This is a genomic window from Streptomyces sp. NPDC006544 (genome assembly GCF_040611715.1).
GTDB lineage: Bacteria > Actinomycetota > Actinomycetes > Streptomycetales > Streptomycetaceae > Streptomyces.
In genome coordinates this window covers 1-54,124 of the sequence record NZ_JBEXOV010000051.1, presented here as the reverse complement: position 1 = coordinate 54,124, position 54,124 = coordinate 1, and the positions used below count along the sequence as shown (strand labels likewise).

Genomic DNA, 54,124 nt, shown 5'->3' with positions numbered 1-54,124 from the left:
ATACGGCTCGATGAACTTCCACTGAGCATTGGTGAGTTGCCTACGCGTCACGACCACAGTCCTACCGGATTCCACCCCGCGCAGGGGGAAGAACTCAGAAGCTGATCACGACATCACACAGGCCCTAGCGCGCGCTGCCGGGGCCCGCGTAGGAGGAGCCGAAGCAGTCGCGGATCGCCCTCTCGGTCTTGGGGCGCCCGGCGAAGTTCAGCCGGGAGATGCGCTCGGCGGGAGCGGCGTACGGGTCGTCGTCGAAGTTGAGCGACCACCAGTAGACGCCCTCCATGGTCCGGTCCACGACGACCTTGCAGACGGCCTGGTACCAGTTGGCCTGGACGTCCTCGTTGACGGCCCGCTTGGTGGAGAAGTCGCCGGGTGCCGGGTAGGCGCCGTCCATCGCGCCGATGCCCGCCTCTGCCAGCACCACCTCGGGCATCGGCCCGGTGGACTTCTTGTCGAGCCACTTGTTCCAGCCGTCGGCCAGGGCCGCGACCGAGGCGTCGTCGGGCACCTCGACCGGGAAGTACGCGTCGAGGCCGATGGAGGCGGCCGGCACCTTGACCGGGCCGCTGACGAAGTTGTCCCAGTTGGCGTCGTAGGACAGTTCGCCGCCGTACTCCTTCTTGAGGGCCTCGATCAGCCCGGTCCAGCCCTGGTCGGACTCGAGGGAGTTGAGCTCGGCGCCGATGACGAAGCTCGCGACCCGGTGCTTCTCGGCGAGCGCGGCGTACGGCCCCAGGAGCTTCGCGTACGCGGCGAACCAGGCGGACCGGTCGGCGGGTTCGATGTTGCCGCGCCAGGCCGTCTTCGGCGGCTTGAGGGCCTTCTCGTCCATCAGCGGCCGCAGGGTCACGCGCAGGCCCGCTTCGTGGAAGACCCTCAGGACGATCGCCATGCGTGCGGGCGCCGGAGTCTGCGGACCGGCGAAGACCTCGTCGGAGGCGGGTCCCTTCGTGTAGTACGGGAAGGAGAGCGAGACGGAGTTGGCGTGCAGGCCGACGAGGTACTCGGCCTTCTGCCGGGCCCGGCGCTTCACCTCGGCGTCGGAGATCCGCGCCGAGTCCTCCCAGTAGATCTGCACGCCCCATTCGGGCATGCCCGGCTTCCAGGGCTTGTCCACGCGGCCGGCCCGGCTCGCGGCGTGCGGAGAGGTGCGCGAGTCCCGCGTCCCGCCGTACTCGCCGGAACCCGCCGTCAGTTCGGCGGAGGTGTTCTCGTCCGCTCCGAGCACGGGCAGCAGGGAGCCGTCCTCCCAATGGAGGAACTGGCTTCCCGCCGCGGAGGAGGCCACGACGGTGGACAGCACCACGACGGGCAGGACCGCGAGCAGGGGGAGGCGGGATCGCTTCATCGGTTCAGGTTTCAGGTTCTCTTCGAGGGCTCGGGGGGCGGGGGGACCGGCGGCGCACGCCGGCCGTCCGCCTAGGCGGGCTTGGCGATGACGACGAACTGGTTCTCCTCGCGGCGGGCGTACTTGAAGAAGCCGCGCAGGCCGCCGAGGCCCTCGAGGACCGAGAACACGGGGATGAGCGCGAGGACCACGACCGGCTCCCACCACTTGCGCCGGCCCGACCGGGAGACCAGCGCGTTCAGCCGCAGGCCTTCCCAGTAGGTCCAGATCACGTAGGCGAAGTTCAGCGACCACAGCAGGATGACGCCCTGCAGCACGGGGGAGGTGTTCATGTCGCCGAGCAGCCAGCAGACGGTGAGGACCACGCCGACGTGCTGCAGTGGTCCCAGCACCCAGGTGGCCACGCACACCGCGAGGAACCAGCGGTAGCGCAGCGGGATGGTCCGGTTCAGGCAGAGTGCGACCAGGCCCCAGGCCCAGCGCTCGCGCTGCTTGACGAAGTCGCTCGCCGTGGCGGGGGAGGCGCCGTAGCAGCGGCCGTTGAACCAGTCGCTGCGGCCGGGGTAGCGCTGGCAGAACGTCAGCGCCAGCTGGGCGTCCTCGACGATGGCCTTGGGGCCGAAGTCCCAGCCGATGGTCGCCTCGACGGAGGCGCGCAGCACGAGCAGTTCGCCGTGCACGCCGGCGGCCGGGGTCCCGGTGCCGGTGAGCGCGCGGAAGCGGGCGATGTCGTCCGCCGGCCGGACCGCGTCGGCGAGCCAGGTGAACAGGCTCACGGCGTTCTCGCGCGGGTAGGTGAGGATGCCCTGAGCCATGTGCTTGGCCTCGTCGGGGTGCGCACGGCGCTGGCGGTTGATGAACTGGGCCAGGGAGGAAGCGGTGTCCGCGCCCACGCCCGTGTCGTCGTCCATGTGCAGGACCCACACGTGCTCCAGGGCCTCGCCCTCGGCGATCCGCAGTTCGTGGGAGAAGTGGTTCGCCCGCGCCTTGAAACGGGTGCCGTTGGCCGTCGTATAGGCCTTGGGGACGGTGACGACGCGGACCAGCGGGTGCTCGGCGAGCTCCGCGATCTTCTCGGCGGCCTCGCAGCCCTCCTCCGTGAGGACGTCGACCCGCATGTACGGGAAGAACGCCGGCAGGTGCTCGACGTAGGACCGGACCGAGCGCTCGAGCGCGGGGTAGGTGTCGTGCCGGCCGATCGTCGGGACGAGGGCGATGAGGAAATCGGCCTCGGCCGGGGCGGGCGGCACCATTTCGTGCGACCGCCGTGCCCGGCGCCGGATGAGCAGGGCGCCCTGGATGCCGACGAGCGTACCGATGACGGGCAGGGACCAGACCACGGTCAGGATCCAGCTGATGAGCGAATCGCTCGGCCGGTAGAACCACATGCCGAGGACGGTGAGGACCACGAGCGGGATGAAGAAGGAGGCGATGCCCGGCTTCCACTCCAGGATCCTGCGCTCCTGGCTGGCCGAATGCCGGGAGGGGGCAAGCTGACTGGGGGCACTCCGGGGTGGCATGGCGAGGAGGCTTTCTGGGCTGGTGGTCATTCCTGAAGGCCGGAATCCGGTGGGACTCGATTACCCGGTAAGCGCGAACGGCCTGGACGAAGATACTCCCCGCCGAGCGGAGAAGTCCACGCCGCAAGACGTTCGCAGGGTGATGCGGACCACAAACAAGCGGAATACCTTGCTCTACTTGACTTTCGGCTCCGAGAGACCGAAGTTCCGATTCCATTCCGCTCCGCGAACCAGCTGTCCCCAGTCGACCGTTGACCCGAATTGCCGGGTTCCTCCGGTGATCACGCGGTCTGCCGCTCCGTAGAAATCCTTCACGTCGGAGAGGGAATTGACGTCCCTCGGGGCCGAGACGTTGTCGGCGGACAGCGCCTGGCCCCACACGGTCCACATCGTCCAGGGGGCGGCCTCCAGGACGTCGCGTCCCTGTGAGGTGCCGGGGACGCGGGAACTCTCGGCGAGGACCCGCGGCTTGTCGAAGCGGGCCAACTGCCGGTACCAGTAGGCGCTGAACGGCTCGCCGCCGTAGCCGGCGCCCGTGTAGTCGTCCACGCCGACCAGGTCGACGAAGCGGTCGCCGGGGTAGTACGCGAACGGCGCCTCCCGGTCCGGCCAGGGCACCGGGGACCATACGAAGATCAGATTGTGCAGGCCCCGCGTGTCCACCAGATAGTGGTACATGACCTGCCACAACTCGCGGTACGCGGCGGGGTCCTGACCGGACCACCAGAATCCTCCGTCGCGCGCGAGGTTCATCTCGTGATAGGGGCGCAGCAGCACCGGAATCCCGCGCTGCTGAAAGAAGTCGAGGTGGTCCGCGAGGAATTTCAGGTCGTCGAGCAGCGCCCGGTACTCGGGAGTGTCGTTCTCGTGGTCGACGACCTCGGAGAACCAGCCGGGGTCGGCTCCGCCCGGTGCCCCCTTGGCGAGCACGTACCGGAAGTCCTTGACCGGAGCGCCCGGATACGGCTGGTGGAAGGACATTCCCACGATGCCGGACGGGCCGTCGAGCTGCGGGAGCGCCAGCGCGGGGGAGGGGCAGCCGCCGTCCGCGCCCCGGGCGGTGTGCTCGGCGGCCGGGCCGCTCCAAACCGAGTCGAGCAGGTCGACGACGTCGTTGACGTAGCCCCACCGGTCCTGGCAGCCCGGCCAGTCCTTGTTGTGCGCGCGGCGGGCGCCCACGCCCCAGCCCCGTCCCTCGAACCCGGGGCCGAGGTCGGCCTCGACGAAGGCGGGCAGACGCCCGGTGATGTCCGCGGCCTTCTTGTAGTAGTAGCCCACCCCCTTGCCGCCCCGGTAGTCGCCGTAGTCCTCGCCGTACGCCTCGTTCTGCGCCTCGACGTGCTGGCCCGCGAGGGTCCGGCCCGGCCGGCCGGCGCGTGCGGAGTTCTCGAGGTCGGCCAGCATCCTGTAGACGGAGCGCGCCTGAGCGCTCGCCCCCGGGTCCCGGGCGGCGAGGTCCCCGGGCACGGTGTCGGCCGCGCGCGCCGAGGAGCCCGGGAGCGTGGAGCCGGGGGGCGTGGAGCCGGGCGTTCGCGCCCACGGCTGCGCGAACAGCACCGCGGCCGAACAGAGGACTGCGAGGCCGCCGGCGATCCAGGACCCGCGTCGTGCCGTGCGTCGCATCGTCTGTCCCGACTCCGAGATGGTCCGCGGTAATTGCCCCGCAATTGCGCGGTAACGATATCCGCCGGTCGCCCGTGGCTTGCCGGCGACCGGATCCGAATCGTCCGCCGTACCGCGGCGGGGGTCCTCGGGCGTGACCGATGTAAAGGCCGTGTCGAACCCGTCTCCTATACTCATGTGTCCGCCCTGACGCAATACGCGATTCCATCCCCCGGGCGGCCGGTACGCGTGACGCCGTCACCTGCCCGCGGGAAGCCGCGAAGCGAGGTGAGGGGGTGGTGCCCGTCGTGAACAGCGAACCGAAAGACACCATGACCATCCAGAGCGCCGCCGTGGATCCGCACGGCCCCGAAGCGTCTTCCGCGGCCTCGCGGCAGGCCGGGAACCCTTCCAGGCAACGCCTGTTCACGCGCTTGGCGCTCTTCGGGATCCTGCTCGTACAGGCCCTGCTCTCGGCCCGCACGATCGCGACCGCCGACGACGACGAGGCGCTCTACATACGCTCGGGTCACATCCTGTGGAACGGCGTCCGGCACGGCGTCGAAACCACCCACTGGGGCATGCACACCTACTTCTCCGGCGCGCCGGAGCTGTACCCCGTCCTCGCCGGATGGATCGATTCCGCCTTCGGCCTCACCGGGGTACGGGCGTTCAGCCTGCTGTGCATGCTGAGCGCCACGGCCCTGCTCTACCTCGCCACCCGGCGCCTCTTCGGGGTCCGGGTCGCCCTGTGGACCGCGGTCATGTACGCCCTGCTCCCCACGGTCCTCGAACTCAACGTCCTCGCGACCTACGACGCCCCGGCGGTCGCGCTGCTCTCCCTGGCCGTGTGGATCGTGATCCGCAGCGACCGGTCGTACGCCTACCTGCTGGCCGCGCCCGTCGTCACGCTCGCGGTCGGGGTGAAGTACGCCTCCCTGATCTTCCTGCCGGCCGTCGCCGGGCTCGCGGCGCTGGCCGCGCTGCGCCGGTGCGGCCGCTGGAACTGGTGGGCAGCCTCCCGCGCGCTCGTCCTGCCCGCCCTCGTGGTGGCGTTCCTCGGCGCCGCGCTCAAGGTGTTCGGCACGGCCCACCTGGACGGCCTGCGGTCGACGACCACCAACCGCGTGCAGAGCGTGGACACGGTGGGCAAGGTGTTCGACGTGAGCCTGCAGCTCGGGGGGCTGATGTTCTTCGTCGCCTGCCTGGGAGCCTTCATGTACGCCCGTCTCGACGCGACCGGGGCGACACCCGGCCGGTGGTGGCGGATCTGCTACGGCGTCCTGCTGTGCGGCACCGCGCTGGTGATCCCCGCGTACCAGGCGCACCTGCAGACCACCACGGCGCTGGGCAAGCACATCGCCTACGCCCTGCTGTTCGCGGCGCCGCTCGCCGGCATCGCGATCGACCGGTTCATCGGGCCCTACGTTCCGAACCTGTTCCTCTACCTGGTGGGGGCCGGCATCGTCGCGCTGGCGGTCCACGGGACGGTCAAGGCCACGGATCTGGCGCACTGGTACCCCGACACCACGCAGCTGATGCAGTCGCTGAAGGGCCGGGTCACCCCCGAGGGGAAGTACCTGGTGGACCCCAACAATCCGCCCAAGTACTACCTGGCCGACCGGACCCGGCCCGAGCAGTGGACCGAGTTGACCTGGATCGACTACACCGACTCCAAGGGGCACAAGCTGGTGGGTCTCGAGGCCTACCAGGACGCGATCGCCAACGGCTACTTCGACCTGGCCGTGCTGAACGACCACGAGGGCCACGACATGTCCCTCAGGCTGATCCCCGAGCTCGAGAAGAGCGGCAAGTACCGCCTGCTGGAGACGATCCCGAACGAGGACAACGGGGGACGCGGCGAGTTCCAGATCTGGGGCAGGAAGTAACGGCCGGAAAGAGGGCGCCCGGTGGGGACGGCACGGTGGCCCCGCCCGGTCCCGGGCGGGGCCACCGTGCCGTCCCCGTCGCCGCCGTGCGGCGTCCGGTCAGCCGGCTTCCTTGACCTGGGCGGCCGTCGGCGCGGTGCCGCCGAGGTGGGCCGGCAGCCACCAGGAGTCCTCCGTGCCCTTGGGCTTGGCCGGGTAGGCGCTCTGCGCCGCTTCCAGCAGCTCCTGCACGCGCTCGCGCACCCGCCGCGTGATGGCGCCGGCGTACTGGTCGGAGGGGGCCTCCACCGGCTCGCCCACGCGCATGGTCACCGGGATGTGGCTGCGCTTGAGGTCCTTCGGGCGGCCCTTGGTCCACATCCGCTGCGTTCCCCACAGGGCCACCGGGATCAGCGGGACGCCGGCCTCCTGCGCCATGCGCGCCGCACCGGACTTGAAGCTCTTGAGCGTGAACGACTGGGAGATCGTGGCCTCGGGGAACACCCCGATGATCTCGCCGGACCGCAGCGAGTCGAGCGCGTGCTGGTAGGCCGTCTCTCCCTGTGCGCGGTCCACCGGGATGTGCTTCATCGCGCGCATCAGGGGACCGGACACCTTGTGCCGGAACACCGACTCCTTGGCCATGAAGCGGACGAGGCGCTTCTGCGGCCGGGCGGTCAGCCCGGCGAAGATGAAGTCGAGGTAGCCGATGTGGTTCGACACCAGGACCGCGCCGCCCTTGCGGGGGATGTTCTCGGTGCCCTTCATGTCGATACGGACGTCGAGCGCACGGAACAGGGCGTGTGCGGCGCCGATCACCGGGGGGTAGACGAGCTCGGCCATGAGGTGGAGACCCCGCTTTCTGCCTGGAGGTGCTCCCGGCTGGAAGTTACGGCAGCGTAGGTACGCGGCCATGGGGATCGTGCCCCATACGGGAGCCGCAGGCCAGCCCAGACGCTCCTACCCGGCGAGATTCTCGTCACGCGGGGAATGCGGGGCGTCCGCGGGGCGCTCGGATCAGCGTACGGGCGCACCGGGACGGCGTGCGGACACGCGTAAGGATGTCTGTGCGGATGTATGTGCGGTGTATGTGCGGTGCGCCTTTCCGGTCACGGCACCAAGGGGCGGCATGGAACGGGAGTAGGGGAGAACGGGTGCACGGGAACGAAGAGGACGGGTCGGCCGTCCGGCTGGGCGCCGCGGAACCGGGCTTCCGGCTGGGCGCCGCGGAACTGGGCGCGGAGCTGGGGGAGCGGGCGAGCCTGGTGCAGTTCTCCAGCGCCTTCTGCCAGCCCTGCCGGGCCACCCGGCGGATCCTGGCCGGGGTCGCGGCCATGGTCGAGGGCGTGGCCCACATCGAGGTGGACGCGGAGAAGGACCTGGACCTCGTACGGGCCCTCGGCATCGAGAAGACCCCGACGGTGCTCGTCCTGGACGCGGCGGGCCGGATCGTACGCCGGGGGGTCGGGATGCCGCGCACCGCGGATGTGATCGCCGCGCTGGGCGCGGCCGTATGACGGGCTCGGGGACTCCGGGGCCCTCCCGGCGGCGGCCCGGAGCGCCGGTACGCGCGCCCGCACGCAGCGTGACGCGCCCTACATCTGTCCGTTGCGCCTTGACTGTGTACACGAGAGATCGTCAGGCTTGCGGCATGCGGTACGAACTCCTGCTTCGCGGACGGGGAACCCCTTCATGACGGCACCGACGGTTCCGTCCCCCCGCTCCGCCGCCGGCCTGCCCGGCTCGCCCGACCTGTTGCGCTCGGTGTTCCGCCGGCACGCGGCGGGCGTCGCCGTGATCACCGCCGAGAGCGGCGGGCGGCCGGTGGGCTTCACCGCGACCTCGCTCAACTCGGTGTCGGCCGATCCTCCGCTGCTGTCGTTCACCATCGGCACCGGGTCCTCCAGCTGGCCCGGGATACGGGACTCCGAGCACCTCGGCGTCCACATACTCGGCGAACACCAAGGGGACCTGGCGGGTCTGTTCGCCCGCAACGGGGCCGACCGCTTCGGACCGGCCACGGACTGGGCGCCGGGCCCGCACGGCGTTCCGGTGCTGGGAGGAGTGCTGGGGTGGCTGGTGTGCCGGGTGGTGGCGCGGGTGCCGGCCGGCGAGCACCGCGTGGTCATCGCGGAGGTGGTGGCCGGGGACCCGGTGGGAGACCGGGCGGGCGACCCGGCGGGCCAGGCGCGTCCGCTGCTGTACCACCAGGGACGCTTCAACGCGTTGCGCGACTGAATCGTCCCTGCTGGGGCAGGTTGCGGTGGCGTTGGCCAGATCACAGTTCACGGGCCTTGCAACCTGGCGGGCCCCATTGTGTACTGACGAGTAACATTCCCTTCGGAGCGCGGTCCGCCCCCGTCGGGAACGGCCCGAGATGGCGCCTATGCTGCCTGAACAAGGCGGTACCAGAAATGTCGATGCGGTAGGAGAGCCGGCGTGAGCCTGAGGATCGTTGTCTGTGTGAAGTACGTGCCCGACGCCACTGGCGACCGGCAGTTCACCGAGGACCTGACCGTCAACCGAGACGACGTGGACGGCCTGCTGTCGGAGCTCGACGAGTACGCCGTCGAGCAGGCGCTGCAGATCGCCGACGAGGCCGACGACGCGGAGATCACCGTTCTCACGGTGGGCCCGGATGACGCGAAGGACGCGCTGCGCAAGGCGCTCTCGATGGGTGCCGACAAGGCCATCCACGTCGAGGACGACGAGCTGCACGGCACCGACGTCATGGGCACCTCGCTGGTGCTGGCCAAGGCGATCGAGAAGGCCGGCTACGACCTGGTCATCACGGGCATGGCCTCGACGGACGGCACCATGGGCGTCCTCCCGGCGATCCTGGCGGAGCGCCTGGGCGTCCCGCAGGTCACGCTGCTCTCCGAGGTCAAGGTCGAGGACGGCGTCGTGACCGGCCGCCGCGACGGCGACTCGGCGAGCGAGCAGCTCGAGGCCTCCCTCCCGGCGCTCGTCTCGGTGACGGACCAGTCGGGCGAGGCCCGCTACCCGTCCTTCAAGGGCATCATGGCCGCCAAGAAGAAGCCGGTGGAGTCCTGGGACCTGGAGGAGCTGGAGATCGAGTCCGACGAGGTCGGTCTCGAAGGCTCCTGGACCGCGGTCGACTCCGCGACCCAGCGTCCGGCCCGCACCGCCGGCACGATCGTCAAGGACGAGGGCGAGGGCGGCAAGTCGCTGGCCGGCTTCCTTGCGGAGCAGAAGTTCATCTAGGCGACAGCCTGGCCGGCCGGAGGTCCCTCCGGGAACTCCGCACCCTCTCCACACGCCCCCTGACTACTTCGCATGCGCAGGAGCATCCCCAATGGCTGAAGTCCTCGTCTACGTCGACCACGTCGACGGCGCCGTCCGCAAGCCCACTCTCGAACTGCTGACGCTGGCCCGCCGCATCGGCGAGCCCGTCGCCCTCGCCCTGGGCGCGGGCGCAGAGGCCACCGCCGCCGTGCTCGCCGAGCACGGCGCGGTCAAGGTCCTCACGGCCGACGCTCCGGAGTTCTCCGACTACCTCGTCGTACCGAAGGTGGACGCGCTCCAGGCCGCGTACGACGCCGTCTCCCCGGCCGCCGTGCTCGTCCCGTCCTCCGCCGAGGGCAAGGAGATCGCCGCCCGTCTGGCCGTCCGCATCGGCTCGGGCATCATCACCGACGCCATCGACCTGGAGGCGGGTGACGAGGGTCCGGTCGCGACGCAGGCCGCCTTCGCCGCGTCGTTCACCACCAAGTCGCGCGTCTCCAAGGGCACCCCGGTCATCACCGTGAAGCCGAACTCGGCCCCGGTCGAGGCCGCTCCGGCCGCCGGCGTCGTCGAGGCGCTCGCCGTCACCTTCGGCGCCCTGGCCACCGGTACCAAGGTCACCTCCCGCACCCCGCGCGAGTCGACCGGCCGCCCCGAGCTGACCGAGGCCGCGATCGTGGTCTCCGGCGGCCGCGGCGTCAACGGTGCCGAGAACTTCCACATCATCGAGGCGCTCGCGGACTCCCTCGGTGCGGCCGTCGGCGCCTCGCGTGCCGCCGTCGACGCCGGCTGGTACCCGCACTCCAACCAGGTGGGCCAGACCGGCAAGTCGGTCTCCCCGCAGCTGTACATCGCCTCCGGCATCTCGGGCGCGATCCAGCACCGGGCCGGCATGCAGACCTCGAAGACCATCGTCGCGATCAACAAGGACGCCGAGGCCCCGATCTTCGACCTCGTCGACTACGGCGTGGTCGGCGACCTCTTCGCGGTCGTCCCGCAGCTGACCGACGAGATCAAGGCGCGCAAGGGCTAAAACCCTGCCGCAGGCGCTGACCTGCGGGTAAGTGGTCTTCGGGGCCGTGTGGTGTTTCTCACCGCACGGCCCCGAGTCGTTTGCCCAGGACGGCCGAGGGACCATTGACTGAGCGGAACCCCGTGGCTAAATTCTGTAATGCGGATCTAAGATTCCGTGAAGCGGAAAAGAGGAGAGTGCATGATGGGTCAGCAGGAGAAGGTGGCGACGAGCCTCGCCGGCGCGGTCAGCGAGGGCATCAGCGCTTCCCTCGCGCCGGTGGACGCGGAACTCGCACGCCACTACCCGGGCGACCCCGGCACCCGCCAGCCCATCCACACGGTCTACGTACCCGGCGACGTCTTCACGCGGGACACCATCCGCTCCTGGGGCGACCAGGCCCTCGCGGCCCTCGACGAGCACGCCCCGGACGCCGCCACCTTCGCCAAGGTGCTCGGCATCTCCGACGACCTGGCCGTCCCCGTCTACGACCGCGTCCGTGCCAAGCTCGCCTCCGAGCCCGTCGAGGACCTCCGCGTCGACTTCGAGGACGGCTTCGGCGTCCGCTCCGAGGAGGAGGAGGACCAGGCCGCGGCCCGCGCCGCCCGCCTCGTCGCCGAAGCCTTCTCCAACGGCACGAACGCCCCGTACATGGGCATCCGCATGAAGTGCATGGAGTCCAACGTCCGCGACCGCGGCATCCGGACCACCGACATCTTCCTGTCCGGCCTGCTGGCCCACGGCGGCCTGCCCGAGGGCCTCGTCCTGACCCTGCCCAAGGTCACCTACCCCGAGCAGGTCACGGCCTTCGTGCAGCTGCTGGAGGCCTTCGAGACCGCCCGCGGCCTGCGTCCGGGCCGGATCGGCTTCGAGATCCAGATCGAGACCAGCCAGTCCATCCTCGCCTCCGACGGCACCGCCGCGGTCGCCCGGATGATCCAGGCGTCCAAGGGCCGCGCCACCGGACTGCACTACGGCACCTTCGACTACAGCGCCTGTGTCGGCGTCTCCGCCGCCTACCAGTCGAGCGACCACCCCGCCGCCGACCACGCCAAGGCGATCATGCAGGTCGCGGCCGCCGGCACCGGCGTACGCGTCTCCGACGGCTCGACCAACGTCCTGCCGATCGGCACCACCGAACACGTCCACGAGGCCTGGAAGCTGCACTACGGCCTGACCCGGCGCGCCCTGGCCCGTGCCTACTACCAGGGCTGGGACATGCACCCCGCGCACCTGCCGACCCGCTACGCGGCCGTTTTCGTCTTCTACCGCGAGGGCCTCGAGACGGCCGCCGCGCGCCTCAAGGCGTACGTGGCCAAGATCGAGGGCGACGTGATGGACGAGCCCGCCACCGCGAAGGCACTGGCCGGCTACCTGGTCCGCGGCCTGGACTGCGGCGCCGTCGGCGCCGAGGAGGTCACCGCCCTCACCGGACTGACCCGCGCGGAGCTCGACGCCTTCGCCATCCCGCGCCGCTCGGCGACGATGACGGCGACCGCCTGAGCGCCGTAGCACCCCGCAAGGGGCCCGGCCGGTCTGCCCCCGGCCGGGCCCTTCGGCGCCTCAGGGCCCGCGGACCAGCCAGAGCCGCAGGGCGCCGTCGTCGCAGGCTGCCGCCAGCAGACTTCCGTCGGGGGAGAACGCCGCCGACGTCGCGCCGGGCCCGCGGCCGCTTCCGCTTCGGCTGCTGTGCCCGCCGGCGCCGTTGCCGTCGAGCAGGACGGCGGCGAGGCGGCCGCTCGGCGCGTCCCACAGCCGCAGGGAGCCGTCGTCGCCGGCCGTGGCCAGCAGTCCGCCGAGCGGCGAGAACTCCAGCGCCGTGATGTCCGAGCCGTGCCCCGTCAGGAGCGGTCCGAGGGGCTCGCCGGTGGTCGGGTTCCACATCGAGACGCCCGACCCGTTCGCGTCGACGAGGGAGAGCAAGGTGCCGCCGGGCGCGAACGCGGCCACCGGCCGTACCGCGCCGGACCGTTCGGGGAAGGGCCGGCAGGCGGCCGTTCCGGTCGCCGCGTCCCACACGTGCACCCGCTCCCCGACCACGGCCAGCAGCCTGCCGTACGGCGAGAACAGCACCTCGACCCCGTGGACCGGCTCGCCCGGGTCGAAGGGACCGCCCCGCAGGGTGAGGGTGGGGGTGTCGTGCACCGTCACCGTGACGAGGGTGCGGGTGTGGACGAGCGCGACCAAGTGGTTTCCCGGCGAGTACGCGAGGGGCCCGGCCATGGACAGCCGGGTGTGCTCCGTCGGTCCGGTCGGCAGCCTCCGACCGTGGGAGGCCCAGAGCGACGGCGGGGTTCCGGCCGGGCCGAACTCCACTCCCCAGGCCCGTGTCCCGGGCGGCACGCCGAGGTCGGCGACCTGCCGACGGGTGGCCGGGTCCCACGCGAGCAGCCGGTCCGTACCGCTCACCGCGACGATCACCGAGCCGTCCGGGGAGAACCGCACCCGGCCGAGGGCCTCGCCGTCGTCCGGAGGGGCCGAGGTCGTACGCAGCGTCGGCAGCGGCACGGCGACGCGCTCGCTCAGGGCCGCCGCCAGCGCCGTGGCCCCGCTGGACGGCGGGGGTGACGGGGGTGACGGTGGTGCCGGATCCGGTCCGCTGCGGTGCAGCAGGACCACCTGGTCGTCGCCCGCGGTGGCCAGCAGGCTTCCGTCGGGGGAGAAGGCCACGGCGTTGACCGCGAGGCCGTGACCGCCCAGCGGCTGTCCGACCGGCGCGCCGGTCGCCGTGTCCCACAACCGGACGGTCCGGTCGCCCGAGGCGGTGGCGAGCAACCGCCCGTCGGGGGAGAAGGCCACGGCGTTGACGGCGTCGTCGTGCCCGACGAGTTCGGGGCCGGACTGCCGGCCGGTGTCGGCGTCCCACAACCGTGCCGTCGCATCGTGGCTGCCGGTCGCCAGCAGCCGGCCGTCCGGCGCGTAGACCAGTGCCTCCACGTGGTCGCAGTGCCCGCTCATCACCGGTCCGAAGGGTTCACCGGTGGCCGTGTCCCACTGCCGCACGGAGGCGAACCCGTCGGTGATCGCCAGCCGCCGGCCGTCCGCCGAGAGGGCGAGGGCCTCCGCGGGTCCGCCGCAGTCCGTCAGGCAGGGGCCGACGGGACGGTCGGCGTCCAGGTCCCGCACCTGTACGTCGTCCCCCTCGCGGGCGACGCCGAGCAGCCTTCCGTCGGCCATGAACCACAGCAGGCCGAGGTCACGGCGGCCGGCCCAGGGCCGGGGAGAGCGCAGCGAGGTCAACGTCTGCGGGTCCCACAGGTCCACGACGCCGTCGTCGCGGAGCGCGACGAGCCGGTCGCCGAGGGGGGAGAAGGCGACGTGGAGGACGGGCGTGGGGGACTCCCAGTAGCCGTTGGCCCGCACGCTTTCGGCCCGGCCCTGCGCGGCGCTCCACAGCCGGACCGTGCCGTCGTTGCCGGCCGAGGCCACGGTCCGGCCGTCGGGGGAGAAGGCGACCTGCCAGACGAGGCGGGTGTGCCCGACCAGCCGGTGCGCGATCCGCCATCCCCCCGCGGGGCCGGTGACCGCCGGGTCCGGCGCGGGGGCCGGGGTCCGAACGGTCGCGGTTCCGCCTGCCGCCCCTCCGCCTGCCGCCCCTCCGCCTGTCGCGGTTCCCGGGTCGGCGGCCGGGTGCGGGTGCGGGGACGAGGACGGAGGGGGCGCGAGCGGGGGCGGGGCCGGGGCGGGGGCGCGGCGTCCGTACCCCGGGTCGAGGGCGGCCAGGTCGCGCCAGCGCCGGCGCCAGACCTCCAGCTCGGGCGCGCCGTGCGGGGGTAAGGGCTGCTCCTGGCCGAACGCGTCGTAGGCGTGCAGGATCCGGACCAGACCCATGAGCCGGTCCAGCCGCAGCAGCCGCTCACCGCGGAAGGCGTCGCTCTGGGTGGCCACGGGGAGCCGGACGCCGGTCCGGGACCGTTCCGCGCGGGCGGCGATCTCACGGTACGAGCGTTTGCCGCGGTCGATCCGCAGCTGGCGCAAGTCCGCGGCGAACGATGCGAGTTCATCCTTGAATACGGGTGGGTTCTCCATCAGCGCCCAGGCTAGGGCGGTCCGGTGCCGCTCCGCCGGACAATCCCGAACAGCGCGGAACACCGGGGGCGTCCGACCGGTGTCCGGCGGCGGTACGGGTTCGTTCGGCGGTGGTACGGGGTCGTTCGGTCCGTGCGGCGCGGCGGTGCGCCGCACGCTGCAATCGGTGCATGACCACACCCGAGCCCCGTGCACCGCGACACCCCGGCCAGCAGCACCCCGAAAGCGGGGCGCCCGGACGCCGGGCACCCGAACGCCGGGCACCCGGAAGTCGAGGGCCCGGACTCCGGGCGTCCGAGCGGCTACCGGACGAGCGGCAACCGCCCGAGCCGCCCCTGCTGACCCTGCACGCCGCCGTCGTGCTGGTCGCCGCCGTGCTGATCGGTTTCACCGCGGGCGGGCTGAGTCATCTCGGCGGACTGCCCGGAGCACTGGCCGCGCTCGCGGGGCTGGGCGCCGGCGGCGGGGCCGTGCCCGTGCTGCGCGGTCTCATTCGCTGACCGGGGGGATCTCGCCCGACCCGCGGGGGATCAGCCGGGTCGGGAGTTCGATGCGGGCCGGGGGGAGGCCTGCGCCCGCGAGGCGCTGGAAGAGCCGGTCCGTGGCCACCCGGCCCAGGGCCGCCGCGTCCTGGGCGACCACCGTGATGCCGGGGCGCAGCAGATCGGCGAGTTCGAAGTCGTCGAAGCCGACCAGTGCCACGGGACGGGCCCGGGCCGCGAGGATCCGTACGACCGTGACCGTCACGCGGTTGTTGCCCGCGAAGATCGCCGTGACGGGCTCCGGTCCGGACAGCATCGCGTGGGCGACGGCCGTGACCCGTTCGGGGCCCGTCGGTCCGAGGGAGACCCAGGACGCGGCGACCGGAAGCCCGGCGGACCTCATGGCCGCGCTGTAGCCCCGCAGCCGCTCGGCCGCCGTGTGGATGCGCGGGTGGTCGCCGATGAAGCCGATCCTGCGATGGCCGCCCGCGATCAGGTGGGCCACACCGCCCACGGCGCCGCCGAAGTTGTCGGACAGGACGACGTCCGCGTCGATCCGGCCCGCCGGGCGGTCCACGAACACCGTGGCCACCCCGGCACGGATCTCCGGCTCGAGGTAGCGGTGGTCGTCCCCGGCGGGGATCACGACGAGGCCGTCCACCCGGCGGGCGCACAGCGCGAGCGCCAACTCGCGTTCGCGCTCCGGGTCCTCGGCGCTGGATCCGTTGACGAGCAGCGCGCCGTGCGCGCGGGCCACTTCCTCCACGGCGCGGTTGAGCGGACCGTAGAAGGGGTCGGCGAGGTCCTCCAGGATCAGGCCGACGGTGGCCGTACGGCCCTTGCGGAGCACGCGGGCGCTGTCGTTGCGGCGGAACCCCAGGGCGTCGATGGCGTCCCGGACCCGCTTCTCGGTGTCCGGGGTGACTCCCGGCTCACCGTTGACCACGCGCGACACCGTCTTCAGGCCCACACCGGCCCGGGCCGCCACGTCCTTCATGGTCGGCCGGTTGCCGTAGCGGGGTTCGGGCGGGCGGCGGGTGTGCGGCACGGTTCAAAGCCTCCGGAAGGGCGGGCGGACGGCCGGGCGTTGACGGGCGGCTGAGCGGGCGGGGCGGCTGGGCGGGCGGGGCGGCGGGGTCCTGACCTTGAGGATAAGCACTCGCGGGAGCGGCGGGGTTTCCGTGGCAGGGTGGTGCGGGCAAGCCATGGGGGGCATCGGGAGAGGGGCAGACGTGATTGTCTGGATCAACGGCACCTTCGGCGCCGGGAAGAGCAGCACGGCCCGTGAACTGACCGGGCTCCTGCCCGAAAGTACGCTGTTCGACCCGGAGTTCATCGGTGACGCCCTGCGCGTGCTGCTGCCGGGCAAGCGCCTCGCGGAGGTCTCCGACTACCAGGACCTGCCGAGTTGGCGTCGCCTCGTCGTGGACACGGCGGCGGCGATGCTCGCGGAACTGGGAGGGGTGCTGGTGGTTCCGATGACGCTGCTTCGGCAGGAGTACCGCGACGAGATCTTCGGCGGCCTCGCGGCCCGCAGGATCGCGGTGCGGCACGTGCTGCTGGCCCCTGAGGAAACGATCCTCCGGGAGCGGATCGCGACCCGTGAGGAGCCGGGACCGAAGACGGACGTCGACCTCCGGGTGCGGCAGTGGGCCTACGACCACATCCCCGCCTACCAGCAGGCGCTGGGCTGGCTGACGGCCGACGCGCACGTGGTCGACAACGGTGACCTGACCGTACGGGAGACGGCCCGGCGGATCGCCGATGCCGTGCGGACCGACGCGGCCCGGGTCTGCGACATCGTGCAGACCCCGCCGCCGACGCGGGAGACGGTGGCGGCCGGGGTGCTGCTGTTCGACGACGCGGACCGGGTCCTGCTGGTGGACCCGACGTACAAGGCGGGTTGGGAGTTCCCGGGCGGCGTCGTCGAGGCGGGCGAGGCGCCCGCGTGCGCGGGGGTCCGGGAGGTGGAGGAGGAGCTCGGCCTCGTCCTGGAACGCCCGCCGGAGCTCCTGGTCGTGGACTGGGAGCCGCCGCAGCCCCCGGCGGGGTACGGGGGACTCCGGCTGCTGTTCGACGGCGGCCGTCTGTCGCAGGCACAGGCCGGGCGGCTGCGGCTGCCGGGCCCGGAGCTGAGGGCATGGCGCTTCGTGACCGAGGAGGAGGCGGCCGACCTGCTCCCGGAGGTGCGGTACGAGCGGCTGCGGGGGGCCCTGCGGGCCCGCGTCCGCGGCCGCGCGGCCTACCTGGAGGCGGGGCGGGCGGTCCCGTAGCCGGCCCGCGTGGGGGAGGCGTGGGGGAGGCGCGGACCCGGGTCCGCGGTCCCCGTGTCCGGCTCCCCTGCGGGGAATCCGTCAGCCGGAGTGGTGGGAGTTGCCGGAGTGGTCGGGCTGGTCGGAGTGGTTGGACCGATCGGACTGGCTGGCGTGCGCCGCCGCCTCGGTCGCCGCGGCCTCCGCAGCCGCCGCAGCCGCGAAGAGGGAGGCGGCCGTGTCGGAGGTGAGGGGGTCGCCGTGGCCGAAGCAGGCCACCGACGGGGACAGCGCGGCCAGCCGGCCGAAGGTCTTGACGGCCTCGGCGCGGTCCACGTTGAACACGCCCAGCATCACCTGGCCGACGCCGGCGATGCAGTCGCCGGTGAACAGCACGCCGTGCGAAGGGAGATGGACGCCGATGCTGCCCGGGGTGTGCCCCGGTGCGTGGACGATGACGGCGCCGTCCCCGAAGGGGAGTACCTCGCCGTCCTCCAGTTCCCGGTCCACCCGGGTCGGGGACGCCGGCGGGACCGCCGACCGGGTGCTTTCGTACAGCGGCAGTTCCCAGTCCAGCAGCACCGGCTCCGGGACCGGCCGCTCACCGCGGATCACGGCCGCGTCCAGTCCGTGGGCCAGTACCCGCGCGCCCCAGCGGGCGGCGAGCTCGCCCGCCGCGCCGATGTGGTCCGGGTGGCAGTGCGTCAGGACGATCCGCTCCAGCAGCTCGGGCCGCAGCCCGAGGGAACGTATCGCCCCCTCGATCGCGGCCGCGGACCCGGCGTGCCCGGCGTCGATCAGGGTCAGGGCGGCTCCGTCGCGCCAGAGGTAGGCCTGACCGACGGGGAATCGGAGCATGTGGAGGCGTCCGGGAACGACTTCGACGAAATCCATGATCCGAACGTACCCGGACGGATCCCGCTCCCGACGGTGGTTACGCCGGGAGCGGGATCCGCCCGTAGCGGACCGTCAGGCGTGCTTGGAGGCCGCGTAGTTGACGAGGAACAGTGCCTCGGTGACCGAGAGGCGCTCGAGCTCCTCCGGGGAGACGCTCTCGTTCACCGCGTGGATCTGCGCCTCCGGCTCACTCAGGCCGATGAGGAGCATCTCCGCCTGCGGGTACAGCGAGGTCAGCGTGTTGCACAGGGGGATCGAGCCGCCCATGCCGCTGGTCTGCATCTCCTGGCCGGGGTACGCCACCTTCATGGCCTCCGCCATCGACGCGTACGCCGGGCTGTCGGTGTCGGCCTGGAAGGGCTGGCCCTGGCCCACGACCTCGAGTTCGAGGCGCGCCTTCCACGGGGTGTGCGTCACCATGTGCGCCTCCAGCAGCTTGATCGCCTCCGTGGTGTCCACACCCGGCGGCACCCGCAGGCTGATCAGGGCGCCCGCGCTCGCGTGCACCGACGGCGTCGCGCCGACCACCGGGGGGCAGTCGATGCCCAGCACGGTGACCGCGGGCCGGGCCCACAGCCGGTCCGCGATCGTGCCCTCGCCGATCAGCTCGACGCCGTCCAGCACCTTCGCGTCGGCGCGGAAGTCGGCCTCCGGGTACTGGAGCCCCTCCCACACCGCGTCCGAGTCCAGCCCGTCCACCGTGGTCGAACCGTCCGCCGCGCGCAGCGAGGCCAGCACCTGGATCAGGGCGGCCAGGGCGTCGGGGGCGACTCCGCCGAACATGCCGGAGTGCAGGTTGCCGCCCAGGGTGTCGATCTTGACCTTCAGCAGGGTCATACCGCGCAGGGTCGCCGTCACCGTGGGCAGGCCCGTACGGAAGTTGCCCGCGTCGCCGATCACGATGGTGTCGGCGGTGAGCAGCTCGGGGTGCGCCACCGCGTACTGCTGCAGCCCGCCCGTGCCCTGCTCCTCCGAGCCCTCGACGATGACCTTGACGCTCACCGGCACGCCGCCGTTGGCCTTCAGCGCGCGCAGCGCGAGCAGGTGCATGATGAACCCGCCCTTGCAGTCCGCCGCGCCGCGCCCGAACCAGCGGCCGTCCCGCTCGGTCAGCTCGAAGGCCGGGGAGATCCAGGCGGCGTCGTCCAGCGGGGGCTGCACGTCGTAGTGCGCGTACAGCAGCACCGTCGGCGCGCCCGCCGGGCCGGGCAGGAAGCCGTACACCGACTGGGTGCCGTCGGGGGTGTCGAGGAGCGCCACGTCCTGGAAGCCCTCGACGCGCAGCGCGTCGGCCACCCAGTTCGCCGCGGCCTCGCTCTCGCTCTTGGGGAACTGCGCCCAGTCCGCAACCGACTGGAAAGCCACCAGCTCCGACAGCTCCTGCTTGGCGCGGGGCATCAGTGAGGCGATGGTCTCGGCGATCGGGTGCGAAGACATGGGCACGCTCCTTTTGGGTGCGACGTTGTACGCGTGTACGCCTCCCGCATCCGCGGGGTGGGCGCATGCGGGGTGGGGGCGAAGGACAGTCCCGATCCTCGCACAGCGGGGCGGGCCGACTCGCGCCGTAGGATTTCCCCGGCATCGGAGCAAGGCATGAACCGCAGGATCAGGAGCAGCAGCACATCGTGAGCAGCGACGAGAGCGACAGCGGCGACGTACGCGACGCGGCAGCAGGGCAGGCCGCCGAGGGGGCCGACGCGGAGACGGCCGGGGGGACCGGCGAGGTGTGGGACGTGGTCGTGGTCGGGGCGGGGCCGGCCGGATCGTCGGCCGCGTACGCGGCGGCGAGTGCCGGCAGACGCGTCCTGCTCCTGGAGAAGGCCGAACTGCCCAGGTACAAGACCTGCGGAGGCGGCATCATCGGCCCCTCGCGCGACGCCCTTCCGCCGGGTTTCGTGCTGCCCCTCAAGGACCGCGTCCACGCGGTCACCTTCTCGCTGAACGGGAAGTTCACCAGGACGCGGCGTTCGAAGCAGATGCTGTTCGGGCTGATCAACCGCCCCGAGTTCGACGCGGCGCTGGTCGCGGAGGCGGAGAAGGCTGGTGCGACCGTACGTACGGGCACGGCCGTGTCCCGCGTGGAGCAGCACGGGGCGTCCGTGCCCGACCGGCGCACCGTCGCCGTGGTGCTCGCCGACGGCGAGACCGTGCTGGCGCGGGCCGTGGTCGGCGCCGACGGCAGCGCGAGCCGGATCGGCGCGCACGTCGGCGTCGAGATGGATCAGGTCGACCTCGGCCTGGAGGCGGAGATTCCCGTCCCGGAGACGGTCGCCGCCGACTGGAAGGGCCGGGTCCTCATCGACTGGGGCCCGATGCCCGGCAGTTACGGCTGGGTCTTCCCCAAGGGAGACACCCTCACGGTCGGAGTCATCTCGGCGAAGGGCGAAGGCGCGGCGACCAAGCGGTACTTGGACGACTTCATCGCCCGCATGGGCCTGGCCGGTTTCGAACCGACCGTATCCTCAGGGCACTTGACCCGCTGCCGCAAGCCCGGATCGCCGCTCTCACGCGGCCGGGTCCTGGTGGCGGGCGACGCGGCCGGGCTGCTGGAGCCGTGGACCCGGGAGGGCATCTCCTTCGCGCTGCGCTCGGGGCGGCTCGCCGGGGAATGGGCCGTGAAGATCTCCGAGTCCCAGGACGCGGTGGACGCGCGGCGGCAGGCACTCAACTACGCCTTCGCCGTCAAGGCCGGCCTGGGCGTGGAGATGGGGGTCGGCAAGCGGATGCTGACCGTCTTCAACTCCAGGCCGGGCGTTCTGCACGCGGCGATCACCGGCTTCCGGCCGGCGTGGCTGGCCTTCGCGAGGATCACGCGCGGCTCGATGACCCTGGCCGACATGGTGCGTACGTACCCGCTGGCACGCAAGGCACTGCACCTGCTCGACGCCAGGCAGGCGCGGGCCACTGCCGAGGCTGAGGGTGAGGGCGCGGGCGAAGGTCAGGGTGAGGGCGCGGGTAAGGGACGGGGAGCGGGCGAGGGACAGGGTTAGGGCCAGGCCAACCAGGGTGAGGGCCAGGGTCAGGGCCACGGGCAGGCCTGGACAGCGCGACGATTACGGCCAGGGCCAGGGCCAGGGCCACGGGCGCGAGGGCAAGGTCGGGGCCGGGGCCGGGGCCTGATCGCAGGGTCTGATGCCGGCCTGCCCCAGGGCTGGACCCAGGAGGCTCCGGGCCTCGGCTCGGTGCCGGGGGCGGGGCCGAAGGCTGGGTCTCGGCTCGATGCTGGGCCCGGCTGGGGCCCGGAGCCGGCTTCCCGGTGGGCGAGCGGGGCCCACGGCCGGGGAGCCGGAGAGCTGGCGAAGCGTGGCGTGGCGGTCCTGCTGGGTGTCCCGGCGGGACCGTTTCCGCGTTTCCGGGGCGGCTGGAGGGGCGGGGGCGGGGCTGGGGCCCGGGGCCGGCTTTCCGGTGGGGGAGCGGGGAGCGGGGTGAGCGGGCGTACGGCCGGGGAGCCGGAGAGCTGGCGAAGCGTGGCGTGGCGGTCCTGCTGGGTGTCCCAGCGGGGCCGTTTCCGCGTTTCCGGGGCGGCCGGAGGGGCGGGCGCGGGCTTGGGGGCGGGCGCGGGCTTCGGGGCAGTCGCGTGGGAGGGGCTTTTGGGTGGGCGCGGGTGAGGGCTTCGGGGGCAGGCGCGGGGGAGGGGCGCCGGGGCAGGCGCGGGCGAGGCGCCCGGTCAGCTGGCGATGGTGAGGCGGAACACCGGGTGGTCGGGCGCGGCGGCCCGGAGCTCGGCCTCCGAGGACTTGACGGTGACGCCGTTGAAGAAGCGGTTGACCTCCCAGCCCCACTTCTTCAGGTAGCCGCGCAGGACGATCGCCTGCTCGACCGGGTCGGTGATCTCTGTGGCGGTGAAGGTGCGTACCGTGCGGCCCACGCGGAGCTCACCGCCGCCCGCCACTCGCATGTTGCGCACCCACTGGGAGTGGCCGCGGGCGGAGACCAGATACTGCACGCCGTCCTGCGTGTAGGGGTTCACCGGGATCCGCTGCATCTGACCGGACGTGCGGCCGCGCACCGACAGTTCGGCCGTCCCGGCCAGGCTGATGCCGAGGCGGGCGAGCTTGCCGAAGAGGGCGTTGAAGCGGATGCCGAGCGGGCCGGCCTGGACGTAGTAGGGCGTGGGCGCGTTCATGGCGGCCTCCGAGGCAATTGGGAGAGCGGTGCTCTCGCTTGAGATCAGTGTCCACGGATCGCCGATCTAAAGCAAGAGCGGTGCTCTCTAAATGGATCGCCGCTCCCGATTTCGTGCAGTGCTCTGCTTGCATGCCACACTGAACCTCATGAGCCCCGTGCGAGGGGCCCGCGAACGGGCCCGCATCGAAGTCACCGCCGCCATCAAGGACGAGGCCCGCCGCGCGCTCGCGGCAGAGGGCGCCGCCAAACTCTCGCTGCGCGCCGTAGCCCGCGAGCTGGGCATGGTTTCTTCCGCCCTCTACCGCTATTTCCCCAGCCGCGACGAGCTGCTCACCGCGCTCATCGTCGACGCCTACAGCACCCTCGGCGCCGCCGCTGAGGCGGCGGACGCCCGCGCGCTCGCCACCGCCGCCGCCCCCCGCGGCCGCTGGATCGCCGTCTGCCAGGCCGTCCGCAAGTGGGCGCTGGAGCACCCGCACGAGTACGCGCTCATCTACGGCTCCCCCGTCCCCGGTTACACCGCCCCCGTCGACACCATCGGGCCAGCCTCCCGCGTGGGCAACACCTTCATCGGCATCGCCCGCGCCGCCCACGCGGGCCGAGGTATCGCCCTCCCGCCTCTCCCCCCTGAGCTGCGTCCCGAAGCCGTCCGGATGACCGGTCACTTCGCCGAAGGCCTGCCCCCGGAGGTCACCGCCGCTCTGGTGGCCGCCTGGGCGCAGGTCTTCGGCCTCATCTCCTTCGAGCTCTTCGGCCAGTTCACCCGAATCGTCGAGGACCGCGACGCCTTCTTCGCCCACGCCGTAGGTCAACTGGCCCACGGAGTGGGACTGCCCGCCGTGTGACGGCCTGAGGGAGGGGACCCTGGCGTGACCGGTGTGACCGGTGTGACCGGTGTGGCTGGGGTGACCGGTGTGGCTGGTGGGGCACGCAGCGGCTGGTGAGACTCCCTGTGGATCAGCGCCGGTATCGTCGGCTGCGGTGGATGGGTGAGGTGCGGCTGTGCCTCGTTCGGGTGGTGATGGTGCCGGGTCGGAGTCCATACGGGTTCCCGCAGGGGATCGGCGTCATCCGGTCGGTGCGGTCGGTGCGGTCGGTGCGGTCGGTGCGGTCGGTCGGCGCAGGCGCTCGTGACCGACTCGTACGGGTTCCGGCCGGGAAGCCGGCGGCCGGACAGGGAGGTCTGCTGCCTGCTGTCGCTCTCGTGCCTGATCTGGGCTCCGTAGAGCCCTGAACTCGATCGGGCAGCTGCGCGATTCCGGCTCACGGGACCATCGGGCGCTTTGTTGCATCGGTGGTCGTCAAGCCGACGATCATGGCCGCCGGCCCGACTGCGCAGCCCGGTACCGTGCGCCTCGGCCTCGGTGGGGGGTCGGTCGCGCGGGGCGGCCGGGGAGGACGCCCAGCGTTCGTGGTGTTCTCGGCGGCGGGAGTGGGGATGGCGCGCGCCCCCGCCACTTCCTGGTGCGCCCGGACCTCTTGCGACCGGATTCCGCCACCAGGCCGAGGAAGGCGCCCAGGCGGGCCCTCGCCCCCTCCGGTATCGACTCGCCGCTGGCGGCACCGCGCCCATGGACCGACCCGCTCGTCGATTTCCTGATCACCGAACACGGCCCCGCCGCCACCCTGCTCAGGCAGCCGACCAGCGGCGGCCGTACGACCCCTGCACGCCCCTACTGCACCGACGGCTTGATCCCTGTCGCCGAACAGCTCCTCGATGCCGTCGTCACAGCAGCCGGGAGCGTGTGCGCCATCGAGCCCTACGAGCCAATGCACGACACCGGCAACCTCTGCCCGTCCCCCGGCCCGGCTCCCGGCCCAGGCTTTGACGCCCGGCCCGGCCTCCGGCCCCGGCCGAGCCCAGGCTCCGGCCTCCGCCCCCCGCCCTTCGGCTCCGGCCCCGGCTCCTTGCCCATCCCTGGGGCCCGGCCCGGCCTGGAGCCCCCGCCTGGGGCCCCGGGTCGGCCTGCCCCCCACCCCACGTGCGGCCCCGGCCCCGGCGTGCGGCCCCCACCCCGCGTGCAGCCCCACCCCGGCCTGCGGCCCCGGCCCGGCCTGCTCCCCCCGCTTGCTGCCCTGGGTCGGCCTGCGGTCCCCGGCCTCGCCTGCGGCCTTAGCTCCCGGCTCCCGGTTTGCGGCTGCGGTCCGGCCTGCAGCTCCGGCTCCGTCCTGCGGCTCTGGCCAGCGGCCCCGGCCCGGTCTGCGGCCCCGGCTTCGGGCTACCAGGCTTCGGCCCCGGCCTGCGGTTTCCGCTGCGGCCCGGGCAAGCTGGTCGAGCTGCTCTGGGCCCGGCTTCAGTGCTGAGGAGCATCCTCGCGGGACGGATGTGTCCGTCCTGGCCCTCAAACTGTTCGCCGCCTCGATCACTTTCCTGCACCCTGCACGGGCGGGAAAGGCTGGCGAACGGGCGCGCGCGCCCCAACGGCCACCGTCGGGTGACCGGGTGGCGCGCCCGACGCCGGCGCTTCCACTGCGGTCGGCGGTTGCCGATCGCCTTCGGGAACGACCCCCGACCCACGGCAGCTGGCCGGCGCCGAGTCTCATCGCACCGCTCGACCTGAGGGCCACCTCGCGTGTGCCGGTGGAACCGGCCGGTTCGTCCTCGGGACGCATCGCGACCGCAGCCGGTGGTGTGCCGCGGACCGGCCCCCGCCGGGGCGCGAGGCGCGGAGCCCGAGAGGTGGGGCCTCGGCGGCCGGCGGGTGCGGAGGGGGCGGGGGAGAGGCCGCGGCCGGGGGCGGGGTCCGGTGCCAGGGCCTGGCCCGCGGTGCAGCACGGTAGGTCCACCTGTGATGCCCTCACGTCGAGGGCGCGCCCCCGCCTGGTCCCCCAGCCCGCTTCGCGTGGGGGGCCGCGGCAGCGGAGGTCTCATCTCCGGGCGAGTGTGTCGAGGAGGCGTGCGCACCGGCCGTCGGCGCGGCGCTGCCACCGATCAGGGCTGCCTCAACGGTGAGCGTGAAGCGCCGCTTGTGCGAGGTGCGGCCCGGGAGGGATCTCCTTCCCGGGGGAGGGGAAAGGTGGAGATCCAGTAAGTCGCCCGGACGCCGTCGGCACACGGCACTGCATTTCGGGGCGTGAGGCGCAGCAGTGGCCGCGGCAGGTTCCGCATGCTGGTTCCGAGGCATTCCACCAGGTCCAAAGCCCGGTGCGAGTGCTTTTACCGGAAGTGGTTGGTCATGTCAAGACACGTAATGCTGTGACATGACACCTCCCGTGTTGATCATGTCTATTTGAAGCAGGCCACCGCAACCGCAAGGCCGATTCGCAAGACAAGCCCCGTGCCGGGACGGATCCACTGAGATCCCCGCAATTCTGAATGGAGAAATACCATGTTCAACATTTCCCGCAAGGCGATGATGGCCGCAGCGACCGTAGCTCTCGCAGGCGGCATGGCACTCCCGGCCACTGCAATGGCCGCCTCCGCTCCTCAGTCGTCGCAGTCGGCGGTGCAGGTGGCGCAGCACGTCATGCACAAGACGTGCAACAAGCATAGGAACTGCCAGAACCACACGCCTAACACTCCGAACACCCCGAACACTCCGGGCGGTGCCGGTAACAACACGCCTAACACCCCGAACACCCCGAACACTCCGGGCGGTGCCGGTAACAACACCCCGAACACCCCGAACACTCCGGGCGGTGCCGGTAACAACACCCCGAACACTCCCAACACCCCGAACACCCCGGGCGGTGCCGGTAACAACACCCCCAACAGCCCGAACACCCCGAACACCCCGGGCGGTGCCGGTAACAACACGCCCAACACTCCCAACACCCCGAACACCCCGGGCGGTGCCGGTAATAACACCCCGAACACCCCGAACACCCCGAACACTCCGGGCGGTGGCGGCAACAACACGCCCAACACTCCCAACACCCCGAACACCCCCGCATGATGCACACACATGAACATGACGGCGCCGCGCAGTGAAGTCACTGCGCGGCGCCGCCGCGTGTCATGAGGAATGGGGGCCAGATACCCAGGACGTGCCCAGGAGGCTGTCTCGTATGGATGGTTCGGTGGGCCGGCGGTCCTGCGGATTGTTGCTGGACGAGTTGTAGGCTTGTTCCAGCGGCCGGTGCCCGACTGCGACTGCGCGCCTACCTCCGGCCACGGTTGTCGGGCGTGTGGCATCAAGCGGCGTACGGCCGGCATTTCTTGCTTCGAGCCTTCACCGTCGTAGGGGCATCGACGGATCGCCGAACGCACCGTGGCCCGGCTCAGCGGCTGCCGCCACCGCCGCTACGCACGCAACGCCGAGCACTTCGTTGCTTTCACCGGCATCGCCCGCACTCGCATCTGCGCCCGCAGGCTCCCTTCACGAGACGACTCCCGAAGCCAGGTCAGTTGTTGGGCGTGTTCGGGGTGTTCGGGGTATTGGGGGTGTTCGGCGTGTGGTTGCCACCGCCCGGGGTGTTGGGCGTGTTGGGCGTGTTCGGGGTGTTGGGGTTGCCGGGCGTGTTCGGGGTGTTCGGGGTGTTCGGCGTGTTGGGCGTGTTGGGGGTGTTCGGAGTGCCGGAGGCGGTGGTCGCGTACGGCGCGTAGGGAACGTACGGCGCGTAGGGAACGTACGGCGCGTACGACCCCTGTCCTGCCGTCGACATGCCGCCGGTCTCGGGGGCTGCCTGCGCCCGGTACGCATCGTGCGACGCCTGGGCCACGGGCGGAAGCTGGGGGAGGCGGGGCAGCTGCGGGAGGGCGGGCAGTTGCGGGAGCGCGGGAAGCTGCGGCAGCTGCCGGAGGTGCGACTGGCCCGCTGCGTGGGCCGTGCGGAGGCCCGCCGAGGGCATGGCGCGGTAGGACCGCCCGTCCAGGCCGCTCGCACCCTCCGCATGGGCGGCTCCCGCGCCCAAGACGGCCAGACTCCCCGCCGCGACCGCGACGATCACGGCGTGATGAAGCTTGCGCATGTACCCTCCGTGGCTCTCATTCTCCGCGTCCACTCGATCACGAGTGCACTCATTCGATCCCAGAAGAACAGGTCGGAGCGTGCGGCCAGTCGTCAAGCAGCGCGAGTCGCCCCGTCATCACCCGTTCGACCAACCCCGGCGGCGTCGACCGGTTCGGGCCGGCCAGGCGGATGTCCGTACGTCGCAGGGCGGCCCGGGTGAGTGATCGGCGACGGGGCGACCTCCGGATTCCTCCCGTGCCCCCGGATTCCTCCGGATTCCTCCCGTGCCCGCGGATTCCCCCGGATGCCTTCGGGCTCCACCGGATTCCGCACCCCCGCAGAGTGATTCCGCCCCAGTGAAAGTTCGCTTGTCTGTTCCTCCTACCGAAGCGAAGGATTCCGCCGTGCTGCGGGCGGCCGCGCGTTTAGTGTTCCTCGGGTCCGCCTCCCTGCCGCAGCTCGAGGAGCAGCCATGACCCGCGCCGCGAAGGCCTTCTACGCCGTCCTCGCCACCGTGTTACTGGCCGCGCCGGCGCCGGCCGTCACCGCCTCGGCGACCTCGGGCCCGGCGCCGGCGGCCTCCGCTCCCGGTGCCGCGGTCACCCCGGCGGTGACCCCGGCCCCCCGGGCGCCGGGCGTCCGCGGCCTGGAGATAGCCGTCCCCGCGTACGTCTGGGCCGACGACCCGATGCTCGTCGACCTGACCGCCACCGGGCCGGCCGCCTCCGTCGTCGTCCTCAATCCGGGCAACGGCGACTCCCCCTTCGACGCCCGCTGGCGGGCCCGCGCCGACGCCCTGCGCTCCGGCACCACCTCCACCGGCGAGAAGACCAAGGTGCTCGGCTACGTCCACACCGACCACGGCAACCGCCCCATCGCCGAGGTCGAGGCCTCGGTGGACAACTACCTGAGGACCGGTGACGGCCGCCTGCACGTGGACGGGATCTTCTTCGACGTCGTCAGCCGCGACTGCGGCCCGGCCAACGCCGTCCGCGACCACTACGCGCAACTGCGCCGCTATGTCCAGGACACCATGGAGGCCGTCGCCCCGGGAGACGAGGACGACGCCCCGGACCTGGTGGTCAACAACCCGGGCACGGCCATCGCGGACTGCTACCTCGAGCCCGGCCACCGCACCGCCGACGTCTTCGTCACCTACGAGGACACGTACGCGGCGTACGCGGGCGGCGGGTGGCTCGGCGGCAACGTGTTCAACGACAGCACCGGATACCGCGCGGGCACCGAACTCGACCCGAGCGGGACCGCGTTCTGGCATCTGGTCCACGACGTCCCGGACGCCTCCGCGATGCGCTCCACGCTGCGCACCGCGTTCGAGCGCGGCGCGGGCTACGCGTACGCCACCAGCGCGGAGATGCCGAACCCGTGGAACGCGCAACCCAGTTGGAGGTACCGTTCCCAGACCGCGTACGCGTCCTCCCTCGGCTGAGGCGAAACCTTACGCCGCCAAGCGGTCGGGCAGAGCTCCCCGGAGTCCCCGGCCCGGCCGGAGCTCGAGGACCGTCCGACGTCAGCCCGTCCGACGTCAGCCTCACCCGACGTCATCCGACGTCAGCCGCCCTCGTCCTCCCGGCGGCCGGCGTGGCGCCACAGGATGTGGGCGACCCGCGAAAGGAACGCGACCCCGGCCAGGGCGCCGCCCGCGACCGCCAAGGTGTGGGCGGTGGTGGGGGAGAGGTCGAAGGCCACGGCCGGTCCGTAGAGCGCCGCGAAAACGAGGGCCGCCGCGAAGCCGCCGCTGACGAGGGCGTAAACGATCTCGATGGTGACCGCGTCCCGGTCCGCCTCGCTGCGTCGCCCCATGCGACCAGTGTCACAGGGTCCGGGGCGCTGCCACAAGGACGTGACCTCGGCGGCGGCGGCCTCCCCGGAGGTCAGATCCCCGCCGTGGCCGTCCACAGGCGGACCAGCTCCGTGTCACCCGTCACGCCCGGACCGGTGAGCGGCAGCCGGTTCCACAGCGCCGTGTAGAGCCAGGAGGCCTCGCCCGTGAGCGTGCAGTCGGCCGGCGCGCCGTCCGCGTCGCCGCGCACGGTGCGCGGCGGTTCCGGCGACAGGTGTACGGTCCACACCGCGCCCGTGTCGGCAGCGCGCACCCGCAGTACCCGGGGCTCGGCCGTCCGTACCCGGCTCTTGGGACGCGCATGGAATCCGGTCAATAGCTCGTCCACGCCGTCGGTCGCGAACTCCGGTTCCACCGGGCGGAATTCCACGCCGAGCGCCGACTCCGCGTCCATCCGGTGCACGGTGGTCTCGTGGGCCTGGCGCCGCGCCCAGAACGCGAGCGGAGACGGCGGAGCCGTCGGCAGGAAGGTCCAGCACTCCACATCGGCCGGGGCCTCGGTCAGGATGCGCACCAGCGCCGCGTGGCCCTCGCGAAACCAGGCGAGCAACTCCGCGCCCGCCAGCTCGGGCGGCCTCGGGAAGGGAGCCGGCTCCACCAGTGCGTCCGCGACGTATCCGGCCGCCCAGCGGTGCACCGAACCCGTGTGCAGCAACAGATCGGCGATCCGCCACTCGGGACACGTGGCCACCGGGGCGTCGGTACCGGCCCGTTCGGCGGCGTCGGCGAGCAGTTCGCCCTCGCGGGCAAGGGTCTTCACATACTCAGTGATCTCCATGCCCGGAGTCTGCCAGCGGGGACGGACAATGGAAGGCATGGATGGCGAACTCTTCCCGCGCGGGTTCTTCCCGCGCGAGCGCACCGAGATCGTTCCCGGCGCCGTACACGTGCCCGACTGGCTCGACCCCTCGCGGCAGAGGGAGTTGCTCGACGCCTGCCGCGCATGGGCCAGGCCTCCGGCCGGGCTGCGCACCGTGCGGACACCCGGCGGAGGGACGATGACCGCCCGGCAGGTGTGCCTGGGGCGGCACTGGTATCCGTACGCGTACGCGCCCACCGCCGTGGACGGGGACGGGGCGCCGGTCAAACCGATGCCCGACTGGCTCGCGCGGCTGGGGAGGGAAGCGGTGACCGCCGCCTACGGGCTGGAGGGCGGGCAGTACGGCCACGACGGGCAGGTTCTGCGGCAGGCGGGGGGCGGGTGGGATCCGCGGGACCCCCGGGATCTGCCGGGTCTCGACGGCGCGTACGACATCGCCCTGATCAACTTCTACGACGGCGACTCCCGCATGGGCATGCACCGCGATGCCGAGGAGCGTTCCCCGGCCCCCGTCGTCTCGCTCAGCCTGGGTGATGCGTGCCTCTTCCGCTTCGGCAACAACGACTCCCGCGGGCGTCCGTATCAGGACGTCGAGCTGCGCAGCGGGGATCTGTTCGTCTTCGGCGGACCGGTCCGGCGGGCCTATCACGGCGTGCCCAAGGTCCTGCCCGGCACCGCTCCGCCCGGCCTGGGGCTGACCGGCCGGCTGAACATCACCCTCCGGGTCGGCGGGCTCGGCTAGCGGACGGCGTTCTCGGCGCTCCGGCCGTGCGAGGATCGCTGTCATGAACGGCAACGGGGCCCCGCCGCGGGTGGGGGATGTGACCACGGTGTCCGCCGGTACCGGGAAGACCGACGGGACCCAGGGGGTGCCCGCGACCGCCGCGACCGGGCCCGACACGGCCGCCGCGCCGGCCGTGTCGGCGGCGTCGCAGGTGCCGGCGGAGTCGCAGCCGTCGGCGGCGTCCGAGCCCTCGGTGCCGACCGCGCCCGCCGGCTCCGCGCGGACCAAACTGGAACGGGGCCGCGGTGCCCTCGGCCCCGCACTGGAGCTCGTCCACACCGGCCGGGCCCCGACCCGCGCGGTCCTGACGGCGGAGCTCGGGGTCACCCGCGCCACCGCCGGAGCCGTCGCCGCCGAGCTGGAGGCGCTCGGCCTGATCCGCGTCGACTCCCGCCCCGGCGGGGCGGGCGGCGCCCAGGGCCGTCCCTCGCACCGGCTCTCCGTGGACGAGAACGGCCCCGTGGCGCTGGCCGCGCAGGTGCACTCGGACGGGTTCCGGGCCGCGCTGGTCGGCCTCGGCGGACGGATCGTGGCCACCGCCCCCGGAAGGGTGCCCGTTTCCGCGGACCCGGCACAGGTGCTGGGCGCGGTGGTCGAAGCCGGCGCCGCGCTGCTCGCGCAGACCGGTCGGCGCTGCATCGGCGCGGGGCTCGCGGTGCCCTCGGCGGTCGCGGAGCCGGAGGGTACGGCGCTGAACCCGCTGCACCTGGCCTGGCCGGCCGGCTCCCCCGTACGGGACGTCTTCGCCGCGTGCGTGAAGGCCGCCGGCATCGACGGTCCGGCGCTGACCGGCAACGACGTCAACCTCGCTGCACTCGCCGAGCACCGGCACGGCGCCGGCCGCGGCGCCCAGCACCTGTTGTGCGTGGCCACCGGCCACCGCGGGGTCGGCGGGGCGCTCGTCCTGGACGGCCGCCTGCACAGCGGGAGTTCGGGCCTGGCCCTGGAAGTCGGCCACCTCACCGTGAATCCCGAGGGGCGCGCCTGCTACTGCGGCAGCCGCGGCTGCCTCGACGTGGAGGCCGACCCGCTGGCCTTCCTCACCGCCGCAGGGCGCACGCCCGGACCGGAGGTGTCGCTGCTCCAGCAGGCGCGGGACCTGCTGCGCGAGGAGCACGCGGAGCCCGGTGTGCGGGCGGCCACGGAAGAGCTCATCGACCGGCTCGGCCTCGGCCTCGCCGGCCTGGTGAACATCCTGAACCCGGATCGGATCATCCTCGGCGGCCTCCACCGGGAACTGCTCCACGCCGACCCCGAGCGGCTGCGCGCGGTGGTCGCGGACCGCAGCCTGTGGGGACGCAGCGGCGGCGTGCCGATCCTGCCGTGCACGCTCGACCACAACAGCCTGGTCGGAGCGGCCGAGCTGGCGTGGCAGCCGGTGCTGGACGACCCCCTCGGGGCCCTGGGGGCGGCGGCCTGACGGCCCGACGCCGCTTCCCAGGGGACCCGGCGGCCGGAGACCTACCCGGGCCGGGCTCCGACCGAGGCCGTCACCGACAGGCCGGCGGAGACGGGTTCGGAAGGAACGGCGGTCGTCACGGGCCGCGCGGGGCCTCGTACCGGCTTGGTCTTGCCCAGGAGCACCGGATGGTGCGGCGCGGCCGGACCCGGTGCGGCACGCAGGGAGAACCACACCACCTTCCCCGGACTGTCGGGCCGGTGCCGTGCCCCCCACGCCTCGCTGAGGGCCTCCACGAGCGCGAGGCCGCGTCCCGAGGTCTCCAGGAAGTCGGTCGGGTCGGTCCCGTCGGTCCCGCAGGTCCTGTCGGCTTCGACGGGTCCTGCCGAGCCGGACGTGCCGGCGGTATCGAGGAGCCCGGCCGCGTCGGCGGCTCCGGCGGACCACGCGGCCCCCGCGGCCGCCCGGAGGACCGGGAGGCGGGGATCGCTGTCGTAGACGGACACGGTCAGCCGGCCGAGGCGGAGCTCGATCTCGACCGTGCAGGTCTTGTCCGGCTGCGCGTGGCGGTGGACGTTGCTGAGCAGTTCCGTCACGCCGAGCGCAGCCCGGTCTATGAGCGGATCGAGCTGCCAGTGGCGCAGTTGCGCTGAAACGATTCGGCGGATCTGTCCGATCCGCAAGGGCAGGGCCTGCAGTTCGACCACGCAGTGCCTGCGGGAATGACTGATCACGGCTGCGACTCCCCGACATCAGTGTTACGGGTGCTGCACCCTCGGTGACGCCTCCCCAGGGTCACCCACTGTGGCCCGGTGTGCAACCGAAAGCGAGCGAAAGGGATCCGCATGGATACCCAAAGTGACTGTTTGTGCAGGTGAGGGGGGTACATTGCGAAAGCGGGAGCGGGGAGACACGCACCCGTGGAGCACTCCGGACATCAGGAAGTACGAAGGAGCACGGCGCATGAGCAGCACGGGCACGACGGCCACGACCATCGACGTCGACCGCAGCGACGTGGACTACCGCGCCTGGCTGAAGGAGGCCGTCCGCAAGGTGCAGGCGGACGCCAACCGCTCCGCCGACACCCACCTGCTGCGCTTCCCGCTCCCCGAGGCCTGGGGCATCGACCTCTACCTCAAGGACGAGTCCACCCACCCGACGGGCTCCCTCAAGCACCGGCTCGCCCGCTCCCTGTTCCTCTACGCCCTCTGCAACGGCTGGATCCGCCCCGGCCGGCCCGTCATCGAGGCGTCGTCCGGGTCCACCGCCGTCTCGGAGGCGTACTTCGCCAAGCTGATCGGCGTCCCGTTCATCGCGGTCATGCCGCGTACGACGAGTCCCGAGAAGTGCCGGCTCATCGAGTTCCACGGCGGCGTGTGCCACTTCGTCGACGACTCGATGAAGATGTACGAGGAGTCGGCCGAGCTCGCGGCGCGCACCGGCGGGCACTACATGGACCAGTTCACGTACGCGGAGCGCGCGACCGACTGGCGCGGCAACAACAACATCGCAGAATCGATCTACCAGCAGCTGCGCCTGGAGCGGTACCCCGAGCCCGCGTGGATCGTGGCCACCGCCGGCACCGGCGGCACCTCCGCGACCATCGCGCGCTACGTGCACTACATGCAGCACGACACCCGCATCTGCGTCCCGGACCCGGAGAACTCCTGCTTCTTCGACGGCTGGACGAACCACGACCCGCACGCGAGCAGCGACTGCGGATCGCGCATCGAGGGCATCGGCCGGCCCCGCATGGAGCCGAGCTTCGTGCCCGGCGCCATCGACCGGATGATGCGGGTCCCCGACGCGGCGAGCGTCGCCGCGTGCCGCGCGCTCGAGGCGGCGATCGGCCGCAAGGCGGGCGGCTCCACCGGTACGGGCGTCTGGAGCGCGCTGAAGATCATCTCGGAGATGGTCGCGGAGGGCCGTACGGGCAGCGTGGTCACCCTGCTCTGCGACTCCGGCGACCGCTACCTGGACAAGTACTACTCCGACGAATGGCTGGCGGCCCAGGGCCTCGACATCGCCCCGTACACGAAGACCCTCGAGAACCTGCTGGCCACCGGGGAGTGGCGCGAGCCCCTCGCCTGACCACTGAACGTGCCCCCGGGCTGTGCGAGTTCCGGACCCGGACCCCGGTCCGGGCGGCGGGCGGCGGGCGGCGGGCGGCCGCGGCGACCCGGCCGTCCGGCATCCCGGGCTCCGATCCGTGACGAAACCGTGGCGTGACCCCGAAGGCGCGGCGGTCACAGCACTGGATGATTGGGTCCGAGGGCTCGTAGCCAGAGGCCGACAGCGAGCGGTGACGCATGTCGTTTGTCGCTGTCATCGCTCGCCCGGCGCGTGCAAGGCGTGCCCGTCGTCCTGGGCGCTCAGCGGAGAGCCCGCGATGCATGCTTCGGCAACTCGCAGGACGTCTCGGTCGGGGCCCGGCTGGGGAACGGCCTTGAGTCTCCACTGACTGGAGACAGCAGAGTGGGGGACATGGACGTTACGACCCTCTACTCGATCGGGGAGCTTTCCCGGCGGACCGGCTTGCCCGTGAGAACCATCCGGTTCTACTCCGATTCGGGGGTGGTAGCGCCGACCACTCGAAGTCCCGCCGGCTACCGGCTCTACGACCACGACGCACTGCTTCGTCTGGAACTCCTCCGCACGCTGCGCGAGCTGGGCATGGACCTGCCCACAATTCAACGGGTGCTGGACCGCGAGCTCTCGGTGGCGGAAGTCGCCGCGGCGCACGCCGACGCCGTGGACGTCCAGATTCGGGTGCTGCAACTGCGTCGGAGCGTTCTGCGAGTCATGGCCAGCAGCGGGTCCAACCCCGAGGAGACCAAGCTCATGCACAGGCTCACGCAGCTGTCCGGCGAGGAACGCCAACGGTTGATCGACGATTTCATGGAGGGCACCTTCGGCACCGTGGATGCCGACCCGGCCGCGGTGGCCATGGTTCGCGCCGCCACTCCCGACCTCCCCGATGATCCGTCCAGCGAGCAGGTCTCCGCGTGGGTGGAACTCGCCGAGCTGGTCGGCGACGAGGACTTCCGGGCCCGGATGCGCCGGACGGCCAGGTGCCAGGCCGCCGGGAGCACGCTCGACATCGAGAGCGAGGTCGGCGAGGAACTGATGGAGTTCACCCGTCAGAAGGTGGCCGAGGCCATGGAGTCGGGCATCGACCCGCTCAGCGACAGGGGCGCACCCGTCATCGACGACGTCGTGCACCGCTTCGCCGAGGTGTTCGCGCGCACCCCTGACACGGAATTCCGGGACTGGATGGCCCAGCAGTTCAAAGAGGCGCACGATCCCCGGGTGGACCGATACTGGCGGCTGGTGTGGATCGTCAACGGCTGGCAGGTCGTACCGAACCTGATTCCGGTGTACCCCTGGCTCATCCAGGCCCTGCGCAATGACCGTGACGCATAGTCACCGCAGTGGGCACCGCCCCGGATCCCTGAACGAGTCCAAGGGATCGTCTGCGGACATGAGACGAGGGCGTCCGCCGTCGATGTGTGACCAACGACCTGGACACCCTTGCAACGGCACTCCATGCCCGGATCGACGACGAGTTGCAGGCCTCACCGTGGCTGGCGCCGTGGCGGCCTGCCGTCGGAATCACGCCCACGCTCAGTGATGCCGGGCTGATCACGCTCGCGGTCATGTCGGCGCTGCTCGGATACACCTCCGAGCGGCGCCGGCTACGCCGCGTTCTCACTGCTCACCAGCATGATCCGCATCGTGGCCCGCGATACCTCACTGTGGAGCGACGATGTGTAGCTGGTCGACTCCACACCGGTCGGCCGCGGTTGCTCCCGCGAGACGGCCAAACGCTCGGACCTGGCAGGCCGGGCCCAGTACGGCTACTGCGCACCACATGCTCGATACCGCGCAGACGTGCTCGCCGTTCGCCCCGGGTCCTCGCACCCGCAGCGGCGATCTGGCACAACGACCAGACTGGACAGCCCATCAAGCGGTCCCTCACTGCCTACGGTCACTGACCGCAACGACGCCTCTTGGACTCATTCATCTAGGCTGTGCGGACTGCGATCACGCGGAGCCTCGGGGGGACCATGGCGGGCATCGACTACAGCAGGCCGGAGCGGGAAGCGCGGACGCGGGCTCGGCCCCGCCCGCCCGCCCCCGGCTCTCCGGCGGTCGGCCAAGGCGAAGGCGAAACCGGAGGCGGCCACGGGGGCGTGGGCGAGGGCGAGGGAGCGAGTGCGGGTCCCGGGCCGCTGCGCGAGCGTCCCGGCTGTGTGCGCTCCGACCAAGTGCGGGCGGTTCAGGCGGTGTTCCTGGAGGGGCACCGGCACGTCCGCGAGGAGATGGGCGTCGGCGTCGAGCGGCGGGACGTGACCCGGGAGGTGGTCTCGCACCTCGCGGAGGCGCTGGCGCCGACGCCGCCCGCGCCGGCGGTCCAGGGGGCGGGGGTGCCTGGGCCTGCTCCTGGTGCTCGTGGCGATCGGCACGTTCCTGGGCGGCTCGCTGGCCGGGCACTGGTTCGACGGGAGCGCGCGGGAATCCCGGCCGCGGTATCCGTCGCCGGGGTGGAACGAGGTGTCCGCGTCCGGACCGGAGTCCGGTCTGTTCTTCCTCGACGTGATCTCGGCGGCCGCGCTGGTGACCGCGGTCGTCCTCCTCGTCCGGGTCTTCCGTGAGCGGAAGGCCCACCGCGCACGGACGGAGCCCGGTCTCGCCGCCGCCGAGCGGCTCTGGATCCAGGGCTGGTACTGCGGGCGTTGCGCCAGGGTGCACTTCGAGGGCGAGCGAACCGCCCTGACCCTCCAGGAGTTCCGCGTCCGGGTCTGGACGGCCGGTGGCTACGGGGACCTGGCCGCGTCGAACCCGGCGGTCGGCCTCACCGCCGGGCGCCGGCCGGACGGCTCCTACTGATCCGCGCCGCGTCGATCCGTCAGCCGCCGGTCCAGGGCGCGGACCGCGGAGCGGAACGAATGGCCCAGGCCCGGGCGGGCGGCGGCGAGGGCGAGACGGACGGGGGCCGGGCCGTCGGCCGCGAAGGTCCAGCGGACGTGGGTGCCGGAACCGGTCGGCGTGAGCCGCCACTCCTCCAACAGGGCCCGGACACCGGGGGCGTTGGTCTCGTCGACGCGGTACGCGTAGCGTTGCTCCGGATCCGCCGCCATGATCGTCTCCTGGAATCGGACCCCGCCCACGAGCCTGATCTCGCGCCCGGCGCCGCCGTGCGTGGGCCGGGCCAGGGTGACGGCCCCGAACCAGCGCGGCCAGCCCTCGACCTCCTCGGCCAGCGCCCGGTACACGCCGTCGGGAGCCGACGCGGTCCTCGCCGTGAAGACCAGGCGTACCGGGGCGTCTTCGGTGAAGTCCAGCCCCACGGGGCGGAGTCGACGGGCCATGGCGTTGCTCCCTGGGTTCGGTGGACGGCCGGTGCCCCCGGGTGGCGGCGGAGGACGGCGTCGGGCGGTTGCGATCGGGCTGTGGGCGGACTCTGGTCGGGGGTCAGGTCGGGCCGCGGACGGCGGCGGGCGGGCTGCCACTGTAACTGGCGGACCGTCAGATGTGTGTCGCGGGGCGGTGAACCCGTTTCGCGCGGCCGCCCCGGGCGGGACAATGCCGTGCAGGCTGATCAGAGCAGCGCACACGCCGGAACTGCCCCTCCTCCAGGACATCGAGAGGCCCGCCAGGGAGCGTTTCCGGGCCGTCGGCATGCCGGAGGTCGCCGACGACGAACCGCTCCCGCTGGAGGAACTCCTGGGCTACCGGAAGGCCGGACTGGCCAGGGTCACGGCCGACGGCAGGGGGACCCCCCGGTCGGGTACCTGCTCGCCGACCGGGTCGACGGAAACCTCCACGTCGAGCAGGTGTCCGTGCATCCGGACCGTGCACGCCGCCTCATCGGGCGGTCCCTGCTGGAGCACGTGGCGCAGTGGGCCGCGGAGCAGGGCGCCCCCGCGCTGACCCTCACCACCTTCGTGGACGTCCCGTGGAACGCTCCGTACTACGCCCGCTGCGGCTTCCGGACCCTCGAGGAGAGCGCCCCCGGACCGGGGCTGCGTGAGATCCGTGACCGGGAAGCCGTACACGGCCTCGCCCGCCGGCCCCGGGTGCATGCGCCGGGACCTGTGACGGCGGGACGGCGTCCCGGCGGCCGGGAGCGTCCGCCGGCCGCCGGGGGCGCCGGCCGCCGGGAACGCCCGGTCAGGCCGCCGGCGTCGGCGCCCCCGGCGCCACGGCAGCCACCGCAGGCTCCGGCAGGTCCTCCGGGAACAACAGGGTGAGATCGTCCGTGCTCGGTTCCGACAGCTGCGCCACTCGCCCCGCGTGCCGCTCGACCATCGACTCGAAGGTCTGGCGGGCGGTACGGCCGTTGCCGAAGGCCGGCCCCTTCGGGAGGTCGGTGAAGTACCTCAGCAGCGCCTCGGCGGTCTTCTCGCCGAGCCGGTACTCGTGCTCCTCCGTCTGCTGCTCCACGATCCGCAACAGCTCTTGCGGCCCGTAGTCCCCGAAGGTGATGGTCCGGGAGAAGCGCGAGGCCACCCCCGGGTTGACCGTCAGGAAGCGGTCCATCTCCGCCGTGTACCCGGCGACGATCACCACCACCGCGTCCCGGTGGTCCTCCATCAGCTTCACCAGCGTGTCGATCGCCTCGCGTCCGAAGTCGCGGCCCGAGTCCTCGGGCGCCAGCGCGTACGCCTCGTCGATGAACAGCACCCCGCCCCGCGCCCGGTCGAAGGCTTCCTGGGTACGGATCGCCGTGGACCCGATGTGCTCGCCGACCAGGTCCACCCGCGACACCTCCACCAGGTGGCCGCGCTCCAGCACCCCGAGGGAGGCCAGGATCTCGCCGTAGAGGCGGGCCACGGTGGTCTTTCCGGTGCCGGGGGAGCCGGTGAAGACGAGGTGGCGGCGGACCGAGGCCGCTTTCAGGCCCGCCTGCTGCCGTCGCCGCCCCACCTCGATCATGTCGGTGAGCGCGCGGACCTCACGCTTGACGCTGTCCAGCCCCACCAGTGCGTCGAGTTGGCCCAGCACCTCGCCCGAACCGCGTCCCGCGGCCGGCCCGGCGGCCGGGTCCGCCTCGTCAGCCGGCCGCTGCGCCGGTACCGGACCGGTCGCCGACCGCGCCGCCGCGGGGCTCTGCGCGGACGGGACCGTACGGATCCCCGCGCGTTCCCCGGCCGAGGCGGCACCCGAAGCCGAGTGGGCGGCGAGCCGCGGCCCCGACTCGTCGCTCGTGCAGTCCTCGGCGACCGGGCCGTCCTCCGCGAACTCGTAGCCCCCGCGCGCGCTGCGCTCGGTGTGGCAGCGGTTCAGCGTGGTGCGGCAGCCGTCGATGACGTGGAAACCGAAGCCCGCGCTGCCCGTGACCCGGCACGCCGTGAACGTGCCGCGGCCCCCGGCCGACACGTAGAACCCGGCCTCGGCCGGTGAGGTGACCGTGCACCGTTCCAGCACGGGATCGGCGCCCTTGGTGACGATCACCCCCGTCTGGACGGAGTCGATGGAGCAGTTGGCGAGGGTGCCGCCGCTGCCGTGGTCGCGGAACCACGCACCGGTCGCCGCCTCGCGGATCCGGCAGTCGTCCAGTTGGGCCGTCGCCCCGTCGCTCACCGAGACCGCGGTGTTGCGGACCTGGGAGAGATCGCTGTCCACGACGTCCGCCCGCGAACCCCGGTCCAGTACGAACAGCGCGTCCGGCACGTCGTGCACCCGGCAGGAGTCCAGCGAGGCGCTCGCGCCGTCACTGATCCAGACGGCCGGATAGTCGCCCGTACTGTCGTGGATCTCGCAGGCGTCGGCGACGACCCGGGTGCCCGGATCCCATACCGACAGGCCGTTGCGCCCGAAGCGGCGCACCGTCGTGCGGCTGAGCGTCAGCACGGACCGGGAGCGCAGGTCCACGGCGTTCTCGGGGATGTCGTGGATGTCGCAGCCGTCGAGGGTGAGCACGGCGTCCGTGTCGAGGGTGACCCCGTCGGCCGAGGTGCGGTGGACAGCGCAGTCGGTGAGCACCGCGGTGGCGCGCGCCGCGACCTGCACCCCGGCGCCCTTGATCTCGTACACCTCGCAGCCCAGGGCCTCCAGACCCGAGCCCTCGCCGGTCACCCCGATGCCCGTGCCCGTGGCGTGGTGGATCCGGCAGCGCTCCAGCCGGGGGTGACCGCCGCCGCGCACCGAGATCCCGGCCTGTCCGGCGGCCACGACCTCGCACTCCTCGAACACCCCGCCGCCGCCGTCCAGTACGGCGATCCCCACCCCGGCCGGATTCTCCACCGTGCACCGGCGGACCAGCGGACGCGCCCCGGCCCCGCGGACCTCGATCCCGGCCGCCGAGCGGGTGCTGACGCGGAGGTCCGTGAGCTCGGGGGAGCCGCCCTCGACGAGCAGCGCGGGCGCGGCACGGTCCTGGCCCTCGAGGTACAGGTCCTGGACGACGGCCGAGGCGCGGACGGTCAGCGCGACCCCGTCGGGCGGGGCGATCCGCACGGACCCCACGGCGCCCTCCGGCCCGCGCAGGGTCACCGCGTGGTGGAGGACCAGGTTCTCCCGGTAGGTGCCGGGGGCGATGGACAGGACGTCTCCGTCGCCCGCCACGGCCAGCGCGGCGGTCAGCGTCGCGTATTCACCGGAGCGGCGCCGCCACCGCGAAGTACTGCCGTGCGTCACCTGGACCGTGCCCTGAGCCATGGTGCTGTCGTGCCCCCACCCTCGTGTTCGCGTGCTCACGTGCGCGTGTGCTGCGTCGATCCCCGGGGCCCGCGGGCTCGCTTGCCGCGGGCCCGTGCCGCCGAGGGGATCGCCGTGGCCGCAGCGACGGCTGCGGCCGCTCCACCGTAGCGCGCGCGGGCCCGGTGAGTTGCCAGGTCAGCTGCCCGCGCCCGCCCGACCCCAGTCGGGTCCCGCCGCGGCCCACGCGCGGTCCAGCCGTAGGTACCGCCGATGCATGAGCCTTCGTACGACCAGGCGGCGGACCGTCTCCACCAGCGCGGCGATGCCGAGGGCGGCGGCCAGGCCGGCCAACCCCGCGTGGATGCTCGCCGCGGACGGGTCGAGGGGCTGTCCGACCAGCCGGCCGTGCGTGTCCGTCCATATCCGGAACCGGTCGCCGGGGCGCGGCGGTTCCTCCGCGGCCGGCACCGTGCCCTGGTGACTGCTGCCGTCCGGCGCGGTCCACGAGGCGACGATCCGCGAACGCCGCGGGGCCTGCCGCTGCGTCGCCGTATCGGCGTCCGCGCCCACGACGGCGTCCGGTGTCGGCCGGACCACCACAGCCGGCACGAGGTAGCGCTCCTGCCGCTGTTCGCGCGCGGCCCGCTGCAGCGTGCCGTCCACCCGCAGGCCGGCGGCGCAGCCGAGGGCCGGAGCCACCAGCAGGACGCACAGCAGCGCGGCGAACGCCACCCATGCCTCGAAGAGATCCGTCGGCCGGCGCAGCGGATTGCGCCGCCAGCGCCACACACCCCATGCTGTCCGCACGGTCCGGCTCCCCCCTTGTGCCAGTTTCCGTCTGTCTGCCGCACCAGCCTCCCGCATGTCCCGACGACGTGCATGCCGGGACCCGGGACACGCTCGCACGCTTCCTTCGTGCCCGCCTCGTGCCTTCCTCGTCCGTCTCGAATGATCCAACGGGCAGGTCGGGCCCGTTGGTTCCATGGAAGCGGCAGAGCCCCCCGAACGTGTCGTTCCGCCACCCGTTCCGCCGCACCGCGGTCCCGCCGGCCCGCCGGTGCGCCCTCATTCCAGGACGCGGACCTCGTCGCCGACCCGGATCGTGCCCAGCCGCACCGGCACCAGCTGCCGCCCGAAGGCCAGCGACTTCCCGATCCGCCGGTGCCTGCCCAGGGTCATCAGCGGCTCCTTGCCGCGCTCCGCCGTCTCCTGGTCGGTGGTCGTGACGATGCAGCGACCGCATTCGCGCGCCCCGCGGAACTCGGCTTCTCCGATCGCGATGCGCCGCCAGCCGTCCTCGTCCCAGGCCCCGGCCCCGGACACCACCACGTTCGGGCGGAAGCGGTTCATCGGGAGGGGGCCCTCGCCCGGGTGGTCCCCCTGGGCGATCAGCGAGTTGAGCGCGTCCAAGGACGCGAGGGTGGCGATCAGCAGGGGATAGGCGTCGGCCAGGCTCACGGTCTCGCCGGGCAGTGCGTAGTCCGGATCGACCGGCCGGCGCACGGCCGGGTCGTCCAGGTGCACCATGCGCGCCGGAACTCCGAGGTACGCGCTGAACCAGTCGGCCGCGGCCCGCGCCGCGACGACGGTCTCGATCTTCTTCCCGAACAGCACGACCGGTTCCAGCGGGCCCGGCTCCGGTACGTCCACCGTCAGGTCCGCCATGCCCGGCGCCGACAGCGAGACCCCGCCGCCCCCCAGCGGACGGGCGCTCGCCAAGGCCAGCCTCGGCTGCTGGCGTTGTGTGATGACCGTGCCCTCGCTGTCCACCACCGCCCAGCGGCGGTCGGCGGCCAGACCCCAAGGCTCCACGGCCACCTCGCAGGGAGCCGTCCCCGCCAGCGATTTGACGGGATGGACGTGGAGCGCTTGGACGTGCAATTTCGACATGGGGGCATCCTGCCATCCGCCCCCGGGACCTCCGCGACGACCTCGACGGAACGGACGGTGCTAGTAGCCCCGCCCCTGCTGCTGGTACGGGCGCCCGTACGGGTCCTCGTACGAGGCGGCCGGGACGGGAGCGGGCTGCGCCTGCATCGGCCGGGGCGGCATCGGACGCATGGCCTCGTAGCCGGTGGCCGTGGCGGCCGGCCGGGGCTGCTGCGGCTGGGGCTGCGGAACGTAGCCCGTACGGGCCGCGAACTGCTGCTGCGGGATGTACGGGGCGGGCGCCTGCTGGAGCGGCATCGGCTGCTGCGGCTGCTGGTGCATCTGCTGCGGGGCGGACTGCTGCTGGTACTGGTACCCGTACGCCGGGATGTGCTGGTGCTGCTGGGACATGGCGGGCGGCAGCGCGGCCGGCAGGGCCGGCAGCGAGGACGCGAGGGCCGGAAGGTACCCACCGCTCGAGTAGCCGGAACTCGGGGAGTCGTAGGCGGCCGGGACGCGGATCGGAGCGATCTGCGGAGTACCCCGCTCGGCGACGAGGGAGTCGTAGATGGGGGTGTCCGGGAAGGAGGGCGCGGAGTAGTAACCGCCGCCATAAGTGGAGCGGGGGGAGGTCATGGACCTAAGTTAAGCCCACGACTTCACCGGGTCCATAGCGAGGGCCCTCCGACACCGCCCTGACCTGCATATTCCCAGGTCAGGGCCACAGCTTTCACTTCCCGTTCACGTGCACGATTCGCCGCATCCGCCCCGTCTTGCGCCTACTCGTACTCGCCAGTTGGGTGATGTGCCGGTGTGCGGACGGTGGCCCGCCGGTGGTGTGACGGTGCCGCACCGGCTTCGTGCTGACGGAGCGTCACGATGCGGTGACCTGGGTTGCCGTGGTTTCGGGTAGGGACGACCGGTTTCAGGCGTCACTGGGACGGGCATAGGTACGGCCCTTCCATGACGCCCCGCGTCCGCGGTAGTGCTGCACGGCCGAATCGACCGTCATCAGGAGGTAGAGCAGCGCCGTGAACGGAAGAAGCGGAGCGAGCACGAGCGGCTGGCGGTAGTAGCGCAGCATCGGCGCGTAGGTGCCGGCCATCAGCAGCCAGGCCAGGCCGCCCGACCAGGCGACGGCGGGCCGGCCGGAGGCCAGGCCGCAGAGGAGGGCGGCCGGCGGCACGAGGTACACGAGGGCCAGCCCGGCCACCGTCCCGGCCAGCAGCGCGGGCTGATGACGGAGTTGGGCGTACGCGCTGCGCGAGACCATCCGCCACAGGTCGCCCAGGGAGTCGTACGGGCGCACGCTGTCGACCCGCTCCGCGAGGCCGAGCCAGATCCGGCCGCCGGTGCGCTGGACCGCGCGGGCCAGGGAAACGTCGTCGATGACGGCCTGGCGGATCGAGTCCGGGACCCCGGCCCGTACCGCCGCCTCGGTGCGCAGCAGGACGCAGCCGCCGGCGGCCGCCGCGGTGCGGGCGGCGGGGTGGTTGATCCAGCGGAAGGGGTAGAGCTGGGCGAAGAAGTAGACGAAGGCCGGGACGATCAGCCGCTCCCACGCGCTGACGGCGCGCAGTCGGGCCATCTGGGAGACGAGGTCGAGGTCCGCCGCCGTCGCCGCGGCGACCAGCTCGCGCAGGCTGTCGGGCTCGTGGGCGATGTCGGCGTCGGTGAGGAGGAGGTAGGCGGGGGCGGTCCGGTCGTCCTGGACGCGCGGGGCGCGCCGGGGGAACTGGGTGGCGGCCGGGGCGGACGACCCGGTGGTGGGCGGGGTGAGGACGTGGGCGATGCCGTGGCGCAGGGCCCAGAGCTTGCCGGTCCAGCCGGGGTCGGGATCACCGGGGGAGACGACGGTGAGGGGGAGCCCGAGGTGGGCGCGGGCGAGCCGGCGCGCCAGGGCGGCGGTCCCGTCCGTACTCCCGTCGTCGACGAGGACGACCCGGGCCTCGCCGGGATAGTCCTGCGCGAGCAGCGAGGGCAGGCTCCGCGGCAGGACCGCGGCCTCGTCCCTGGCGGGGACGACGATCGCGACGGACGGCCAGTGGGCGGGAGCGTGCCGGGGAGGCAGCCGGGTGTCCGTCCGCCAGAACATGCCCTGTCCGAGGGTGAGCCAGAGCCAGACGGCGAGCGAGACGCAAGCGGCGACGAGGAGGGGACCCATCCCCGCAGTGTGCCGCGCCGGGCGGGATGCGGCGGGGCGGAACGCCGGTGCCCGGCGGGAACCTTGACGGACTGCGGGCGCGCCGCGAGGGGGCGGGAGGCCTTTCGGTCCCGGTGGTCCCTTCGGTTCCTGTGGCCCCTTCGGCTGCTGCGGCCCCTTCGGTTCCTGCGGCCCCTTCAGCCCGGCGCACCGGGAGCCGGGGCTCCGCCGTGACCCGGTCCGCGGGCGGGCATCGATTAAGGTGACCAAGTGAAGATCGCCCTCATGGACTCCGGTATCGGCCTCCTCGCGGCGGCTGCCGAGCTGCGGCGGCTGCGGCCGGACGCCGAGCTCGTGCTGTCGTGCGACCCCGACGGGATGCCCTGGGGTCCCCGTACCCCGCAGGACCTCACCGGGCGGGCGCTCGACGTCGCGCGCGCCGCGGCCGCGCACCGGCCGGACGCCCTGATCGTCGCCTGCAACACCGCCTCCGTGCACGCCCTGCCCGCGCTCCGGGCCGAGCTGGAACCCCTGATCCCCGTCATCGGGACCGTGCCGGCGATCAAGCCCGCCGCGGCCGCCGGGGGCCGGGTGGCGATCTGGGCCACCCCCGCCACCACCGGAAGCCCCTATCAGCGCGGGCTCATCCGTGACTTCGCCTACGGGGCGCGCGTCACCGAGGTGCCGTGTCCCGGGCTGGCCGACGCCGTCGAGGCCGCCGACGAGGCCGCCGTCGTACGGGCCGTCGCCGCGGCCGCCGCGCTGACTCCGGCCGACGTCACCGACGTGGTGCTCGGCTGCACGCACTACGAGCTGGTCGAGGCCCCCATCCGGGCCGCCCTCGCCGAACGCACCGGAGGCGCGCCGTTCGTCTTCCACGGCTCGGCCGAACCCGTCGCCGTGCAGGCGCTGCGCCGGATCGGCGCCCGGCCGGAGCCCGGCCTCCCGCCCACCGGCGGCCTGACCGTCCTGCTGAGCGGCCGCCCCGGGGAGCTTCCCGGACCCGCGCTCGGGTACGCCGAAGGCCGGCTGCTGGCCGGTGGCGCCGCCGTCCGGGGTTGAGCCCCGAGGCGGGCTTGACCTGCGCGGCGGGCCTGACGCGCGGCAGGTACCGCGCGTGTGACGCCCCGAGGCGGCCCCGGCCCGGGCGTCGTGTCGCCGGGCCGGCGTCCCCGGGCCGGCGCCGCCTCAGCTCTCGGGTCCGGCCGTCGCCAGGCGCCGGGCCAGCTCCCGTAGGTCGTCCGCGTCCAGGGACCGGTCCCCGTGTCCCGGCAGCGGGACGTGCAGCGGGGCCGTCCAAGCTTCCGGGATCTCCGCCTGGCCGTAGCGTGCCCCGGCCAGCGTGCCGGTGACCGCGGCCACCGTGTCGGTGTCGCCGCCCAGGTCGACGGCGGCCCGTACGGCGTCCGCGAAGCAGACCGTGGTGCGCAGGGCCCACACCGCCGAGCCCAGGCAGGGCCAGACCGCGCCGTTGAACTCGGTGGCCAGGTCCGGGTGCCAGTGCGGGTCGAGGACGCGGGCGTACCGCTCGCGGTGGTCCGGGTGTACGGACTCCAGCGTCGCGGGGAGCGCGGCCAGCGGATCGGCTCCCGCCAGGGCCACGCGTACGAGCTCGTGCAGCACCGCGGTGCCCTCCCAGGCGGCCCGGTCGCCGTGGGTGAGCGCCGCGATCCGGCGTGCGGCGTCCATGGTCGCGGTCCGTCCCGACGGCGCGAAGTACACCGCGGAGGTCGAGGCGCGCATCAGGGAACCGTTGCCGGCCGCCCGCGCGTTGATCTGGAAGTGCAGGGCCGCGGCCAGGTCCCACGGCTCGCCGTTCGTCAGCACGTCCTCCGTCTGGAGGCCGATGTCCTTGGGCTCGCCCGCCGCCCAGCGGCGGAACCGGTCGAAGACGTCGGGGAGTTCGAGTCCGCCGCACTCCAGCAGGGATTCGCCGACGAGGACCGCCATCTGCGTGTCGTCGGTGGCCTCGCCCGGATCCCAGCCCCCGCCCCCGAGCATCTCCGCGCCCCGCGCGGTCAACTGCCCCGCGGGGCCGAACTCGTAGGGCGCGCCGAGCGCGTCGCCGGCCGCGGAGCCGAGTACGGCGCCCACGGCGCGGTCGAGTCGGGTGATCATGCTTCCCCCTCTTTTTCGGTACGGCGTTCGGTGTGGCGTTCGGTGCGGAGCTCGTGTCGGGACGGCGTCACGGCGCGCGGTGGGAATCGCGGTCGAGGTCTTCGGAACCCTCGGGGCACACGGAGGCCAGCACGGCGCGGGTGAAGGCGTCCAGATCGTCCAGCCCGGCCGCGGCCAGGGTGCCCGGGGCGCCCGTCAGGAGGTGGGGGACGGCGCCGTGCAGCGCGAGCGTGAGGGCGCGGGCCTCGTCCGGGCCGGACGGCAGCCCGGCCGCGCGGAGGAGGTTCCCGTACACGGCGAAGTCCGAGGTCGCGATCGGATCCAGGAGCGCGGCCAGCCGGGGCCGCCGGGTCGCCTCGGCCTGGAGCTCCAGGTACGCCACCATGCGCGGCCGTCCGGGTCCGGCCACGTCGCGCAGCAGCCCGGCGAGCAGCGCGGCCAGCCCGGCCCGGTCGGCTGGTCCGGGTCCGGAACCCGCGAGGCGGGCGGGGAGGGCCCGGTACTGCTCCAGGCAGTGCTCGGCCACCGCTCGCACGAGGTCGTCTCGGGTCGGGAAGTAGTTCTTGGCCGTGCCGAGCGGCACGGCCGCCTCCGCGTCGACGGCCCGGTGCGTCAGGCCGCGGCCGCCCGCGTCCGCGAGCACCGCGACGCCCGCGTCGCGCAGCCGGTTCCTCCGGTCCTGGTTCACGTCGCCAGTCAAGCAGATGCACTACCACGGGTGTGGTGCTCGGCACCGCGGACGGGAGATTCCCCTACCGCGGCAGGCGCATCGTGTACGGGCAGACCCACGAGGCTTCGGCCGCGCCGGACGCCGACCTCCTGGTCGGCGCGGACGGCATCCGCGCCGCCCGCTTCGGGGCGGGGAGCGGCCCGCGGGGGCTCGGCGCCGTGGCCTGGACAGGCATCGCCGGCGTCGAGACCGGCGTCCACGGCGGGGACCGGGGCGGAGGCCGTCCCTTCGGGACGACCCCCGTCGGGCCCGGCCGCACCGACTGGTACGCCTCCGTCCCCGAGGCCAACGCCGCCGAAGAGCCGCGCGCGGCCTTCGCCGGCGGGCACGATCCGATCCCGCGCCTCCTGGCTACGACACCGATCCGCGGACCTGGATCCGCTGTCCGGTCCGCCACCTGGACCCGGCGCTCCCCGCCTTCACCCGTACGGCCGGGCCCGGGCCGGGTGGCGCGCGCGATGCGGGCGGCCCGGCCTGCCCCGTCGCGATGGCCGGAGACGCGGCCCACGCCCTGACCCCGGACCTCGGTCAGGGCGCCGGCACCGCGCTCCTCGACGCCGAGCCCCTGACCAGGGCGGTCGCCACCCACGGAGCGATGGAGCCGCCCGCCGCGCTGGACGCGTACGACCGCGAGCCCCGACGCAGCGCCCAGCGCCCAGCGCGTGGCGTTCGGCTCCCGGAGGCTGCACCGCTTCGTGACCGTCCGCCGCCCGGCCCTGCGCGACGCGCTCGTCGGCCTCCTCCGCCGGTCACAGCACAGCCCACTCCGGTCCACAGGGCCGGTGGCGTCCATGCGGAACGTGAGTACGCTGCTACACATGACGGTTCACCCCCCGGGGCCGCTCTGGACGGGCCGGGCCTCCAACCGCGCGCAGTGGCTGCTCGCGGCGGCCGGTGCGGCCTGCCTGGCGCTCGGCATCGAGCTCGCCGTGGACTACGCCTGGGACGCCGGCATCGTCGCGCTCCTCATGGCGGTGATCGGCTGCCTCGCCGCGGGCCTGCTGATCCTCTTCGGCACCCTCGCCTTCGTCCACGTCTCCGTCACCGTCGACTCCGAGGCGATGGAGGTGCGCTGCGGGCACATAGGCCTCCCGCGCCGGAAGATCCAGCTCTCCGAGGTGGAGTCCGCCGAGTTCGTCCCCCGGATCAGCCCGCAGCACTGGGGCGGCTGGGGCTACCGCTGGCGCCCCGAGCGGGGCACCGCCGTGATCGTCCGACGCGGCGAGGGCGTGGAACTGAGGCTCGACGACGGCAGGCTCTTCACCGTCACCGTGGACGACGCCGAGAGCGCGGTGCTCGTCATCCGCACCCATCTGCGTGCCCTCGCCCACTGAGCGTCCACCGGCACGGCGCGGAGACGTAGACTCCGCGAGATGAGCAGCAGTGCGACCCGCGCGGCGGGCAGCGAGCCCCCGAAGCCCGCCGACCGGTCCGACGCGGAACCCGGGCCGGACGTGGCGACGGACGCGTCGACGGACGTGGCGACGGACGTGGCGACGGACGCGTCGACGGAAGAGAAGACCGCGCCGACCGTAACGCCCGCCAGGCGGTGGGCCGAGCGGCTGACGCGCCCCGCGCTCGCCGTCGCCTCCGGTGTGCTGCTCTACCTGAGCTTCCCGCCCCGTCCCCTGTGGTGGCTGGCCCTCCCCGCCCTCGCCCTGCTCGGCTTCTGCCTGTACGGACGCCGCGCCCGGGCCGGCTTCGGCCTCGGCGTCCTGCACGGCCTCGGTTTCCTGCTGCCGCTGCTCGTCTGGACCGGCGAGGGCGTGGGCCCGGTCCCGTGGCTGGCGCTCGTCGCCCTCGAATCCGTCCTGATCGGCCTCACCACCCTCGGTGTCTCGCTCGTCAGCCGCCTGCCCGGCTGGCCACTGTGGGGCGCCGCCGTCTGGATCGCCGGCGAGGCGCTGCGCGCCCGCGCCCCGTTCGGCGGCTTCTCCTGGGGCAAGCTCGCCTTCGGGCAGCCCGACGGGGTCTTCCTGCCGCTCGCGGCCCTCGGCGGCACCCCGCTCCTCTCCTTCGCCGTGGCCCTGTGCGGATTCGGTCTCTACGAGGCCGTACGCGTCGGCGCCGACACCCGCCGGGCCACCGCCGTCCTGCTCGCCGCCACCGCCGTGGCCGCCCCGCTCGCGGCGGCACTGGCCGCCCGGCCGCTGGTCACCGACGCGGCCGAGGACGGCACCGTCGTGGCAGCCGTCATCCAGGGCAACGTCCCGCGCGCCGGCTTCGACTTCAACGCCCAGCGCCGTCAGGTCCTGGACAACCACGCCAACCGCACGATCCAGCTCGCCGAGGACGTCAAGGCGGGCCGGGTACCGAAGCCGGACTTCGTCGTCTGGCCGGAGAACTCCTCCGACATCGACCCGTACGCGGAGCAGGACGCGTACGAGGTGATCGACAACGCGGTGAAGACGATCGGCGTGCCCGTCGCGATCGGCTCCGTACTGGCCCCGGAGACGGGCCCGCTGCGCAACACGATGATCCTGTGGGACCCGGTCAAGGGCCCGGTCGACACCTACGACAAGCGCAAGATCCAGCCCTTCGGCGAGCGCATCCCGATGCGCTCCTTCGTCCGGCTCTTCAGCTCGGACGTCGACCGGGTGCGCCGCGACTTCGGCCCCGGCAAGGAGCCCGGCGTCTTCGCCATGGCGGGCAGCGGAGTGGGCATGGTCACCTGCTACGAGGCGGCCTTCGACGACGCCGTCCGCTCCACCGTCCGGGCCGGCGCGCAGGTCATCGCGGTGCCCAGCAACAACGCCACCTTCGGCCGCACCGAGATGACCTACCAGCAGCTCGCCATGGACCGGGTCCGGGCCGTGGAGCACAGCCGCACCGTCCTGGTGCCCGTCACCAGCGGGGTCAGCGCCGTGATCCGCCCCGACGGCACGATCGTGCAGCAGACGAAGATGTTCACCGCGGACGCCCTGGTCGCGGAGATCCCGCTGCGCTCCGGCGAGACCCCCGCCACCCGCTTCGGCCCGCTCGTCGAGTACCTCCTGCTGGCCGTCGCCGCCGCGGGCCTCGGCTGGTCGTCGGCCCGCCGGATCGCCAGGAGGTCCCGGGCTCTGGCCGAGTGAGGTGACCGGAAGGGTCCGCCGGGTCGCGGCATTAGGGTCTGGGGATGACCACTCCCGATTTCATCCGGACCCTGCGCGCCACGGCCGGGCACCAGCTGCTCCTGCTGCCCGGGGTGACGGCCATCGTCGTGGACGACCGGGGGTGGGTGCTGCTGGGCAGGCGCGCCGACACCGGGCGGTGGTCGGTGGTCGGCGGGATCGCCGAGCCCGGGGAGCAGCCGGCCGATACGGCGGTGCGCGAGGTGTACGAGGAGACGGCCGTGCGGTGCGTACCCGAGCGGGTGGTGCTGGTGCAGATGCTCCCGCCGATCACCTATCCGAACGGCGACGTCTGCCAGTTCCAGGACATCACCTTCCGCTGCAGGGCCACGGGCGGCGAGGCGCGGGTCAACGACAACGAGTCGCTCGAGGTGGCCTGGTTCGCGCCGGACGCGCTGCCCGAGCCGCTGGAGGGCTTCGCCGTGGACCGGATCCACCGGGCCCTGCGGGACGAGCCGACCTGGTTCGAGGCGTCCGCCCCCGCCGACGGGCGGGCGCTCGAAGCCTGACCGCGGGGAACCGCGCGAAGCCCGACCGCCGGGAAGCACGACCGCTCGAAGTGCCGCCGAGCAGGGCCAGGTCGAGCAGGGCCACGCCGAGCAGGGCCACGTCGCGCGGCGGGGCCGGCCGGGCGCCTCAGCCGTTGACGGCCGCCTCGCGGTAGAGCTCCACCGCCTGGTCGCCCATCACCGCGCTGTACGAGACCTCCGGGACGGTGCCGCCGTCCTCGTAGCCGCCGAGCACGCCCGCGAGGGCGCCGTCGACGAGCCAGGGGCTGCCGCTGGTGCCGCCGCTCAGGTCCGGGCACTCGATGCGGCGCTGGGTCTCGGAGAACAGGGTCGTGCCGTTGGCGCAGTACAGCGGGGACTCCTCGCGGCTCGGATAGCCCACGACGGACACCGTGGCGTCCGCCGGCTGCTCCGCCGCGACGGGGAAGCCGCCGACCACGTCCTCGACCTGCCGGTCGTCCACCGACTCCACCGTCGCGAAGGCGATGTCGTCGTCCGGGTCCCGGCCGTCCGTCCAGTCCGGGGCCACGTACGCACCGGTGAGCTTCCACAGCCCGTACGGCGCCCCGCCGTCCCGGTATCCCGGCGCGAAGTAGGTGTTCTCCAGGTCACCAAGGCAGTGCGCGGCGGTGGCGATCACATCGCGGTCCTCGCTGCGCACCACGGACGCGGTGCAGAAGTGCCCGCCCTCGAGTCCCCCCGCGAAGAGCGCGCCGACCCGCCGTGCCCTCGCGTCGGCCGCGGCCGTCACGGTGACGCCGAGAGGCGGCTCCGCGAGCGCGTCGGACACGTCGACCCCGAGCAGCGCCGTCACCGCGGCCAGGGAGAGCAGGATCCGCGACGCACGTCGGCCACGGGCGCGGGGGAGGCGTTCCGGTCGGGAGGGGAGGCGCTGGATCATGCCCAGAGCCTCGTCGGCGAACCTGTGGCCGGAGCCGCTTTCCCCTATGGATCCGCTGTGAGACCGCGTTCGCAACTGAGGTCCTGCCGCCCCCCGGCCGCCGACTCGACGGCCGCCCCGTCGTTCACCCGCCGCCCCGGCGCCGCCCACCGCCCGTCGCCCGCCGGGATCAGGGGCGCCGCTCGTACACCGTCACCCGACGGCCCCGGACCTGTACGTCCTCGACCACGGTGAAGTCCGCCGCGAGGACGGCGGCCTTCGTCCTGTCCGCCTCGGAGCCCGGGGGCCTCGCCGGCGCCGCGTCCGTCACCAGCAGCACCCGGCGCCGCTCGCCCAGCGCCGCCCGGATGCGTGCCGGGCCGGACTCCTCGCCCTTGAGGGTCCCCGATTCCACGGGTCCGCGGGCCAGGGCCACGTCCGTCACGCCCGCGAACGCCCCGGGTGAGACCAGCGCGGTGTCCCGGCGGGCCGCCGGGACGAAGAGCACCGCGTCACCGTCCCGCTTCAGCCGGGACACCTCACCGGCCACCGCGAGTACGTCGTCCACCCGGCTGGCAGGGGACCTGTCGGCCAGTTCCACCGGGAGCATCGCCAGCACCGAGACCCCGACGACCGCCGGCACGAGCGCGGCCGACGCCCTCGGCGACCGGGGCGCGAGGGCCCGCACGGCCGCGGCCAGCCCGGCGCCGATCAGCAGGGCCAGGCCCAGCATCGAGAAGAGCACGTACCGGTCCAGGAACACGGGCCGGACCAGCGAGGCGGCGGCCAGTCCCAGCAGGGGCGCCACCAGCAGCGGCAGTCCGACGGCCGCGGCCGTGAGGCGGCCGCCGGCGCGGGGGCGGCCGCTCCCGGCGGACGGCGGGCACGGCCCGTTCCACCGGTCCGCCCGGGCGCCGAGCGCGCCGATCGCGACGAGTACCGCCGGGCCGGTCAGCATGGGCCAGGTCAGCGGAGGTATCCACGACACCTGGGCGGACTGGGTCCCGCTGAACACGATCAGCGGCAGCGCCCCGGCCACGGCCGCCGCCGAGGCGAGCAGCCAGTGCCCGAGGGCGCGGCGCCCGGCCCGCACCCACCACAGGGTGAGCGCGTGCGCGGGCAGGACGAGCAGTGAGAACCAGTTCAGCAGGGCGCAGACCAGCACGACGGCCCCGTACGCCGTCCAGCGCGGCCAGGTCCGTCCTGCGGGTCCGGCCGCCGGGACCCGCGGGGCGAGCAGCGAGACCAGGAGCAGGGTCGAGAGCCCGGCTCCGCCCGCCACCAGCGCGTACGCGCGACCCTCCTGGAGCTGGAACTGCACGGCCGGCAGCAGCCCGAGGGCCGTTCCGCCGGCCAGCCCGGCCCAGAAGCCCGCCAGCCGGCGCCCTATCAGCGCGACGCAGGCGGCGGCGCCCGCCACCGCCAGCACCGACGGGATGCGCAGGGTGGTCGTGCTCGCCCCGAACACCTCGAAGAGGACGTGCATCAGCAGGTAGTACAGGCCGTGGACGGCGTCGACGTTGCCGAGCAGGTGCCAGATCTCAGCCGGGGAGCGACCCGCCACCTGCCAGGTCGCCGCCTCGTCCCGCCACACGCTGTCCTGCCGGGAGAGCCCCCACATGCCGAGCGCGAGCGTCCAGAGGACCGGAACCAGCCACACCAGATACGGCGGCAGGAGGTTGCCGCGGCCGGGGGCCCGGAGGCCTGGTATGCGGGCGGTCACGGCGCTCGTCGGGCCGGTGGACCTGTGGGATGTCATGAAGGCGTTCGGGTCCTCGGTGCACGGCTCGGGCGGAAACCACAGTCTATGGACGACACGGACGGTTTCCGGACGGGTTGTTGTGCAGGACGGAACGTGATCGCGGGGCCCGGCGGCCCCTAGGCAGTGTCTGATGGCTCTTTGATGAGGTCGCGGAGCCAGATGACGATGGCTGCGGTGGCCAGTGTGCCGTTGAAGATGTAGTCGCGTTTGT

At 73.0% G+C, this 54,124-nt stretch carries 44 protein-coding genes and 4 pseudogenes; 25 read left to right on the top strand and 23 right to left on the bottom strand.

Annotation, left to right across the window (positions count from 1 at the left end; genetic code table 11):
• Positions 1-124: 124 nt before the first annotated feature.
• The 3 genes from ABZY44_RS22980 to ABZY44_RS22970 form a co-directional block, all read right to left on the bottom strand.
• Positions 125-1,351, bottom strand: a complete 1,227-nt coding sequence (locus ABZY44_RS22980) for a hypothetical protein (RefSeq protein WP_356656693.1) — start codon at positions 1,349-1,351, stop codon at positions 125-127.
• Between the two features lie 71 nt (positions 1,352-1,422).
• The gene (locus ABZY44_RS22975) at positions 1,423-2,871 is read right to left on the bottom strand and encodes a glycosyltransferase family 2 protein (RefSeq protein WP_356656691.1); all 1,449 of its coding nucleotides are present in this window, start codon (positions 2,869-2,871) and stop codon (positions 1,423-1,425) included.
• A 174-nt stretch (positions 2,872-3,045) separates the two neighbouring features.
• Positions 3,046-4,494, bottom strand: a complete 1,449-nt coding sequence (locus ABZY44_RS22970) for a glycosyl hydrolase (protein WP_356656689.1) — start codon at positions 4,492-4,494, stop codon at positions 3,046-3,048.
• A 287-nt stretch (positions 4,495-4,781) separates the two neighbouring features.
• Between ABZY44_RS22970 and ABZY44_RS22965 the strand changes: the two genes are divergently transcribed.
• Positions 4,782-6,362: a glycosyltransferase family 39 protein gene (locus tag ABZY44_RS22965; RefSeq protein ID WP_356656687.1), complete on the top strand. Its 1,581-nt coding sequence runs from the start codon at positions 4,782-4,784 to the stop codon at positions 6,360-6,362.
• Between the two features lie 99 nt (positions 6,363-6,461).
• Here the strand turns inward: ABZY44_RS22965 and ABZY44_RS22960 are convergent, their stop codons facing one another.
• Positions 6,462-7,184, bottom strand: coding sequence for a lysophospholipid acyltransferase family protein (locus ABZY44_RS22960; protein WP_356656685.1), 723 nt, complete (start codon positions 7,182-7,184; stop codon positions 6,462-6,464).
• 311 nt (positions 7,185-7,495) lie between these two features.
• Here ABZY44_RS22960 and ABZY44_RS22955 point away from each other — a divergent pair, with 311 nt between their 5' ends.
• The 5 genes from ABZY44_RS22955 to ABZY44_RS22935 all read left to right on the top strand — a co-directional run bounded on the left by ABZY44_RS22955 (position 7,496) and on the right by ABZY44_RS22935 (position 12,102).
• On the top strand, positions 7,496-7,858 hold the full coding sequence (locus tag ABZY44_RS22955) for a thioredoxin family protein (protein ID WP_356656683.1): 363 nt from the start codon (positions 7,496-7,498) through the stop codon (positions 7,856-7,858).
• 175 nt (positions 7,859-8,033) lie between these two features.
• Entirely contained in the window at positions 8,034-8,579 is a 546-nt protein-coding gene (locus tag ABZY44_RS22950; protein ID WP_356656681.1) for a flavin reductase family protein, read from the top strand.
• 201 nt (positions 8,580-8,780) lie between these two features.
• Positions 8,781-9,566 carry an electron transfer flavoprotein subunit beta/FixA family protein gene (locus ABZY44_RS22945; RefSeq protein WP_356656679.1) on the top strand — a complete coding sequence of 262 codons (786 nt, stop codon included), beginning with the start codon at positions 8,781-8,783 and terminating at the stop codon, positions 9,564-9,566.
• 91 nt (positions 9,567-9,657) lie between these two features.
• Positions 9,658-10,620, top strand: a complete 963-nt coding sequence (locus tag ABZY44_RS22940) for an electron transfer flavoprotein subunit alpha/FixB family protein (RefSeq protein WP_356656677.1) — start codon at positions 9,658-9,660, stop codon at positions 10,618-10,620.
• 183 nt (positions 10,621-10,803) lie between these two features.
• On the top strand, positions 10,804-12,102 hold the full coding sequence (locus tag ABZY44_RS22935) for an aldolase (RefSeq protein ID WP_356656705.1): 1,299 nt from the start codon (positions 10,804-10,806) through the stop codon (positions 12,100-12,102).
• A gap of 60 nt (positions 12,103-12,162) precedes the next feature.
• Here the strand turns inward: ABZY44_RS22935 and ABZY44_RS22930 are convergent, their stop codons facing one another.
• Positions 12,163-14,628 (bottom strand): WD40 repeat domain-containing protein, encoded by a 2,466-nt coding sequence (locus ABZY44_RS22930; RefSeq protein WP_356656675.1) that lies wholly within the window; start codon positions 14,626-14,628, stop codon positions 12,163-12,165.
• 170 nt (positions 14,629-14,798) lie between these two features.
• On the opposite strand from ABZY44_RS22930, the gene ABZY44_RS22925 reads away from it, so the two are divergent.
• Positions 14,799-15,128: a hypothetical protein gene (locus ABZY44_RS22925; protein ID WP_356656673.1), complete on the top strand. Its 330-nt coding sequence runs from the start codon at positions 14,799-14,801 to the stop codon at positions 15,126-15,128.
• Here ABZY44_RS22925 and ABZY44_RS22920 read toward each other — a convergent pair.
• On the bottom strand, positions 15,118-16,107 hold the full coding sequence (locus ABZY44_RS22920; RefSeq protein ID WP_356656703.1) for a LacI family DNA-binding transcriptional regulator: 990 nt from the start codon (positions 16,105-16,107) through the stop codon (positions 15,118-15,120). The genes ABZY44_RS22925 and ABZY44_RS22920 overlap by 11 nt on opposite strands.
• 208 nt (positions 16,108-16,315) lie before the next feature.
• On the opposite strand from ABZY44_RS22920, the gene ABZY44_RS22915 reads away from it, so the two are divergent.
• Entirely contained in the window at positions 16,316-17,383 is a 1,068-nt protein-coding gene (locus ABZY44_RS22915) for an NUDIX domain-containing protein (protein WP_356656671.1), read from the top strand.
• An 81-nt stretch (positions 17,384-17,464) separates the two neighbouring features.
• Here ABZY44_RS22915 and ABZY44_RS22910 read toward each other — a convergent pair whose 3' ends face one another.
• Entirely contained in the window at positions 17,465-18,256 is a 792-nt protein-coding gene (locus tag ABZY44_RS22910; RefSeq protein WP_356656669.1) for an MBL fold metallo-hydrolase, read from the bottom strand.
• Between the two features lie 75 nt (positions 18,257-18,331).
• The gene (locus tag ABZY44_RS22905) at positions 18,332-19,696 is read right to left on the bottom strand and encodes a dipeptidase (RefSeq protein ID WP_356656667.1); all 1,365 of its coding nucleotides are present in this window, start codon (positions 19,694-19,696) and stop codon (positions 18,332-18,334) included.
• Between the two features lie 287 nt (positions 19,697-19,983).
• On the opposite strand from ABZY44_RS22905, the gene ABZY44_RS22900 reads away from it, so the two are divergent.
• Positions 19,984-21,249: a geranylgeranyl reductase family protein gene (locus ABZY44_RS22900; RefSeq protein WP_356656701.1), complete on the top strand. Its 1,266-nt coding sequence runs from the start codon at positions 19,984-19,986 to the stop codon at positions 21,247-21,249.
• 677 nt (positions 21,250-21,926) lie between these two features.
• On the opposite strand, the gene ABZY44_RS22895 is transcribed toward ABZY44_RS22900, so the two are convergent.
• Entirely contained in the window at positions 21,927-22,385 is a 459-nt protein-coding gene (locus tag ABZY44_RS22895) for a nitroreductase/quinone reductase family protein (protein WP_356656665.1), read from the bottom strand.
• Positions 22,386-22,533: 148 nt separating this feature from the next.
• Here ABZY44_RS22895 and ABZY44_RS22890 point away from each other — a divergent pair, with 148 nt between their 5' ends.
• The 3 genes and pseudogenes from ABZY44_RS22890 to ABZY44_RS22880 all read left to right on the top strand — a co-directional run.
• A complete protein-coding gene (locus ABZY44_RS22890) occupies positions 22,534-23,232 on the top strand; it encodes a TetR/AcrR family transcriptional regulator (protein ID WP_356656663.1) in 699 nt (232 codons plus the stop codon).
• Positions 23,233-25,716: 2,484 nt separating this feature from the next.
• Positions 25,717-26,283 (top strand): hypothetical protein, encoded by a 567-nt coding sequence (locus ABZY44_RS22885; protein ID WP_356656661.1) that lies wholly within the window; start codon positions 25,717-25,719, stop codon positions 26,281-26,283.
• A 268-nt stretch (positions 26,284-26,551) separates the two neighbouring features.
• Positions 26,552-26,709, top strand: a pseudogene (locus ABZY44_RS22880) (IS5/IS1182 family transposase); the annotation flags it as partial.
• 22 nt (positions 26,710-26,731) lie between these two features.
• Here ABZY44_RS22880 and ABZY44_RS22875 read toward each other — a convergent pair.
• A complete protein-coding gene (locus ABZY44_RS22875; RefSeq protein ID WP_356656659.1) occupies positions 26,732-27,298 on the bottom strand; it encodes a hypothetical protein in 567 nt (188 codons plus the stop codon).
• 453 nt (positions 27,299-27,751) lie between these two features.
• Between ABZY44_RS22875 and ABZY44_RS22870 the strand changes: the two genes are divergently transcribed.
• Positions 27,752-28,726, top strand: coding sequence for a spherulation-specific family 4 protein (locus ABZY44_RS22870; protein WP_356656657.1), 975 nt, complete (start codon positions 27,752-27,754; stop codon positions 28,724-28,726).
• 122 nt (positions 28,727-28,848) lie between these two features.
• Here the strand turns inward: ABZY44_RS22870 and ABZY44_RS22865 are convergent, their stop codons facing one another.
• Positions 28,849-29,100, bottom strand: a complete 252-nt coding sequence (locus ABZY44_RS22865; RefSeq protein ID WP_356656655.1) for a DUF6332 family protein — start codon at positions 29,098-29,100, stop codon at positions 28,849-28,851.
• A 71-nt stretch (positions 29,101-29,171) separates the two neighbouring features.
• On the bottom strand, positions 29,172-29,918 hold the full coding sequence (locus tag ABZY44_RS22860) for a maleylpyruvate isomerase family mycothiol-dependent enzyme (protein ID WP_356656653.1): 747 nt from the start codon (positions 29,916-29,918) through the stop codon (positions 29,172-29,174).
• A 37-nt stretch (positions 29,919-29,955) separates the two neighbouring features.
• Here ABZY44_RS22860 and ABZY44_RS22855 point away from each other — a divergent pair, with 37 nt between their 5' ends.
• Positions 29,956-30,702: an alpha-ketoglutarate-dependent dioxygenase AlkB gene (locus ABZY44_RS22855; protein WP_356656651.1), complete on the top strand. Its 747-nt coding sequence runs from the start codon at positions 29,956-29,958 to the stop codon at positions 30,700-30,702.
• Between the two features lie 43 nt (positions 30,703-30,745).
• Positions 30,746-32,164, top strand: coding sequence for an ROK family protein (locus tag ABZY44_RS22850; RefSeq protein ID WP_356656649.1), 1,419 nt, complete (start codon positions 30,746-30,748; stop codon positions 32,162-32,164).
• A gap of 41 nt (positions 32,165-32,205) precedes the next feature.
• Here ABZY44_RS22850 and ABZY44_RS22845 read toward each other — a convergent pair whose 3' ends face one another.
• On the bottom strand, positions 32,206-32,877 hold the full coding sequence (locus tag ABZY44_RS22845) for an ATP-binding protein (RefSeq protein WP_356656647.1): 672 nt from the start codon (positions 32,875-32,877) through the stop codon (positions 32,206-32,208).
• A 229-nt stretch (positions 32,878-33,106) separates the two neighbouring features.
• Between ABZY44_RS22845 and ABZY44_RS22840 the strand changes: the two genes are divergently transcribed.
• The 4 genes and pseudogenes from ABZY44_RS22840 to ABZY44_RS22825 all read left to right on the top strand — a co-directional run bounded on the left by ABZY44_RS22840 (position 33,107) and on the right by ABZY44_RS22825 (position 37,033).
• On the top strand, positions 33,107-34,234 hold the full coding sequence (locus tag ABZY44_RS22840) for a PLP-dependent cysteine synthase family protein (RefSeq protein ID WP_356656645.1): 1,128 nt from the start codon (positions 33,107-33,109) through the stop codon (positions 34,232-34,234).
• 393 nt (positions 34,235-34,627) lie between these two features.
• Positions 34,628-35,566, top strand: a complete 939-nt coding sequence (locus ABZY44_RS22835; protein WP_356656643.1) for a MerR family transcriptional regulator — start codon at positions 34,628-34,630, stop codon at positions 35,564-35,566.
• An 86-nt stretch (positions 35,567-35,652) separates the two neighbouring features.
• A pseudogene (locus ABZY44_RS22830) lies at positions 35,653-36,025 on the top strand (IS982 family transposase); the annotation flags it as partial.
• 570 nt (positions 36,026-36,595) lie between these two features.
• Complete coding sequence (locus tag ABZY44_RS22825) at positions 36,596-37,033, top strand: hypothetical protein (protein ID WP_356656641.1); 438 nt, start codon at positions 36,596-36,598, stop codon at positions 37,031-37,033.
• Here ABZY44_RS22825 and ABZY44_RS22820 read toward each other — a convergent pair.
• Positions 37,027-37,515 (bottom strand): SRPBCC family protein, encoded by a 489-nt coding sequence (locus tag ABZY44_RS22820; protein WP_356656639.1) that lies wholly within the window; start codon positions 37,513-37,515, stop codon positions 37,027-37,029. The genes ABZY44_RS22825 and ABZY44_RS22820 overlap by 7 nt on opposite strands.
• A gap of 214 nt (positions 37,516-37,729) precedes the next feature.
• Between ABZY44_RS22820 and ABZY44_RS22815 the strand changes: the two are divergent.
• Positions 37,730-38,245, top strand: a pseudogene (locus ABZY44_RS22815) (GNAT family N-acetyltransferase).
• A 72-nt stretch (positions 38,246-38,317) separates the two neighbouring features.
• On the opposite strand, the gene ABZY44_RS22810 reads toward ABZY44_RS22815, so the two are convergent.
• From ABZY44_RS22810 to ABZY44_RS22790, 5 genes are all read right to left on the bottom strand, one after another.
• A complete protein-coding gene (locus ABZY44_RS22810) occupies positions 38,318-40,807 on the bottom strand; it encodes a right-handed parallel beta-helix repeat-containing protein (protein ID WP_356656637.1) in 2,490 nt (829 codons plus the stop codon).
• A 177-nt stretch (positions 40,808-40,984) separates the two neighbouring features.
• Positions 40,985-41,596: a hypothetical protein gene (locus ABZY44_RS22805; RefSeq protein ID WP_356656635.1), complete on the bottom strand. Its 612-nt coding sequence runs from the start codon at positions 41,594-41,596 to the stop codon at positions 40,985-40,987.
• A 258-nt stretch (positions 41,597-41,854) separates the two neighbouring features.
• Positions 41,855-42,679 (bottom strand): MOSC N-terminal beta barrel domain-containing protein, encoded by an 825-nt coding sequence (locus ABZY44_RS22800; RefSeq protein ID WP_356656633.1) that lies wholly within the window; start codon positions 42,677-42,679, stop codon positions 41,855-41,857.
• A 60-nt stretch (positions 42,680-42,739) separates the two neighbouring features.
• On the bottom strand, positions 42,740-43,294 hold the full coding sequence (locus ABZY44_RS22795) for a DUF6643 family protein (protein ID WP_356656631.1): 555 nt from the start codon (positions 43,292-43,294) through the stop codon (positions 42,740-42,742).
• 289 nt (positions 43,295-43,583) lie between these two features.
• Complete coding sequence (locus ABZY44_RS22790; RefSeq protein WP_356656629.1) at positions 43,584-44,822, bottom strand: glycosyltransferase; 1,239 nt, start codon at positions 44,820-44,822, stop codon at positions 43,584-43,586.
• A gap of 249 nt (positions 44,823-45,071) precedes the next feature.
• Here ABZY44_RS22790 and ABZY44_RS22785 point away from each other — a divergent pair, with 249 nt between their 5' ends.
• Positions 45,072-45,863, top strand: coding sequence for an aspartate/glutamate racemase family protein (locus ABZY44_RS22785; RefSeq protein WP_356656627.1), 792 nt, complete (start codon positions 45,072-45,074; stop codon positions 45,861-45,863).
• Between the two features lie 126 nt (positions 45,864-45,989).
• Here the strand turns inward: ABZY44_RS22785 and ABZY44_RS22780 are convergent, their stop codons facing one another.
• Both ABZY44_RS22780 and ABZY44_RS22775 read right to left on the bottom strand, forming a co-directional pair.
• Positions 45,990-46,916 (bottom strand): ADP-ribosylglycohydrolase family protein, encoded by a 927-nt coding sequence (locus ABZY44_RS22780; RefSeq protein WP_356656699.1) that lies wholly within the window; start codon positions 46,914-46,916, stop codon positions 45,990-45,992.
• A 70-nt stretch (positions 46,917-46,986) separates the two neighbouring features.
• A complete protein-coding gene (locus ABZY44_RS22775) occupies positions 46,987-47,607 on the bottom strand; it encodes a TetR/AcrR family transcriptional regulator (RefSeq protein ID WP_356656625.1) in 621 nt (206 codons plus the stop codon).
• A gap of 125 nt (positions 47,608-47,732) precedes the next feature.
• Between ABZY44_RS22775 and ABZY44_RS22770 the strand changes: the two are divergent.
• The 4 genes and pseudogenes from ABZY44_RS22770 to ABZY44_RS22755 all read left to right on the top strand — a co-directional run.
• Positions 47,733-48,392, top strand: a pseudogene (locus ABZY44_RS22770) (FAD-dependent monooxygenase); the annotation flags it as partial.
• A gap of 75 nt (positions 48,393-48,467) precedes the next feature.
• Positions 48,468-48,983, top strand: coding sequence for a hypothetical protein (locus ABZY44_RS22765; protein WP_356656697.1), 516 nt, complete (start codon positions 48,468-48,470; stop codon positions 48,981-48,983).
• 39 nt (positions 48,984-49,022) lie between these two features.
• Complete coding sequence (lnt, locus tag ABZY44_RS22760) at positions 49,023-50,723, top strand: apolipoprotein N-acyltransferase (protein ID WP_356656623.1); 1,701 nt, start codon at positions 49,023-49,025, stop codon at positions 50,721-50,723.
• 44 nt (positions 50,724-50,767) lie between these two features.
• The gene (locus ABZY44_RS22755; protein ID WP_356656621.1) at positions 50,768-51,271 is read left to right on the top strand and encodes an NUDIX domain-containing protein; all 504 of its coding nucleotides are present in this window, start codon (positions 50,768-50,770) and stop codon (positions 51,269-51,271) included.
• A 127-nt stretch (positions 51,272-51,398) separates the two neighbouring features.
• Here the strand turns inward: ABZY44_RS22755 and ABZY44_RS22750 are convergent, their stop codons facing one another.
• Entirely contained in the window at positions 51,399-52,172 is a 774-nt protein-coding gene (locus ABZY44_RS22750; protein WP_356656619.1) for a trypsin-like serine protease, read from the bottom strand.
• Positions 52,173-52,341: 169 nt separating this feature from the next.
• Entirely contained in the window at positions 52,342-53,772 is a 1,431-nt protein-coding gene (locus ABZY44_RS22745; protein WP_356656695.1) for a hypothetical protein, read from the bottom strand.
• Positions 53,773-54,124 lie beyond the last annotated feature (352 nt).

Coding starts and splice junctions, on each gene's coding strand:
- ABZY44_RS22925 (WP_356656673.1), top strand. CDS start 14,799: ATGACCACACCCGAGCCCCGTGCACCGCGACACCCCGGCCAGCAGCAC.
- ABZY44_RS22875 (WP_356656659.1), bottom strand. CDS start 27,298: ATGCGCAAGCTTCATCACGCCGTGATCGTCGCGGTCGCGGCGGGGAGT.
- ABZY44_RS22755 (WP_356656621.1), top strand. CDS start 50,768: ATGACCACTCCCGATTTCATCCGGACCCTGCGCGCCACGGCCGGGCAC.
- ABZY44_RS22855 (WP_356656651.1), top strand. CDS start 29,956: ATGGATGGCGAACTCTTCCCGCGCGGGTTCTTCCCGCGCGAGCGCACC.
- ABZY44_RS22820 (WP_356656639.1), bottom strand. CDS start 37,515: ATGGCCCGTCGACTCCGCCCCGTGGGGCTGGACTTCACCGAAGACGCC.
- ABZY44_RS22860 (WP_356656653.1), bottom strand. CDS start 29,918: ATGGAGATCACTGAGTATGTGAAGACCCTTGCCCGCGAGGGCGAACTG.
- ABZY44_RS22810 (WP_356656637.1), bottom strand. CDS start 40,807: ATGGCTCAGGGCACGGTCCAGGTGACGCACGGCAGTACTTCGCGGTGG.
- ABZY44_RS22895 (WP_356656665.1), bottom strand. CDS start 22,385: ATGAACGCGCCCACGCCCTACTACGTCCAGGCCGGCCCGCTCGGCATC.
- ABZY44_RS22800 (WP_356656633.1), bottom strand. CDS start 42,679: ATGTCGAAATTGCACGTCCAAGCGCTCCACGTCCATCCCGTCAAATCG.
- ABZY44_RS22865 (WP_356656655.1), bottom strand. CDS start 29,100: ATGGGGCGACGCAGCGAGGCGGACCGGGACGCGGTCACCATCGAGATC.
- ABZY44_RS22905 (WP_356656667.1), bottom strand. CDS start 19,696: ATGTCTTCGCACCCGATCGCCGAGACCATCGCCTCACTGATGCCCCGC.
- ABZY44_RS22870 (WP_356656657.1), top strand. CDS start 27,752: ATGACCCGCGCCGCGAAGGCCTTCTACGCCGTCCTCGCCACCGTGTTA.
- ABZY44_RS22935 (WP_356656705.1), top strand. CDS start 10,804: ATGGGTCAGCAGGAGAAGGTGGCGACGAGCCTCGCCGGCGCGGTCAGC.
- ABZY44_RS22975 (WP_356656691.1), bottom strand. CDS start 2,871: ATGCCACCCCGGAGTGCCCCCAGTCAGCTTGCCCCCTCCCGGCATTCG.
- ABZY44_RS22980 (WP_356656693.1), bottom strand. CDS start 1,351: ATGAAGCGATCCCGCCTCCCCCTGCTCGCGGTCCTGCCCGTCGTGGTG.
- ABZY44_RS22795 (WP_356656631.1), bottom strand. CDS start 43,294: ATGACCTCCCCCCGCTCCACTTATGGCGGCGGTTACTACTCCGCGCCC.
- ABZY44_RS22750 (WP_356656619.1), bottom strand. CDS start 52,172: ATGATCCAGCGCCTCCCCTCCCGACCGGAACGCCTCCCCCGCGCCCGT.
- ABZY44_RS22835 (WP_356656643.1), top strand. CDS start 34,628: ATGGACGTTACGACCCTCTACTCGATCGGGGAGCTTTCCCGGCGGACC.
- ABZY44_RS22960 (WP_356656685.1), bottom strand. CDS start 7,184: ATGGCCGAGCTCGTCTACCCCCCGGTGATCGGCGCCGCACACGCCCTG.
- lnt (WP_356656623.1), top strand. CDS start 49,023: ATGAGCAGCAGTGCGACCCGCGCGGCGGGCAGCGAGCCCCCGAAGCCC.
- ABZY44_RS22840 (WP_356656645.1), top strand. CDS start 33,107: ATGAGCAGCACGGGCACGACGGCCACGACCATCGACGTCGACCGCAGC.
- ABZY44_RS22890 (WP_356656663.1), top strand. CDS start 22,534: ATGAGCCCCGTGCGAGGGGCCCGCGAACGGGCCCGCATCGAAGTCACC.
- ABZY44_RS22970 (WP_356656689.1), bottom strand. CDS start 4,494: ATGCGACGCACGGCACGACGCGGGTCCTGGATCGCCGGCGGCCTCGCA.
- ABZY44_RS22915 (WP_356656671.1), top strand. CDS start 16,316: ATGGGGGGCATCGGGAGAGGGGCAGACGTGATTGTCTGGATCAACGGC.
- ABZY44_RS22930 (WP_356656675.1), bottom strand. CDS start 14,628: ATGGAGAACCCACCCGTATTCAAGGATGAACTCGCATCGTTCGCCGCG.
- ABZY44_RS22790 (WP_356656629.1), bottom strand. CDS start 44,822: ATGGGTCCCCTCCTCGTCGCCGCTTGCGTCTCGCTCGCCGTCTGGCTC.
- ABZY44_RS22950 (WP_356656681.1), top strand. CDS start 8,034: ATGACGGCACCGACGGTTCCGTCCCCCCGCTCCGCCGCCGGCCTGCCC.
- ABZY44_RS22745 (WP_356656695.1), bottom strand. CDS start 53,772: ATGTGGGGGCTCTCCCGGCAGGACAGCGTGTGGCGGGACGAGGCGGCG.
- ABZY44_RS22940 (WP_356656677.1), top strand. CDS start 9,658: ATGGCTGAAGTCCTCGTCTACGTCGACCACGTCGACGGCGCCGTCCGC.
- ABZY44_RS22850 (WP_356656649.1), top strand. CDS start 30,746: ATGAACGGCAACGGGGCCCCGCCGCGGGTGGGGGATGTGACCACGGTG.
- ABZY44_RS22885 (WP_356656661.1), top strand. CDS start 25,717: ATGTTCAACATTTCCCGCAAGGCGATGATGGCCGCAGCGACCGTAGCT.
- ABZY44_RS22910 (WP_356656669.1), bottom strand. CDS start 18,256: ATGGATTTCGTCGAAGTCGTTCCCGGACGCCTCCACATGCTCCGATTC.
- ABZY44_RS22920 (WP_356656703.1), bottom strand. CDS start 16,107: ATGAAGGACGTGGCGGCCCGGGCCGGTGTGGGCCTGAAGACGGTGTCG.
- ABZY44_RS22765 (WP_356656697.1), top strand. CDS start 48,468: ATGACGGTTCACCCCCCGGGGCCGCTCTGGACGGGCCGGGCCTCCAAC.